At 71.2% G+C, this 57,671-nt stretch carries 38 protein-coding genes and 7 pseudogenes (1 of these 45 only partly in view); 34 read left to right on the top strand and 11 right to left on the bottom strand.

What is annotated here, in order from left to right:
- The 3 genes in view from ACIRPU_RS33875 to ccrA are tightly spaced (each overlapping or abutting the next) and all read left to right on the top strand, a layout consistent with a single transcriptional unit that may run on beyond the window.
- On the top strand, positions 1-8,242 hold the 3' portion of the coding sequence (locus tag ACIRPU_RS33875; RefSeq protein WP_403874248.1) for an amino acid adenylation domain-containing protein. Its footprint begins 368 nt before the window's first position; 8,242 of the gene's 8,610 nt are visible here — the last part of the coding sequence; its start codon lies off the left edge, out of view; the stop codon is at positions 8,240-8,242.
- Complete coding sequence (locus ACIRPU_RS33870) at positions 8,235-12,116, top strand: type I polyketide synthase (RefSeq protein ID WP_403874246.1); 3,882 nt, start codon at positions 8,235-8,237, stop codon at positions 12,114-12,116. The genes ACIRPU_RS33875 and ACIRPU_RS33870 overlap by 8 nt, the downstream gene beginning before the upstream one ends.
- The gene (ccrA, locus tag ACIRPU_RS33865) at positions 12,113-13,348 is read left to right on the top strand and encodes a crotonyl-CoA carboxylase/reductase (protein WP_403874244.1); all 1,236 of its coding nucleotides are present in this window, start codon (positions 12,113-12,115) and stop codon (positions 13,346-13,348) included. Before ACIRPU_RS33870 ends, ccrA begins: the two co-directional genes overlap by 4 nt.
- Positions 13,349-13,538: 190 nt before the next feature.
- Here the strand turns inward: ccrA and ACIRPU_RS33860 are convergent, their stop codons facing one another.
- Complete coding sequence (locus ACIRPU_RS33860) at positions 13,539-15,017, bottom strand: class I adenylate-forming enzyme family protein (protein ID WP_403874242.1); 1,479 nt, start codon at positions 15,015-15,017, stop codon at positions 13,539-13,541.
- Positions 15,017-15,271, bottom strand: a complete 255-nt coding sequence (locus ACIRPU_RS33855) for an acyl carrier protein (RefSeq protein ID WP_384109933.1) — start codon at positions 15,269-15,271, stop codon at positions 15,017-15,019. Before ACIRPU_RS33855 ends, ACIRPU_RS33860 begins: the two co-directional genes overlap by 1 nt.
- Positions 15,272-15,592: 321 nt before the next feature.
- On the opposite strand from ACIRPU_RS33855, the gene paaA reads away from it, so the two are divergent.
- The 13 genes from paaA to ACIRPU_RS33790 all read left to right on the top strand — a co-directional run bounded on the left by paaA (position 15,593) and on the right by ACIRPU_RS33790 (position 28,833).
- Entirely contained in the window at positions 15,593-16,654 is a 1,062-nt protein-coding gene (gene paaA / locus ACIRPU_RS33850; protein WP_403874240.1) for a 1,2-phenylacetyl-CoA epoxidase subunit PaaA, read from the top strand.
- Entirely contained in the window at positions 16,651-16,968 is a 318-nt protein-coding gene (locus ACIRPU_RS33845; protein ID WP_355709151.1) for a 1,2-phenylacetyl-CoA epoxidase subunit B, read from the top strand. The genes paaA and ACIRPU_RS33845 overlap by 4 nt, the downstream gene beginning before the upstream one ends.
- Entirely contained in the window at positions 16,952-17,749 is a 798-nt protein-coding gene (paaC, locus tag ACIRPU_RS33840; protein WP_403874237.1) for a 1,2-phenylacetyl-CoA epoxidase subunit PaaC, read from the top strand. The genes ACIRPU_RS33845 and paaC overlap by 17 nt, the downstream gene beginning before the upstream one ends.
- On the top strand, positions 17,746-18,246 hold the full coding sequence (gene paaD / locus ACIRPU_RS33835; protein WP_403874235.1) for a 1,2-phenylacetyl-CoA epoxidase subunit PaaD: 501 nt from the start codon (positions 17,746-17,748) through the stop codon (positions 18,244-18,246). Before paaC ends, paaD begins: the two co-directional genes overlap by 4 nt.
- Before the next feature lie 8 nt (positions 18,247-18,254).
- Positions 18,255-19,370, top strand: coding sequence for a 2Fe-2S iron-sulfur cluster-binding protein (locus tag ACIRPU_RS33830; RefSeq protein ID WP_403874233.1), 1,116 nt, complete (start codon positions 18,255-18,257; stop codon positions 19,368-19,370).
- 47 nt (positions 19,371-19,417) lie between these two features.
- The gene (locus tag ACIRPU_RS33825) at positions 19,418-20,194 is read left to right on the top strand and encodes an SDR family oxidoreductase (RefSeq protein ID WP_403874375.1); all 777 of its coding nucleotides are present in this window, start codon (positions 19,418-19,420) and stop codon (positions 20,192-20,194) included.
- 53 nt (positions 20,195-20,247) lie between these two features.
- Positions 20,248-21,096, top strand: a complete 849-nt coding sequence (locus ACIRPU_RS33820) for a tryptophan 2,3-dioxygenase (RefSeq protein WP_384109946.1) — start codon at positions 20,248-20,250, stop codon at positions 21,094-21,096.
- Complete coding sequence (locus ACIRPU_RS33815) at positions 21,086-21,934, top strand: alpha/beta hydrolase family protein (RefSeq protein ID WP_403874231.1); 849 nt, start codon at positions 21,086-21,088, stop codon at positions 21,932-21,934. Before ACIRPU_RS33820 ends, ACIRPU_RS33815 begins: the two co-directional genes overlap by 11 nt.
- A complete protein-coding gene (gene kynU / locus ACIRPU_RS33810) occupies positions 21,931-23,181 on the top strand; it encodes a kynureninase (protein ID WP_403874229.1) in 1,251 nt (416 codons plus the stop codon). The genes ACIRPU_RS33815 and kynU overlap by 4 nt, the downstream gene beginning before the upstream one ends.
- A gap of 394 nt (positions 23,182-23,575) precedes the next feature.
- The gene (locus ACIRPU_RS33805; protein ID WP_403874227.1) at positions 23,576-26,971 is read left to right on the top strand and encodes a CHAT domain-containing protein; all 3,396 of its coding nucleotides are present in this window, start codon (positions 23,576-23,578) and stop codon (positions 26,969-26,971) included.
- Complete coding sequence (locus tag ACIRPU_RS33800; protein ID WP_403874225.1) at positions 26,971-28,020, top strand: tetratricopeptide repeat protein; 1,050 nt, start codon at positions 26,971-26,973, stop codon at positions 28,018-28,020. Before ACIRPU_RS33805 ends, ACIRPU_RS33800 begins: the two co-directional genes overlap by 1 nt.
- Positions 28,017-28,673 (top strand): DUF6338 family protein, encoded by a 657-nt coding sequence (locus ACIRPU_RS33795; protein WP_403874223.1) that lies wholly within the window; start codon positions 28,017-28,019, stop codon positions 28,671-28,673. Before ACIRPU_RS33800 ends, ACIRPU_RS33795 begins: the two co-directional genes overlap by 4 nt.
- Entirely contained in the window at positions 28,660-28,833 is a 174-nt protein-coding gene (locus ACIRPU_RS33790) for a hypothetical protein (RefSeq protein ID WP_355709170.1), read from the top strand. Before ACIRPU_RS33795 ends, ACIRPU_RS33790 begins: the two co-directional genes overlap by 14 nt.
- Positions 28,834-29,358: 525 nt before the next feature.
- Here the strand turns inward: ACIRPU_RS33790 and ACIRPU_RS33785 are convergent.
- From ACIRPU_RS33785 to ACIRPU_RS33775, 3 genes and pseudogenes are all read right to left on the bottom strand, one after another.
- Positions 29,359-29,523: a hypothetical protein gene (locus ACIRPU_RS33785; RefSeq protein ID WP_355709174.1), complete on the bottom strand. Its 165-nt coding sequence runs from the start codon at positions 29,521-29,523 to the stop codon at positions 29,359-29,361.
- 466 nt (positions 29,524-29,989) lie between these two features.
- Positions 29,990-30,419, bottom strand: a pseudogene (locus ACIRPU_RS33780) (hypothetical protein).
- 89 nt (positions 30,420-30,508) lie between these two features.
- Positions 30,509-31,390 carry an SDR family NAD(P)-dependent oxidoreductase gene (locus tag ACIRPU_RS33775; protein WP_403874220.1) on the bottom strand — a complete coding sequence of 294 codons (882 nt, stop codon included), beginning with the start codon at positions 31,388-31,390 and terminating at the stop codon, positions 30,509-30,511.
- 212 nt (positions 31,391-31,602) lie between these two features.
- Here ACIRPU_RS33775 and ACIRPU_RS33770 point away from each other — a divergent pair, with 212 nt between their 5' ends.
- Complete coding sequence (locus tag ACIRPU_RS33770) at positions 31,603-32,481, top strand: helix-turn-helix transcriptional regulator (protein WP_403874218.1); 879 nt, start codon at positions 31,603-31,605, stop codon at positions 32,479-32,481.
- Positions 32,482-32,713: 232 nt separating this feature from the next.
- Here the strand turns inward: ACIRPU_RS33770 and ACIRPU_RS33765 are convergent, their stop codons facing one another.
- The gene (locus tag ACIRPU_RS33765; RefSeq protein ID WP_403874216.1) at positions 32,714-33,013 is read right to left on the bottom strand and encodes a hypothetical protein; all 300 of its coding nucleotides are present in this window, start codon (positions 33,011-33,013) and stop codon (positions 32,714-32,716) included.
- A 217-nt stretch (positions 33,014-33,230) separates the two neighbouring features.
- Here ACIRPU_RS33765 and ACIRPU_RS33760 point away from each other — a divergent pair, with 217 nt between their 5' ends.
- Together ACIRPU_RS33760 and ACIRPU_RS33755 are read left to right on the top strand one after the other, a co-directional pair.
- Positions 33,231-33,914 (top strand): S1 family peptidase, encoded by a 684-nt coding sequence (locus ACIRPU_RS33760; protein WP_403874214.1) that lies wholly within the window; start codon positions 33,231-33,233, stop codon positions 33,912-33,914.
- 306 nt (positions 33,915-34,220) lie between these two features.
- The gene (locus tag ACIRPU_RS33755; RefSeq protein WP_403874212.1) at positions 34,221-34,442 is read left to right on the top strand and encodes a hypothetical protein; all 222 of its coding nucleotides are present in this window, start codon (positions 34,221-34,223) and stop codon (positions 34,440-34,442) included.
- Positions 34,443-34,606: 164 nt separating this feature from the next.
- Here the strand turns inward: ACIRPU_RS33755 and ACIRPU_RS33750 are convergent, their stop codons facing one another.
- On the bottom strand, positions 34,607-35,656 hold the full coding sequence (locus ACIRPU_RS33750; RefSeq protein ID WP_403874210.1) for an MBL fold metallo-hydrolase: 1,050 nt from the start codon (positions 35,654-35,656) through the stop codon (positions 34,607-34,609).
- Positions 35,657-36,041: 385 nt separating this feature from the next.
- On the opposite strand from ACIRPU_RS33750, the pseudogene ACIRPU_RS33745 reads away from it, so the two are divergent.
- The 8 genes and pseudogenes from ACIRPU_RS33745 to ACIRPU_RS33710 form a co-directional block, all read left to right on the top strand.
- A pseudogene (locus tag ACIRPU_RS33745) lies at positions 36,042-36,320 on the top strand (aminomethyl transferase family protein); the annotation flags it as partial.
- A gap of 101 nt (positions 36,321-36,421) precedes the next feature.
- Entirely contained in the window at positions 36,422-37,384 is a 963-nt protein-coding gene (locus tag ACIRPU_RS33740; protein ID WP_403874208.1) for an aminomethyl transferase family protein, read from the top strand.
- Positions 37,385-37,519: 135 nt separating this feature from the next.
- Positions 37,520-38,392 (top strand): methylenetetrahydrofolate reductase, encoded by an 873-nt coding sequence (locus ACIRPU_RS33735; protein ID WP_403874206.1) that lies wholly within the window; start codon positions 37,520-37,522, stop codon positions 38,390-38,392.
- Positions 38,389-39,294, top strand: coding sequence for a formyltetrahydrofolate deformylase (gene purU, locus ACIRPU_RS33730; RefSeq protein ID WP_403874204.1), 906 nt, complete (start codon positions 38,389-38,391; stop codon positions 39,292-39,294). Before ACIRPU_RS33735 ends, purU begins: the two co-directional genes overlap by 4 nt.
- A 259-nt stretch (positions 39,295-39,553) precedes the next feature.
- A complete protein-coding gene (locus tag ACIRPU_RS33725; RefSeq protein WP_403874202.1) occupies positions 39,554-39,847 on the top strand; it encodes a tetrahydrofolate dehydrogenase/cyclohydrolase catalytic domain-containing protein in 294 nt (97 codons plus the stop codon).
- Between the two features lie 114 nt (positions 39,848-39,961).
- A complete protein-coding gene (locus ACIRPU_RS33720; protein WP_403874200.1) occupies positions 39,962-40,888 on the top strand; it encodes a LacI family DNA-binding transcriptional regulator in 927 nt (308 codons plus the stop codon).
- A 635-nt stretch (positions 40,889-41,523) separates the two neighbouring features.
- Positions 41,524-41,814 (top strand): hypothetical protein, encoded by a 291-nt coding sequence (locus ACIRPU_RS33715; RefSeq protein WP_403874198.1) that lies wholly within the window; start codon positions 41,524-41,526, stop codon positions 41,812-41,814.
- 94 nt (positions 41,815-41,908) lie between these two features.
- Positions 41,909-43,294, top strand: a complete 1,386-nt coding sequence (locus ACIRPU_RS33710) for a condensation domain-containing protein (protein WP_403874196.1) — start codon at positions 41,909-41,911, stop codon at positions 43,292-43,294.
- Positions 43,295-43,872: 578 nt separating this feature from the next.
- On the opposite strand, the pseudogene ACIRPU_RS33705 reads toward ACIRPU_RS33710, so the two are convergent.
- Positions 43,873-44,190, bottom strand: a pseudogene (locus ACIRPU_RS33705) (winged helix-turn-helix transcriptional regulator); the annotation flags it as partial.
- Positions 44,191-44,264: 74 nt separating this feature from the next.
- Here ACIRPU_RS33705 and ACIRPU_RS33700 point away from each other — a divergent pair.
- The gene (locus ACIRPU_RS33700) at positions 44,265-44,984 is read left to right on the top strand and encodes an NADPH-dependent F420 reductase (protein ID WP_403874194.1); all 720 of its coding nucleotides are present in this window, start codon (positions 44,265-44,267) and stop codon (positions 44,982-44,984) included.
- Here the strand turns inward: ACIRPU_RS33700 and ACIRPU_RS33695 are convergent.
- Positions 44,976-45,819, bottom strand: a pseudogene (locus tag ACIRPU_RS33695) (IS5 family transposase). The gene ACIRPU_RS33700 and the pseudogene ACIRPU_RS33695 overlap by 9 nt on opposite strands.
- Before the next feature lie 754 nt (positions 45,820-46,573).
- Between ACIRPU_RS33695 and ACIRPU_RS33690 the strand changes: the two are divergent.
- The 4 genes and pseudogenes from ACIRPU_RS33690 to ACIRPU_RS33675 all read left to right on the top strand — a co-directional run.
- Entirely contained in the window at positions 46,574-47,998 is a 1,425-nt protein-coding gene (locus tag ACIRPU_RS33690; protein WP_403874192.1) for a condensation domain-containing protein, read from the top strand.
- 242 nt (positions 47,999-48,240) lie between these two features.
- Positions 48,241-48,795 carry a 4'-phosphopantetheinyl transferase gene (locus tag ACIRPU_RS33685; RefSeq protein WP_403874190.1) on the top strand — a complete coding sequence of 185 codons (555 nt, stop codon included), beginning with the start codon at positions 48,241-48,243 and terminating at the stop codon, positions 48,793-48,795.
- A gap of 29 nt (positions 48,796-48,824) precedes the next feature.
- Positions 48,825-49,001, top strand: a pseudogene (locus ACIRPU_RS33680) (TetR/AcrR family transcriptional regulator); the annotation flags it as partial.
- A gap of 132 nt (positions 49,002-49,133) precedes the next feature.
- Positions 49,134-49,889, top strand: a pseudogene (locus tag ACIRPU_RS33675) (ISL3 family transposase); the annotation flags it as partial.
- A 98-nt stretch (positions 49,890-49,987) separates the two neighbouring features.
- Here the strand turns inward: ACIRPU_RS33675 and ACIRPU_RS33670 are convergent.
- Positions 49,988-50,443, bottom strand: coding sequence for a hypothetical protein (locus ACIRPU_RS33670; protein WP_403874373.1), 456 nt, complete (start codon positions 50,441-50,443; stop codon positions 49,988-49,990).
- 1,059 nt (positions 50,444-51,502) lie between these two features.
- Positions 51,503-53,793 (bottom strand): annotated as a pseudogene (locus tag ACIRPU_RS33665) ((Fe-S)-binding protein).
- Between the two features lie 868 nt (positions 53,794-54,661).
- Between ACIRPU_RS33665 and ACIRPU_RS33660 the strand changes: the two are divergent.
- Together ACIRPU_RS33660 and ACIRPU_RS33655 are read left to right on the top strand one after the other, a co-directional pair.
- Positions 54,662-55,120 carry a hypothetical protein gene (locus ACIRPU_RS33660; protein ID WP_403874188.1) on the top strand — a complete coding sequence of 153 codons (459 nt, stop codon included), beginning with the start codon at positions 54,662-54,664 and terminating at the stop codon, positions 55,118-55,120.
- A 691-nt stretch (positions 55,121-55,811) separates the two neighbouring features.
- Positions 55,812-57,671 (top strand): FAD-dependent monooxygenase (locus ACIRPU_RS33655; protein WP_403874186.1); only part of this gene is annotated, 1,860 nt, incomplete at its 3' end.

Genomic DNA, 57,671 nt, shown 5'->3' with positions numbered 1-57,671 from the left:
CCCGCTGTTCGCGCACACCCTCCTCACCCTCGCCGCCGACCGCCACATCTGGCTGCTGCGGGCCCATCACCTCCTGCTCGACGGCTACAGCTACAAGCTCCTCGGCCGCCGCCTGGCCGACGTCCACAACGCGCTGGCCGAGGGCCGCGACCCCGGCCCCTGCGGCTTCGCGCCCGTCGGCCGCCTCCGGACCGAGGAGACCGCCTACCTGGCCTCCGAGCGCTGCGCCCGCGACCGCGACCACTGGACCCGTCGCATGGCCGGCCTGCCGGAACCGGCCCGCCTCACCCGCCGTTCGGCCCCGCCGCGTGCCCCGTTCCTGCGCCGCGCCGTCGAGATCGACTCCCCGGACGCCGAGGCGCTGTCCGCCGCGGCCACCCGCCTGGGCGTCACCCGCACCGACCTGCTCACCGCCGCCGTCGCCGTCTACCTGCACCGCATGACCGGCGAGGACGACCTGATCCTCGGCATGGCCACCATGAGCCGGCTCGGCAGCGCCGCCCTGCGTACCCCGGGCACCGCCTCCGACGTGCTGCCCCTGCGCGTCACCGCCCGATCGGGCGCCCGGCTGGCGGAGTTCGCGCGCACGGTGGCCGACGAGCTGGCGGCACTGCGACGCCACCAGCAGTACCGGGGCGAGTTCATCCGCCGCGATCTCGGCCTGCTCGGCAGCGGGCGCCGCCTGCACGGACCCGTGCTGAACATCGTTCCCTTCACCGAGGAACTGGACTTCGGCGGCAGTACGGCGACGTGGCACCACCTGTCCGGCGGCGCCGTGGACGACCTCCAGATCAACGTCAGGCCCGGCACCCGGCCCGGCGCCCTCTGGCTGGCCTTCGACGCCAATCCCCACCTGTACGACGCGGACGAACTCGACCTGCACCGCGAACGGTTCCTCGCGCTGCTGCGGCGGCTGGCCCAGGCCGCGCCCACCACCGCGCTCGCCGACCTGGACCTGCTGCTGCCCGGCGAGCACCCGCGCGACCTGCCGGTACGCGAGGTCCCGGTCACCGGAACGCTCACCGAGCTGTTCGAGCGGCAGGCGCACGCCCGGCCCGGACGGATCGCCGTGACCCACCAGGGCGCACACCTCACCTACGGCCGACTCAACGAAGAGGCCAACCGGTTGGCCCGGCTGCTCGTCGAACGCGGCGCCGGACCGGGCCGGGTGGTGGCCCTCGCGCTGCACCGGGGCCCGCGGCTGCTGCCCGCCCTGCTGGCGGTTCTCAAGACCGGCGCCGCCTACCTCCCGCTGGACCCCGGCCACCCGGCCGAACGCCTGCGCCTGGTCATGGCGGACGCGGCGCCCGTCCTCCTGGTCACCGAGGGCGGCCTCGCCGGGGACCTCGGCGGCGACGCCCCCGCCGTCGTCCTCGACGAGCCCGCCGTCACCGCCGACCTCGCCGCGCGCCCGGCCGCCGACCTGACCGACGCCGACCGCGGCGGACCGACCGGTCCGGCGGACATCGCGTACATCATCCACACGTCCGGCTCCACCGGCCGCCCCAAGGGCGTGCCCGTCGCGCACGCCAACGTGGTCCGGCTGTTCGCCGCGTCGGCCGAGCACTTCGACTTCGGCGCCGACGACGTCTGGACCCTCTTCCACTCCTACGCCTTCGACTTCTCCGTCTGGGAGATCTGGGGCGCCCTGCTGCACGGCGGCCGGCTCGTCGTCGTGCCGTACGCCGTCAGCCGCTCCCCGCGGGACTTCCTGCGGCTGCTGCACGACGAGGGCGTCACCGTCCTCAACCAGACACCGTCCGCCTTCGAACAGCTGGTGGACGCCGACGAGGAGCGGGAGTCCACCGCCGGCGCGCTGCGGTACGTCGTGTTCGGCGGGGAGGCGCTGCGTCCCGAACGGCTGCGCCCGTGGACCGCCCGGCACGGCCTCGACCGGCCGGCCCTGGTGAACATGTACGGCATCACCGAGACCACCGTGCACGTCACCCACCACCGCATCACCGCCGCCGACCTGACGGACCCCCGCCGTGGCAGCGTCGTCGGCACCCCGCTCGCCGACCTGCGCGTGTACCTCCTGGACCCGAAGGGCCGGCCCGTGCCTCCGGGCGCCGTCGGCGAGTTGTACGTCGCCGGCGCCGGGGTGACCGCCGGGTACCTGCACCGCCCCGAACTGACCGCCGAGCGCTTCCTGGACGACCCCCACGGCACGCCCGGCAGCCGCATGTACCGCTCGGGCGACCTGGCGCGGCGCCGCGCCGACGGCACCCTCGAGCACCTGGGGCGCGCCGACCGGCAGGTGCAACTGCGCGGCTTCCGCATCGAGCCCGGCGAGATCGAGGCCGTCCTCACCCGGCACCCCGGCATCGCCCGCGCCGTCGTCGTCGTACGCCGTGCCGACCACGGCGCCCAGCAGCTCGTCGCCTACACCGTGACCGCCGGTGAACGACCGCCCACCGCGGCCGAGGTGCGCGCCCACGCCGCCGCCCACCTGCCCGAGCACATGGTTCCCGCGGCCTGTGTGCCCGTGGACACGCTTCCGCTGACCGCCAACGGCAAGCTGGACACCGACGCGCTGCCCGCGCCCGACCTCACCGGTGCGGCGGCCGGCACCCGCCCCGTGAGCACCGAACAGGCGCTGGTGTGCGCTCTGTTCGAGGAGGTGCTGAAGCTGCCCCGGGACACCGTCGGCATCGACGCCGACTTCTTCGGCCTGGGCGGCGACTCGCTGCTCGCCACCCGGCTGCTGGCCCGGCTGCGCCACGGGTCCGGCACCGACGTGCCCATCACCGCCCTGTTCGAAGGGCCGACGCCCGCGGCTCTCGCCCGGCACCTCGACGGCCGCTCCGGCACGACTCCCGGCCGGCCCGCCCTCGGCGCGCGGCCACGCCCGGAGCGCGTCCCGCTGTCGTACGCCCAGGAACGCATGTGGTTCCTGAACCGGCTCGACGACTCCACGGCGACGTACAACATCCCCCTCGTCGTGCCGCTCGGCGCCACCGTCGAAACCGAGGCGCTGCGTGCCGCGCTGGGCGACCTCGCCGACCGGCACGAGATCCTGCGCACGGTGTTCGCCGACCACGACGGCACGCCGTACCAGCGGATCCTGCCGCCCGGGGGACGGCGCCCGCGGTTGCGCGCCGTCGACTGCCCCGCCGACGAGATCGGTGCGCACCTGGCCGCCGCCTCCCGGCACCGCTTCGACCTCACCGGCGAACCTCCCCTGCGCGCCTGGCTGTTCGGCACCGGTGAGCAACAGACCCTGCTGCTCGTCCTGCACCACAGCGCCGCCGACGGCTGGTCCCTGCGTCCCCTGGCCGACGACCTGAACACGGCCTACGCGGCCCGCCGCGCGGGCGCCACCCCGGCGTGGGACGCGCCCCCGGCGCAGTACGCGGACTACGCGCTCTGGCAGCGTGCCCTGCTCGCCCCCGGACCGGACGGCACCGGGCACGCCGAGCGGCTGACCGCGCACTGGCGGGAGGCCCTGGCCGGAACACCGCAGGAGTGCACCCTGCCCGGCGACCGGCCCCGGCCGACGGCACCGCGCGGCGGCGCCCATGTCACCGAGCACGTGCCCGCGACCCTGCACCGCGAACTGACCGGCCTCGCCGAGCGCGAGGGCAGCAGCCTCTTCATGGTGCTCCACGCCGCCGTCAGCGCCCTGCTCACCCGCTGCGGAGCCGGCGAGGACATCGTGCTGGGCGTCCCCGTCGCCGGCCGCTCCGAACCCGGCCTGGACGATTTGATCGGCCTGGTCACCAACACCCTGGTGCTGCGCGCCGACACCTCGGGCGACCCCGCCTTCCGCGAGCTGCTGGCCCGCGTCCGTCCGGGCGACCTGGCCGCGCTCGGCCACCAGGAACTGCCCTTCGACCGGCTGGTCGACGAGCTGAACCCGCCCCGTCTGCCCGGCCGGCACCCGCTGTTCCAGGTCATGCTCGCCCTCCAGAACAACGAGCCCGCCGTGCTCCGTCTAGACGGGCAGACGGTGCTGCTGCGGCCCACCGCCACGGGCACCGCCAAGTTCGACCTGTTCGTGGACGTTCTCGAACGGCACACCGCCGACGGCCGCCCCGACGGCCTGGACCTGCACCTCGAGTACGCCACCGACCTGTACGACCCGGCCACCGCCGAGGAGTTCGCCCGCTCCCTGGGCCGACTGCTCGCGGTCGTGAGCGCCGACCCGGACGTACGGCTCGGCCTGCTCCCGGCGCCGGCGCCGCGCGCACCCGCCCCCCAGGCCCCCGCCCCCGACACCGCCGGCCTGACCGAGGCGGCCCGGTCCGTGCCCGGCATCCGCGACGCCGTCGCGCTGCCCGCGGCCGACGGCGGCGCGCCCCGACTGTTCGTGGTGCCGGGCCGCGCGGAGGCCACCGAGGCCGTCGAACGGCTGCTGGGGCGCACCGGCATCGCCACCGTCGGGGTCACCGCCGTCAGCACCCTGCCCCGCGGCGCCGACGGCACCCTCGACCCGGCCGCCCTCGCCGCATTGCCCGCCGTCGACCGCACCGCCGCCGAGGCCTGGCAACAACGCCTCGCCCGCATCACCGGGGTCGGCACCGCCGAGGCAGGACTCGAGAACACCCCACAGGAACTGGTCCGCAGGCACGCCGCCCCACCGCGCCGCGCGGTACCGGCGTCCGACGGCGGCACCCGCAGGGCGGCCGGGACACGGCCCGCCCTCAGCGAGGGCCCAGAACCGGCCGAACCCTCCGTGGCCACCTGGGCCCAGGCCCTGGTACGGGCCGCCGACCGCTCCCGGGGCGACATCGTGCACGTCCGCCCCGACGGCAGCGAGAGCCGCCGTGACTACGCCGGCCTCGTCCCCGAGGCGTCCCGGGTCCTCGCCGGACTCAGGCGCGCCGGACTGCGCCCCGGCGACCAGGTGATCCTCCAGTGCGACAGCAGTGAGGACTTCCTCGCGGTGCTGTGGGGCTGCATCCTCGGCGGCTTCGTCGCCGTGCCGCTGACCGTGCCCGTCTCCTACGACACCCCCTCGGCCGCCCTCACCAAGCTGGAGGGCATCTGGCGGATGCTCGGCCGGCCCTGGATCGTGTGCTCGCCCGCCCTGGAGGAGGGCCTGCGCCACCGGATCGGCCAGGAGAGCCGGTCCGGTCTGCGGCTGACCACGGCCGACGCCCTGCGGGACGCACCCGAGGACCGCGACTGGTACGCCGCGAAGCCGGACGACCTCATCCTGATGCTGATGACCTCGGGCAGCACCGGTCTGCCCAAGGCCGTACGACTCACCCACGGCAACGTGCTGGCCCGCTCCGCCGCGACCGAGGCCATGAACGGACTCGGCGCCGACGACGTGACCCTGAACTGGATCCCGCTCGACCACGTCACCGGCGTCGTCATGTTCCATCTGCGGGACCTCTATCTGGGCTGCCGGCAGATCCACGCGCCCACCTCCTGGATCCTCCAGGACCCGTTGCGCTGGATGGACCTCGCCCACCGGTACCGGGTCAGCGTGACCTGGGCCCCCAACTTCGCCTTCGGACTGCTCGCCGAGCAGGCCCACCGCTTCGCGGACCGCGACTGGGACCTGACCCCGATGCGGCTGGTGATGAACGCCGGAGAGGTCGTCGTGGCCGCCGCCGCCCGCGGCTTCCTGCACGCGCTGCGACCCTTCGGACTGCCGCAGGACGTGATGCACCCCGGCTGGGGCATGTCCGAGACCTGCTCGGTGGTCACCGACGCGGTGCTGTCCGCCGAACCGCCCGGCACCGACGAGACGTTCGTCAGCTGCGGCCTGCCCTACCCCGGCTTCGCCATGCGCGTCGTCGGCGAGGACACCACCGTGCTCACCGAGGGCGAGGCCGGCCGGCTCCAGGTCCGGGGCACCTCCGTGACCGGCGGCTACCACGACAACCCGGCCGCCAACGCTGAGGCGTTCACCGACGACGGCTGGTTCGACACCGGCGACCTGGCGTTCCTGCGCGACGGCGAGCTGTTCATCACCGGCCGTGCCAAGGACGTCATCATCGTCAACGGCGTCAACCACTACAGCCACGAGATCGAGACCTGCGTCGAGGAACTGCCCGCCGTCGTCCGCAGCTTCACCGCGGCCTGCGCGGTCCGTTCCGACCCGGCCGCCGCCACCGACGAACTCGCCCTGTTCTTCCACCTCGCCCCCGGACCCGACCGCGCCGCCGCGCTGCGGGAGATCGCCGGCAAGGTCACCCGCGAGATCGGCGTCAGCCCCGCCTTCCTGATCCCGGTCGACCCCGGCGACATCCCCAAGACCGAGATCGGCAAGATCCAGCGGACCAAGCTGCGCAAGAGCTTCGAGGCGGGAGACTTCGACGACGCCGTCCGTGCGGCCCACCTGCTGCTGGGCACCGCCGCCACCCTCCCCGACTGGTTCCTGCGGCCCGTGTGGCAGCCGGCCGCGCCACACGCCCCGCGCGCCCTGCCACCCGGCCGGCACACCCTGGTCCTGGCCTGTGGCGACCCCGAGACCCACGGCCTCGCCGACCGCCTGGCCCAGGCCCTGCGCGCCGACGGCGCCCGCTGCACCGTGGTCACCGACGGACCGTCCTACGAACGTCTGGACGCCGCCCGCTACCGGATCGGGCCCGCCGAGGACGCCGACCACACGGCGCTGCTGCGGGACCTGGCCGCCGACGAACGGCCCATCGACGCCGTCGTCCACCTCACCGCCCCGCACACCGGCGACGCCGCCCCGGACGAGTCGGGTGCCCGCACCCTGCTGTCCCTCGCCCGGGCACTCGGCACCCGGTCCGCGGACCTGCTCCACGTGACGGTGGGCGCCCAGGCGGTCAGCGCCGGCGAACCGCCCTCCCCGGCCCAGGCCATGGCCGGCGCGGTCCTGAAATCGCTGCGGCAGGAGTCACCGGGTCTGCGCTGCGTCCACCTGGACGTCGAACGGGACGCCGACCCCCTACCGCTCGTGACGGCGGAGGCCGCACAGCCGCCCGTGGACACCGAGGTGGCCCACCGCGGCGGACGGCGCTTCGTGCGCCGGCTGGCCCCGCTGCCCGAGGCGCCCGCCCGCCTGGAGCCGCCCGCCGGCGAGGGCTTCCACCTCATCAGCGGAGGGCTCGGCGGAGTCGGCAGCGCACTGGCCGCCCACCTGCTGGCAACCCCCGGCACCCGCCTGCTCCTCCTCGGCCGCAGCCCGCTGGCCCCCGAGGACGGCGGAACCCACCAGCGGCTGCGAGAGCTGGGCGACGTGCGCTACGCGTGCGCCGACGTCACCGACGAGGACCAGGTGCGGGCGGCGGTTGCCGCGGCCACCGAGGCCTGGGGCGTCCCCCTGACATCGGTCTGGCATCTGGCGGGCGCCCTCGTGGAGCGGCCCGTCGGCGAACTGGACCCGGACGCCTGGCGCTCGGCGCTGGACGCCAAGGCACACGGCGCCTGGACCCTGCACCGGGTCAGCGCCGACCACCCCGTGACCTCGTTCGTGCTGTTCTCCTCCGTCAACGGCTGGTTCGGCGGCGCCATGAACACCGCCTACGCCGCGGCCAACGCCTACCTCGACGCGCTCGCCCTGCACCGCCGCGCCCTGGGCCTGCCCGCGCAGAGCCTGGCCTGGAGCATGTGGCACGAACGGGGCATGAGCAGCGGCTACCCACTCACCGCACTCACCGAGGCACGCGGCTACCGGGTCCTGGACGCCGCCGCCGCGCTGCGCTCCCTCGACCTCGCCCGCACCCTGGACGAACCCCATCTGCTGATCGGCGCCGACCGCACCGCCCCCTGGGTCCGCAGCCATGTCGCCGAACCGGCCCGGCAGGTACGGCGGCTGGCCGGTCGCGTAGCCCTGGAGGAGGGCGCTGACCTCGGCGCCCTGCACCGGGCGGCGGCCGACGCCGCGGGCGGCGCCCCGTGGGTGCTGCGCGCGGCCGGCAGCGCCGAACGGCCGGCCGCCGCCGACGACGCCGGGGAACGGATCCGCGCCCTGGAACAGCGGCTCGCCGAGCTGTGGTGCGGAGTGCTGCGCCGCGACCGGGTCGGCCGGGACGAGAACTTCTTCGACGTGGGCGGCAACTCCCTGCTCCTGGTCGGCGCGCAGAGTGCCGTCAACCAGGAGTTCGGCTGCGAGCTGACCGTGGTCGACCTGTTCGCGCACCCCACCGTGCGCGACCTGGCCCGCCACCTCGTCGACCGCACGCCGGCGCCCGGGATCCCGACGGACGGCGCCGCGGACCCGCCGGGCGCGCTGGACCGGGCGAAGGAACAGGCACAACGGCAGCGCGCGGCCCGGGCCCGCCGCTCCGCAGGACACGGAAAGGGCCGAGACCATGCGTGAGACCACCGCGCCACCGGACACACCGCAGGAGGACATGCCGGCCGTCGCCGTCGTCGGCATGGCCGGCCGGTTTCCCGGCGCCGACGACCTCGACGCGTTCTGGGACAACCTGGCCGCAGGCCGCGAGGCGGTACGACCCGTCACCGACGAGGAGTTCCTGGCCGCCGGCGGCGACCCGCGCGACCTGGACGACCCGTCGCTGATCCGCATGGCGTCCGTCGTCGAGGGCATCGACCGCTTCGACTCCGGCTTCTTCGGCTACCTACCCGCCGAGGCCGCCGTGATCGACCCCCAGCAGCGCCTGCTGCTGGAGACCGCCTACCACGCCCTGGAGAACGCCGGCTGCCTCGGACCGGGCACCGACCACGGCACCTTCGGCGTGTACGCGGGCGGCGGCGACAGCCGGTACTACCCCGCCCACGTCCACCCCCGGTACGCCGGACAGCCCGGCTCCGTCGAGCTGGTGCACGCGGCCACCGCCAACTCCCTCGGCACCCTCGCCCCCCGCATCTCCTACGAACTGGGCCTGACCGGCCCCAGCGTGTCCCTCCAGACGGCCTGCTCCACCGCGCTCGTCGCCGTGCACACCGCCTGCCAGGACCTTCTCGACCACCGCTGCGACACCGCCCTCGCCGCCGCCGTCTCCCTCAACCCCTCGGCACCGCTCGGCTACCGCCATGTACCCGACGGGCCCTTCTCGCCCGACGGACACTGCCGGGCGTTCGCCGCGGACGCCGCCGGCACCTCCTCCGGGGACGGCGTCGGCGCGGTCGTCCTCAAACGGCTGGAGGACGCCCTGGCCGACGGTGACCACGTGCGGGCCGTGATCCGGGGCAGCGCCGTCAACAACGACGGACGGCGCAAGGTCGGCTTCAGCGCGCCCAGTTCCGCCGGGCAGGCGGAGGTCGTGCTGGCCGCGCAGGCCCAGGCGATGGTGGATGCCGACAGCATCGGCCTGGTCGAGGCCCACGGCACCGCGACGCGCCTCGGCGACCCCATCGAGGTGGCCGCGCTCACCGAGGCGTTCCGGGAGTCCACCCGGCGGCGCGGCTACTGCGCGCTGGGCTCGGTGAAGACCAACATCGGCCATCTGGGGGCAGCGGCCGGCATCGCCGGGCTCATCAAGGCGGTCCTCGCCCTGGAACACCGGCAGATCCCGCCCAGCCTGCACTTCGACCGGCCCAACCCGCTCATCGACTTCGCGGCCGGACCGTTCCGCGTCCCCACCGCGCTGGAGGACTGGCCCGCCGCCGACCACCCCCGCCGGGCCGCCGTCAGCGCCTTCGGGATCGGCGGCACCAACGCCCACGTCATCCTGGAGGAGGCCCCAGCTCCCGCGCCCGCGCCGCCGCGCGCCCCTGAGGACGGCGGCCGCCTGGTGCTGCCGCTGTCCGCCCGCACCGCCGGCGCCCTGCGCGGCCAGGCAGAGGCTCTCGCCCGCCACCTGGAACGCCGGCCGGACCTGCGCCTGGACGACGTGGCGCACACCCTGCGCACCGGTCGCCCCGCCCTGCGCCACCGCCTGACCGTCTCCGCCGCCTCCCGCGACGAGGCACTGTCTGCCCTGCGGGCCGCGGTTCCGGTCACTCCGGCCGTGCCGGACGAACCCGCCCGGCTGGCGTTCCTGCTGCCGGGCGGCGGCACCCAGTACCCCGGCATGGGCGCGGAGCTGTACCGCGACCACGACGTCTACCGGGACACCGTGGACGAGTGCGCCCGCATCCTGCGTCCCGTCCTCGGCACCGACCTGCGCACCTCCCTGTTCGAGGGCGCGCCGGCCGACCACACCGCCACCTTCCTCGGCCTGGTCGTCACCGAGTACGCCCTCGCCCGCACCCTGATGGCCGCCGGCGTCCGCCCGGACGCGCTGATCGGCCACTCCCTGGGCGAGTACACGGCGGCCTGTCTGGCCGGGGTCATCGATCTCGCGGACATGCTGCCCCTGGTCACCGAACGGATCCGGCTGATCAGCGGGGCGGGCGGGGCGACCGTCGGCGTGGCGGCCCCCGTCGAGGACGTACTGCCGCTGCTCGACGACGAGTTGTCCCTGGCCGCGATGAACGGGCCCGCCGCCTGCACCGTCGCCGGGTACGACGAGGCCGTGGCCCGCTTCGAGCGGGAACTCGCCCACCGGGACATCCCGTTCCGCCGGCTGCGGATACCGGCCGCCGCCCACTCCCACGTCCTGGACCCGGTGCTGGAGACGTACGAGAGGCACCTGCGCGGCGTCACCCTGCGCCCGCCCCGCATCCCGTTCGTCACCAACGTCACCGGCACCTGGATCACCGACGCCCAGGCGACCTCGGTCCAGCACTGGCTCGACCACACCCGCCGCACCGTGCGGTTCGCCGACGGCATCACGGCCCTGTGGGAGCGCGGGCGCCCGGTCCTGGTGGAGATCGGACCGGCGGACACCCTCACCAAACTGGCCACCGCCCAGCTGGACCCGGAGACACCGGTGACGGTCACCACCATGCGGCACGCCAAGGCCGACGCCCTCGACGGCTTCGTCCTCGCCGAGGCGCTGGGCCGGCTCTGGAGCGCCGGTGCGGACACCGCGCTGCCGCCGGTGCCGGGCACGCCGCGACCGGTGCCGCTGCCGCCGTACGCCTTCCAACGCCACCGGCACTGGATCGACGCTCCCGGCGTCGGCTCCACCGCGTCCGACACCCCGGACACGGTTCAGGACGGGCCGGGCCTCGCGCCCCGGCCCCGGCTCACCACCGAGCTCGTGCCGCCGCGCACCGACCGCGAACAGGCCGTCGTCCGGCTGTGGGAGGAGACCCTCGGCATCGGCGGCATCGGCGTCCACGACAACTTCTTCGACCTCGGCGGCGACTCCATGCGGGCCGTCCTGCTGGCGGGCCGGCTCCGCCGGACCGGGGTGCTCGACGTGCCGGCCGCCACCCTGCTCGCCGCGCCGACCGTCGCCGGTGTCCTCGCCGCCACCGGGGACACCGACGACCAGCGGTCCAGCGGGTCCGCGAACGCCCTCGCACCGCTGCTGCCGCTGCGTGCCGAGGGCGACGCCGCACCGCTGTTCTGCGTCCACCCCGGTGCGGGCGTCGCCTGGCGGTACACCGGCCTGCTGCCCCACCTCGGCGGCGACCAGCCGGTCCACGGCATCCAGGCCGCCGGTCTCGACGGCACCCGGCCGCCCGCACCCGACGCCCCGGCCATGGTCGCCTCCTACGTCGACCTGGTCCGCGAGGTCCAGCCGCACGGCCCCTACCGGCTGCTGGGCTGGTCGTACGGCGGCTTCGTCGCCCACGCGATGGCCTGCGCGCTCCAGGAACAGGGGGAGCGGGTGGAACTGCTGGCCATGCTGGACGCTCCGCAGCCGTACGGCAGCGCGTACGACGCCGGGACGGCCGAGCGCCAGGTGGCGGCCCTGCTGACGCGGGTGGCGGGCCTGCCCGTGAACCCGGACGGCGAACAACCGCCCGACGTGGCGACCGTCCTGGAGCGCATCGACGCCAAGGTGACGGAGGACCCCGCCAGTTCACCCGTCGACCACGCGCAGGCCGCCGCCATCGCCGACGTCATGCGCAACAACCTGCGCCTCGCGCCCCGGTTCGAGCCCGGCGTCTTCCACGGGGACGTCCTGTTCTTCAGCGCCGACGACGAACCGGCCACGGACTTCTCCGGGGACCTCGCCGTACTGCCCGGCAAGGCGGACGCCTGGCGTCCGCAGGTGCGGGGGACCCTGCACGAGCACCGGGTGCCGTGCGGGCACTACGAGATGACCGAACCCGAGCCCCTCGCCCTGATCGGCACGGCGGTGGCCAAGGCCCTGCGCGGCGCCGCCGACCCCACCACGCCCCTACCCGTTCCGCCCCCAGGGGGCCCCGACCGTCCAGGAGACCCCGCATGACCGTGACCGCACCCAAGGACCTCTATGAACTCGGTGACGCGCCCGAACCGGGCACCGTGCCACGGAAGATGTACGCCTCGCTGATCCGCCGGGAGCGCTACGGGCAGCCCGTCGACGCCTTCCGCACCGAGGTGGTCGACGTGCCCCCGGTCCGCCGTGGCCAGGTGCTGGTCAAGGTGATGGCGGCCGGCGTCAACTACAACAACGTCTGGGCGGCGCTGGGGCAGCCGCTCGACGTGATCGCCGCCCGGCAGAAGGCCGGCGCCGGTGAGGACTTCCACATCGGCGGCTCCGACCTGTCCGGCATCGTGTGGGCCGTCGGGGAGGACGTCAGAGGTGTCCGGCTCGGGGACGAGGTCGTCGTCCTGGCCAGCCGCTGGGACGAGTCGGCCGAGGACATCCGCCTGGGCGGCGACCCGGCCGCGTCCGTCAGCCAGCGGGTGTGGGGCTACGAGGAGAACTACGGTTCCTTCGCCCAGTTCGCGGTCGTGGACGACTACATGTGCCATCCCAAGCCGGCCCGGCTGTCCTGGGCGGCCGCCGGCTGCTACATGGCGACCGCGGCCACCGCCTACCGGCAGCTGTTCGGCTGGGACCCGCACACCGTCCGGCCCGGCGACCCGGTGTTGATCTGGGGCGGTGCCGGCGGCCTGGGCAGCATCGCCATCCAACTCGTCCGGCACGTCGGCGGCATCCCGGTCGCCGTGGTCTCCAGCGAGGAACGCGGCGCGTTCGCCAAGGGGCTCGGTGCCGAGGGCTGGATCGACCGGCGCGACTTCGACCACTGGGGCCGGATGCCCGACACCTCCGACGAGGCCGCGATGAGCCGCTGGCTGTCCGGGGCGCGCGCCTTCGGGCGGCGCTTCTGGGACGTGCTCGGCGAGCGCCGCAGCCCCCGGATCGTGCTGGAGCACTCCGGCGCCGACACCGTCCCCACCTCGCTCTATCTGTGCGACAACGCGGGCATGGTGGTCATCTGCGGCGGCACCACCGGCTACAACGGCGACGTGGACCTGCGGGTCCTGTGGATGCGGCAGAAGCGCCTCCAGGGCTCGCACGCCGCCGGCGCCCGCGAGGCCCGTGAGATCACCCGGCTGATCGACCAGGGCGTCATCGATCCATGCCTGTCCCGCACCTTCGGGTTCGAGGAGATCGGCCTGGCCCACCAACTCATCCACGACAACCGCCACCCGACGGGGAACATGGCGGTCCTGGTCAACGCGTCGGAGTAGGGCGCGCGCCGGCCGGGCCGGCTGTCGGTCGGCCCGGCCCGGCCACGGTCCCTCCGACCGAAGACCCGCGGTCCGCCCGGCACGGCGAGCCGGCCCGCGAGGGACTCGACACGGCTCGGGCCCGGCCACCGGGGGAGCGGTGGCCGGGCCCGAGCCGGCGGTCGGGGAGGCCGCGAGGAGGCGCGTGCCCTCAGGTCCGCAGCAGCTTCTTGACGATCTTCCCGGCGGGGTTGCGGGGCACCTGCTCGATGAACTCCACCCGCCGCGGCCTCTTGTAGGGCGCGAGCAACCGTGAGAGGTGGCCCAGCAGTTCCCGAGCCCCGGTGTCCGGCTCGGCCACCACGTACGCCAGCGGCACCTCGCCGTAGTCCTCGTCCGCCATCCCGACGACCGCCGCGTCCCGCACCGCCGGGTGGCTCATCAGGGCGCGCTCGATCTCCGAGGGGTAGACGTTCTGTCCGGCCCGGATGATGACGTCCTTGGTGCGGTCGACGAGGTGGATGCGTCCCGCCTCGTCCACGAAGCCCAGGTCCCCGGTCCTGATCCACCCGTCGAGGTGGATCTCCCGCGTGGCCTCGGGATCGTTCCAGTAGCCCTGCATCACACCGGGCCCGCGCACCACGATCTCGCCGATCTCGCCGCGCGGCGCCTCCGCCCCGTCCGAGCCCACCGCGCGGGCGGACATACCCGGGATCACGCGTCCGCAGGGGATGCGCGCGCAGACGTCCCCGGGCGCGGGGTGCTCGTCGGGGCCGAGGGTCACGAACGGGCCGCCGACCTCCGTCATGCCGTACACCTGCCGGAAGCCGCAGCCGAGGCGCCGTACGGCCTCCTCGTACACGTCCAGCGGCATGGGGGCGGCGCCGTACAGGATCTCCCGGAGCGTGGACAGGTCGGTGCGGTCCGCGCCCTTGGCCTGGAGCATGAAGCGCAGCATCTGCGGGACCATCCACGCGTGGGTCGCCCGGTGCCGCTCCACCGCGGCCAGCGCCCGCTGCGGGGTGAAGCCCGGCATGAGCACGATGGTGGCGCCCGCCGCCATGTAGGTGAGGGACACCACCATGCTGCCGTGGTACAGCGGGCAGCAGTTGACCATCACGATGTCGTCGGTGGGCCGAGCCTGCGCCAGCCAGCCCAGGCCGATGGCGCGGAACGAGGCGTTGTCGACCGTGACGCCCTTGGCCTGCCCGGTGGTCGCCGAGGTGTGCAGCACGGCCACCGGATCGGTGTCGGCCACGGGCGGCAGCTCCCGCCGCGCCGCCACACTGCCCAGCGCCTCGAACACCGGCTTGTCGAACGCCATCGTGATCCGCACCGAAGCGGGAAACTCCGGTTGACGGTCCAGCAGTTCGGACTCGCCGAACACGGCCACCGCGCCGACGCGTGCCACGATGTCGGCGACCTCGGGCACGGCCAGGCTGTGGTTCAGCGGTACGAACAGCGCGCCGAGGCGGGCGAGCGCGAAGTAGGTCTCCAGAACCTCGATACGGTCCTTGGAGAGCACGGCGACGCGGTCACCGTGCTCGATTCCCAACTCCGCCAATCCATGCGCGAGTTCGAGCGTACGGTCGTGGAATCGGGCCCAGGTGACCTCGCGCTGCTCGTCGACCAGCGCCGTCCGCCCCGGATAGCACTGCCGGTTGCGTTCCAGCAGCTGCGTGAGCCACATCAGGCACCGCCACCGGCGCCGGCCACGGACCGCTCGGCCACGAAACGCTCGTAGTCGGCGATCGTGTGCAGCTTCTCCATGTCGTCGGCGGTGATCTCCACGCCGGCCCGCTGCTCGACGAGCAACACCAGCCGCACCAGATCCCCGGAGTCGATGCCGCTCGCGGCGAGGTCGAGGTCGTCGCCGACCCGCCCGGCGTCGGCGAACTCCTCCGTGCCGGTCAGCTCGACCAGCAGCTCCCTGACGGTGCTCATGGTTACCCCTTTCGCCCGGCGAGCCGACCGCCGAGCGGGTCGCGTCCTTCGCCTGTCACCCGAACAAGAGGCGCTCGCGTCGATCCGCAATCCCCGCACCCCCGCGTGACATGTGTCACGCGCCCATGCGTGCGGCCGGGGGATTGCGGGCCTCTCGCACGACCTCTTTCCAAGACGGAGGCCGCGCCCGATCCACCGGGCGAGGGGGGCGCCACGGCGCCCGGGAAGTGCCGAAGGAGTGATGCCAGTGCCCAGGCAAGGGGTCCGGTTCCGGGGCGCGTACGTTCCCGAACCGGCGTGGACCGGCCGGGGAGGAGCGGCATGAGCGCACCAGGGCCCGCCGGCACCGCGACCACCGACGAGGTCGAACCGATGGACCGCTTCGAGGCGCTCGTCGGCGCCGGCGAGGCAGTCGAACCGCGCGACTGGATGCCCGACGGCTACCGACGCATGGTGCTCCGGCAGCTCGCACAGCACGCCCACTCCGAGATCATCGGCATGCAGCCGGAGGGCGCCTGGCTCACCCGGGCGCCCTCCCTGCACCGCAAGTCGGTGCTCATCGCCAAGGTCCAGGACGAGGCCGGCCACGGGCTGTACCTGTACTCCGCCGCCGAGACGTTGGGCGTGGACCGCGCCGATCTGCTGGACGCCCTGCACCAGGGCCGCCAGCGCGCCTCGGCGACCTTCAACCACCCGGCGCTGACCTGGGCGGACACCGGCACCATCGCCTGGCTGACGGACGGAGCCGCCGTCATCAACCAGGCTCCGCTGTGCCGCACTTCGTACGGGCCCTACGCGCGGGCCATGCGGCGCGTCTGCCAGGAGGAGGCTTTCCACGTACGGCAGGGCTACGACCTGATACGTGCCCTGTGCGAGGGGACCCCGGCACAGAAGGCGATGGCGCAGGACGCGGTGGACCGCTGGTGGCTGCCGGCCGTGGCGCTGATGTTTGGCCCGCCCGACACCGAGGCGGGCGGCGCCGACGCGCGCACCGCGGCGGTCGGCGCCGCGGTCTCACGCCGTGCCATGGCCTGGGGCATCAAGCGGCACACCAACGACGAGCTGCGCCAGCGCTTCGTCGACAGCTGCGTCCCGCAGGCCGAACGCCTCGGCCTGACCCTGCCCGACCCGGTCATCCGCTGGAACGAGGAACGCGGCCACTACGACTTCACCCCGGTCGACTGGGACGTCTACCGGCATGCGCTCGGCGAGGACACCCACTGGGCCCGCCGGCGCGTCGCCCACCGGCGCGCGGCGCACGAGGAAGGCGCCTGGGTACGGGAGGCCGCCGCAGCGTACGCCGCCCGCACCCGGGACCGCGACGCGGCGGCCGACCCGGACGCCGGTGAGCGCGGACACGACCGCATGGAGGCACAGTCATGAGCAGCGGGCAGCCCGAGGGCGCCCCCGGGTCCTGGGAGGTCTTCCTCCGGCCCCGGCGCGGACTCTCCCACCAGCACGTGGGCTCGGTACGCGCCTACGACCCGGACACCGCCCTGCTCAGGGCGCGTGACCTCTACACCCGCCGGGGGGACCCGCTGTCGCTGTGGGTGGTCCGCTCGGACGCGGTGCACACCGCCTCCCCGGACGAACGCGACCCGTACTTCGCCAACGCGCGGCACAAGCCGTACCGCTACCCGCAGCAGTTCGTGCCGCTGACGACCGAGAGGGTCCCCGACGGTGGCCACGACGACTGAGCCGGCAACCCCCACCGCGGCGGGCCGCACCGACACCCGGCTCGCCGTCCAGCTGTTGCGCCTCGGCGACGACGCCCTCGTCCTCGGACAGCGGCTGTGCCAGTGGATCACCCGGGCGCCCACCATCGAGGAGGACCTGGCGCTGTCCAACATCGCCCTGGACCTCATCGGCCAGGCCCGGCTGCTGCTCACTCTCGCCGGCCGCCTCGACGGCACCGGACGCGACGAGGACGACCTCGCCTTCGCCCGGACCGACCGAGAGTTCACCAACGCCCTGCTCACCGAGCTGCCCAACGGCGACTTCGCGACCACCGTCGCCCGGCAACTCGTCTACACCCACTACGCCGTGGCGTACTACGAGGCGCTGGGCGGCTGTGCCGACCCCGAACTGGCCGCGTTCGGGCAGCGGGCCGCCAAGGAGGTCGCCTTCCACCGGCTGCACGCCGACACCTGGACCGAGCAGCTCGGCCTCGGCACCCCCGAGAGCGCCCGCCGGATGCAGCGGGGCCTCGACCTGGTGTGGCCGTACACGGCGGAACTCTTCGACGAGGACGACCCGGTACGCGACCTCGCCGCCGCCGGCACGGCACCCTCGCCCGCCCCGCTGCGCCCGGGGTGGGAGCAGAGCACGACGGAGGTGATCACCCGGGCCGGACTCACCGTTCCGGCTCCTGGATGGTGGGCCCGAGGCGGCCGGGCGGGCCTGCACACCGAGGAGTTCGCCTCTCTGGTCGCCGAACTCCAGTCGGTGCGCCGCCAGTTCCCCGGAGGCACCTGGTGACCGCCGTCAAGGCCCTTTCGGTGGCGGAGGTCCGCGCCCGGGTGGAGGCCGTGCCGGACCCGGAGCTGCCCTTCCTCGCCCTCGGCGACCTCGGTGTGATCGGCTCGGTCGCCCCCGGCGCCGACGGACGTCTCGAGGTGGAGTTCACCCCCACGTACCTGGGCTGCCCGGCACTGGCCTCCATGGCGTCCTCGATCCAGGAGGTCCTGGCGGACTGCGGCCACCCCGACGCCCGGGTACGGCAGGTGCTGTCCCCGGCGTGGACGACGGACCGCATCACCGAGGCCGGCCGCGCCGAACTCGCCGCCCACGGCATCGCCCCGCCCACGCCCGCACCGGACGACGGCCCGGTCCTCGTCCGGCTCATCGGGGTGCCCTGCCCGCACTGCGGCTCCCGGGCCACCCGGCCGCACAGCGTGTTCGGCCCCACCCGCTGCCAGTCGATGCTGCGCTGCACCGCGTGCGCCGAGCTGTTCCCCCACCTGAGCGCACTGTGAGGCCCCGCGTGAACTCCGTCGCCCCGACCCATGGCGCCCGCCGGCGCACCGGCTGGCACCGGCTCCCGGTCACCGCCGTCCAGTACCTCACCAGGAACGCCGTCGCCGTCACCCTGGATGTGGCGGCCCCCCTGCGGGACACCTTCGCGCACCGGCCCGGCGAGCACGTCGTCGTTCGGCACCACCGCGCGGGCGAGGAACTGCGCCGCAGCTACTCGGTGTGCCCCCCGCCCGAGGACCCCGGCGCGCTACGGCTGGTCATCAAGAAGGGCGCCCCGGACGGCTTCGGCGCGTACGCCCTGACCCGCCTGGCGCAAGGCGACCGCCTCGAACTCTCCGCGCCCACCGGTGCCTTCACCCTGCCCGAGCGGCCCGGAGCCCACCATGTGCTGATCGCCGGCGGCTCCGGCATCACCCCGCTCGCCGCCATGGCCGCGGGCGCCCTGCGCACGGACCCGACATGCCGGGTCCTCCTCGTCCACTCGGTGCCCACGGCCGCGGACGCCCTGCTCGCCGACGAACTCGCCCTGCTCAAGGACGCGTTCCTCGACCGACTCACCGTGCTCCACGTACTCACCCGCGAAGGGCGCCCGCCCCTGGGCGGCCGGATCGGCGCCGCCGACCTGCCGCGTCTGCTCGCCGCGCTGGACACCCGGCCCGGCCCGGACACCACCTTCGCCCTGTGCGGTCCGGCCGGCCTGGTCGCCACCCTCCGCCAGGCGCTGACGGACGCGGGAGCCGACCCGGCCCTGGTCCGCTCCGAGCTGTTCGCCCTCGGCGACACTCCGCCCACCCCTCCCGCGGCCGGCGCCCCTCCCGCAGCCGGTGCGCCGCGCACTCCTGAGGGCACCCGTGTCACCGCCCTGTACGACGGCCACCGCCGGCTCGTCACCGCCGGGCCCCGGGACCCCGCTCTCCTCGACGCGCTGCTGCGCGACCACCCGGACGTGCCCTACGCCTGCCGCGAGGGCATCTGCGGCAGCTGCCGCGCCAAGGTCCTCACCGGGGAGGTCGCGACCGGTGCCCAGTACGCCCTGGACGCCGGGCAACTCGCCGCCGGCTACACGCTCACCTGCCGCGCCAGGCCCCTCGGCGCCGAGGTCACCGTCGACTTCGACGCATGACGGACATCGGCGCCGGCACCCACCCATCCCAGCAGAAGGAGAACACGATGACCACCCCCCTGCGGCACGCGGGCAGGACCGCATTGGTCACCGGCGGCAGCCGCGGCATCGGCCGGGCCGTCGCCCGCCGACTGGCCGGCGAGGGCGCCCTGGTGGCCGTCCACTACGGACACGACCGCGAGGCGGCCGAGCGCACCGTCAAGGAGATCGAGGCCGACGGCGGACACGCCTTCCCGGTCCACGCCGAACTGGGCGTGCCCGGCGACGCCGACACCCTCTGGACGGCCTTCGACCACGCCCTCTCCCAGCAGGACGCCGCACCCGGCCTGGACATCCTCGTCAACAACGCCGGCATCACCGTCCCGCGCCGGATCGCGGACGTCACCGAGGACGACTACGACCGGGCGTTCGCGATCAACACCAGGGCGCCGTTCTTCATCGTTCAGCGCGCTCTGGACCGGCTGCGCGACGGCGGCCGGATCGTGAACGTCTCCTCGGTCGCCACCCGGGTCGCCTTCCCGCCGATCATCGCCTACACCATGACCAAGGCCGCCCTCGACTACCTCACCCTGGCCCTCGCCCAGGAGCTGGGACCGCGGGGCATCACGGTGAACAGCGTCGCCCCCGGCTACACCGAGACGGAGATCAACCCGACGCTCGCCGTCCCGGAGATCCGCCGGCGGTACGAGGCGGCCTCCGTGTTCGGCCGGCTCGGCGCCCCCGCGGACATCGCCGACGTCGTGTCCTTCGTGGCGAGCGACGACGCCCGCTGGGTGACCGGCCAGTGGATCGACGCCTCCGGCGGAGTCCACCTCGGTCCGTGAGTCCCGCGCCCTACCCGCCGCGCCGCCCGCGGCAGCATTAGGAGGCCCCCACCATGAACGACGGCACGTCCGCACCGGCCCGGCAGGCCGCGGACGACCCACTGACCCGGCCCTCGGACGGTGCCAGCCCCTACGACGCCTATGTGCACGCGTCCGTCCTCAACCACCTCCAGCAGCCCCTCACCGAGGCGCCCGACGAGATGGGTTTCGTCGTCACCACCCAGGTGATGGAGCTGTGGTTCACGTTGATCGTCCACGAATGGCGCACCGCCGGCACGGCCTTCGCCAAGGACGACCTGGACGCCGCCCTGGACGCCCTGACGCGCAGCCGCCGCGCCCTGACCGCCCTCAACGCCACCTGGGCCCCGCTGGCCGCCCTGACACCCGCCCGGTTCAACGGCTTCAGAGCCGCGTTCGGCAACGCCTCGGGCTTCCAGTCCGCGATGTACCGGCACCTGGAGTTCCTGCTCGGCGACAAGTCCGAAGCGATGCTCCGCCTGCACCAGGGCGACGCCGCCGTGCACGAGGCGCTCAGCGAGACATACCGCCAGCCGTCCCTGTACGACGAGGTGCTCGGCTGTCTGCACCGGCGAGGACTGCCGGTGCCGGAGCACGTTCGGGAACGGGACGTGAGCGCGCCCTACACGGCGGACCCGGGCGTCGTGGAGGTGTGGCGGCTGATCTACTCCGGCCCCCAGCACCATCCGCTGCTCGTCCTCGGCGAACTGCTCACCGACATAGCCGAACTCGTCCTGCGCTGGCGCTTCGACCACGTCATGGTCGTCCGCCGGGCCATGGGCGCCAAGAGCGGCAGCGCCGGCTCCACGGGCCTGGCCTGGCTCGAACAGCGCGCGACGCGCCCGGTGTTCCCGGAACTGTGGGAGGTGCGCGGTGGGATCTAGGGTGATCTCCGCCTTCGCGGCGGAGGAGGAGAAACGGGTACTGAGCCTGAAGCCGGTGCTCGCTCCCGTCCACGGCCGCTACGGCGACCACCCGCACCAGGCCTACGACGCCTGGCCGGCCAGGGATCCCGGCGCCCCGCTGGTGATCCTGCTGCACGGCGGCTACTGGCGCTACGACCGCATGCACCTCACTCCTTTCGCGGCCTACCTGTCCCAGCAGGGCTTCGAGGTGCTGCTGCCGGGCTTCCGCCGCTCCGGCGGCGCCGGCGGCCACCCGGAGACCTTCGACGACGTGGCCCGGATCGTGGACACCCTGCCCGACGGGCGGCCGTACATCCTCGCCGGTCACTGCTCCGGCGGCCACCTGGCCCTGTGGTGCGCGGCCCGCGGCCTGCTGCCCGACGGCTCGCGCTGGCACACCGACACCCTCCCGACGGGCGTGCTGGCGCTCGCCCCGATCACGGACCTCACCGCCACCCGCCGGGACGGCCTCAGCAACGGCGCGGCCCTGCAACTCCTCGGGGGCGAGGACGTGTTCGAGGAGCGGCTGCCCGCCGTCGACCCCCTCACCCTGCTGCGCGAGACCGGTACCACCGGTGTGCCGACGGTGCTGCTGCACGGTGCCGTGGACGAGGAGGTCCCCCTCACCCAGTTCGCCGACTACGCGGCCGTGCACCAGGACCTGAGGACGGTCGTGCTGCCCGGCACCGGCCACTACACGCTCATCGAACCCGGCGCGCCCGGAGCCCGCGCGGTCGCCGACACCCTTCGGGAGATGTCCGCCGACTTCGGCGCTCGGCGCACCGGCACCGACGCCGGGAGGGCCACGCACCGATGACCGCCGCCACGCCGCTCGAAGACCGGGCCGCCCAGGCCGACGCCGAGGATGCCCTGGCCCCGCTGGCCGAGCGGTTCGTGCTCCCCGAGGGCGTCATCTACCTCGACGGCAACTCCCTGGGCCCGCTGCCCGCCGCCGTCCCGCCCGCCCTGGCGGACGTCGTGGCCCGCCAGTGGGGCACCGGCCTGATCAACTCCTGGAACGACAACGGCTGGTGGGACGCGCCGCTGCGGATCGGCGACACCATCGGCCGCCTCGTCGGCGTCGCGCCGGGACAGACGGTGGCGGGGGACTCCACCAGCGTGCAGTTGTTCACCGCGCTCAGCGCGGCCACCGCACTGCGCCCCGACCGGCCCCTGCTGGTCACGGACCCCGGCCATTTCCCCACCGACCGCTACCTCGCCGACGCGGTGGCCCGCCGCCAGAACGCCCTGGAGGTGCGCCTGATCCCCCCGGCCGGCCTGGAGAAATTCCTCGCCGAGCACGGCTCCCGGGTGGCGGCGGTCAGCTACTCACCGGTCGACTTCCGCACCGGCGAGCTGTGCGACATGGCCGCGCTGACCGAGGCCACGCACCGTGCCGGCGCGCTCGCGGTATGGGACCTGTGCCACGCCGCCGGGGCGATGCCGCTGCACCTCGACGCCCTGGAGGTGGACCTCGCCGTCGGCTGCGGCTACAAGTTCCTCAACGGGGGCCCCGGCGCGCCCGCCTGGCTCTACGCCGCCCGCCGTCACCACGACGCCCTCGACACCCCCCTGACCGGATGGAACGGCCACGCGAGCCCCTTCGCCATGGATCGGGACTACACACCCGCCCCGGGCATAGCCCGCGCCCGTATCGGCACCCCGCCCATCCTGTCCCTGCTCGCCCTGGAGGCGGCACTCACCGTCTTCGAGGACGTGGACCTGGCGCAACTGCGCGCCAAGAGCGTGTCGTTGACGGAGTTCTTCCTGACCTGCGCCGAAGAACTGCTCACCCCGCTGGGCATCACCCCGGTGACGCCCCGGGACGCGGCCCGTCGGGGCAGCCACGTGTCCCTGCGCCACCCGCATGCCCGCGGTCTGACACGGGCCCTGGCGGACCGGGGCGTCGTCATCGACATGCGCACCCCCGACCTGCTCCGCTTCGGCGTCAACGCGCTCTACACCACGCACACGGAACTGCTCACTGCCGCACAGTGTTTGCGGACCATCGTGCGCGAGTCGTCCTACGACCCCGCGCCGCCGCGGCCGGGCCCGGTCACCTGAGCCTGTTCCCTGACCTCAATGCCATTGACTCAAAGCCAAGGCGACGGACCAAGGGGACCGACGCTCGGCCGAGCCGAGCGCGCTCGGCCGCACGAGACCCCGCCCCATCACCCGCCCGAAGCGACGACTCGACTACGCTCGATACCACCCCAATCGGCAGCTGGAACCGACAACAGGCCCAGCGATCCCAAACTGGTCGAAACACCCGATGGGGGTGCGCTCCCCATGGAATGCTGCGGCCATAGTTCCTCTCCTCGGCTAGGAGAACCATGAGCACCACACTTCAACGGCGCACGTTCGGCCGCAGCGGTCGGCGAAGCGATGACAGCGTCGAGGCCCCCTACGCCATCTCCCTCGGCCGGTCCGCCCGTTGACGCCGACAGAAGTGTGGGGGGTGGACTGCTCGGTTCGGATCACGAACCGCTGGCAGTGCCAGGGCTGTGGCGAGGAAGCCCTGGACAACACGTACATGGTCGTCGACGCGCTCGCCCGGCCGGACTTGGTGCGGGGTGTCCTCGCCGGCGAGGTTCCGGCCGTCACCTGCCCGTCGTGCGGGGTGAGAAAGGTCCAGCCCTTCCCTCTGCTGGTGTACCGCGCCACGTCGGATCGGCAGTTGGTGTACTTCTGCCCGCCGCACACGGTGCCGGAGACCGACGAGGCCAACAAGCAGCTGTACATGGACGCGCTGCTCGACCGACTCGGGCCAGTGAGCGCGGCGGAGGCGGAGGCGAGCGGCGTCATCTCCGTGCCGTTCGACGCGGCACACGGTCTGCTGGCGTCCACGGCGCGCGACGACTCGGCCGGCCCGGGACCGCGTGTGTGCAGGGTCAAGCCCAAGCGCTCGGCACCACCGCCCGAGGTGCTGCGGATCGGCGACGAACTGGTGGCGTCGGGGCGCGCCGGGCTCGGCCGGTCGCTGAGCGACAGACCGCTCGCGGCGGAGTTGTCACGCTTGGCGGAACAGGGGTTGGAACTACTCGGAGACCGTGACCAGCCGGAGTTACGGACCGAGCTCGAAGTGACTCTCGGTATGACGCTGAGCAGTGTGAACCGTGGCCAGGACGTCGTCGGCCTCGAACGGGCCATAGGTCTGCTGCTGCGTGGCGCGAACGCCGTCTCGAGGGAGGAGGACCCTGCACGCTGGGCCGCGATCCGCTACGAGCTCGGACGCGCCTACGGTCAGCGCTACACGGGCGACGTCCGGGCCAATCAGGAGCTGGCGATCCGTCACCTGCGGGCTGCTCTGGAGGAGGTGGGGCCCGAATCGAACCCTGAGACGTGGGCGCGTGCCCGGAGCGAGCTGGCGAAGGTGCTCGTCGATCGGGGCTCACAGGCCGCGTCAGGCCAGATCGAGGAGGCCATCGCCCTTCTGACACCGGTCGTCACCCGACTCGACCCCGCCGAGACCAAGGAGCTGTGGTGTGACGCCCAGAGTCTGCTCGCGGGCGCGTACAACGTACGGCAACAGGGCGACCCGGCCGTGAACAATGAGCACGTGCTTCGGCTGTACGAGCAGTTGAACGAGATCGAATCGGAGGAGACCGCCCCCGAGCAGTGGGCCAACACCCAGGCCAGGCTGGCCGTCTCACTGTCCAAGAGGACTCGGGGCGACCGACGGCGGAACAGTCTTCGCGCACGCGAGCACCTGCTGCGGGCGCTCGCCGTCTACGAGCGCGTGGGCGACCGCGCCGAGGCGTCCAGTACCTACGACAAACTGGCCATCGCCGCAGGCGACCTCGGCGAGTACGACGAGGAGATCCGGCTCCACGAAGCCGCGCTCGTGGACCGGGACAGGAACAGCGCTCCCCATCTATGGGCACGCAGCATGTCGAAGCTCGGTTGGTCGATGCTGCGGCAAGCCGGGAAGGACGACGCCGTGGACCCGGTGGCGCTGGGACGGCGCGGGCTGCGGCACATCGAGGACGCGGTCGCGGCATACGAGGGCCTCCCGATCCGGTTCGAACTCGGCTTCCAGCTGGCCTCCTTGGCGGAGGCGTACCGCGTCGGCCGCGACCTGGACCCGGCGCGGGAATCCGAACTGCGCGAACGGGAACTGTCGGCGCTCCGCAAAGCGGTGGCGCAGGCGTACGGTCGCTCCGACCTGCTGAAAGTCGCGGCGGACAGACTCGGTGACGTGCTCGCCGAGCAGGCCGACTGGTCGAAGGCGGCCGACGCGTACCTGCGGGCGGTGGAGGCCGACGACGAACTCTTCCGCGCCTGTCTCGTGAGCGCCTCACGTCAGCGGCGACTGCGTTCGGCAAGTGATCTGCACCAGCGGGCCGCCTACGCGCTGGCCCGGGCAGGCCGACTGGAGGAAGCCGTGCTGTGTCTGGAACGAGGCAGGACACGCACCTTCAATCTGACCCTCGCACCGGACCACGATCAGCTCCACCAGCTCGCGCGGACGGACCCGGACGTCCACGCCTCCTATGTGCGGGCCGCCGAGGCCGTACAGACGCTGGAAGCCCGCAACCGGAAGCTGGGCCGTTTCGAACTTCCCGAGGACGGCGGCCGGGAGCTGGATCTCGCCGAGTACGAGCTGGGCGGACTTCTCGACGAGGCCAGAGCGGAACTGGCCACCGCCCTGGCGCGAGTCCGGACCCTGCCCGGCATGGACTCCTTCCTGCGGGAGATGACACCGGGCGACGTGATGGGGGCGGCCCGCCCGGGAGAGCCGCTGTGCTACCTGGCCGCCACGCAGAGCGGAAGCATGTCCCTGATCGTCCGCCACCCGAGCGACCCCGGACCACGACTGGAAGCTGTGTGGCATGCCCTGACCAGCGCGGGCGCCGAGGCCCTGGCGCGCGAAGCGGCCCGGGCGGGGCGTGAGAACGGACGGGGGCTGCGAGAGCTGTTGTCCAGGCTCGGGCAGGAGCTGATCGCACCGCTCGTCGAGGCTCTCGGCGCCGTGGCCGGTGTGGTGGTGGTCGCCTGCGGCCCTACGGCCCACCTGCCGCTGCACGCCGCGACACTTCCGGCGACCGGCGAACCGCTCCTCACGACGCACACGGTCGCCTACGTTCCGTCCGTACGACTGCTCCGCACGGCCAGGCGACGGTCCGTGCGGACCTCGGCGCCGGTTCTCGTGGCGGCGTTCGACTCGAGCAGCCAGGACGGCGGAATCCTCGCGGAACAGGAGGCGGACGCGCTCCGACTCCTCTTCGCCCCGGTCGGCGAGAGCCGATACGTATCCGGGAACACGCGGGCGACGGGACGTCTGCTCGACGCCCTGCCCGCCGGTACGCACGTCCACCTGGCATGTCACGGTGCGTACGACCCCGTCGATCCGCTGGCGTCCGGCCTCGATCTCGGCGCGGCACGCATCACCCTGGCCGATCTGCTCGACGCACGGCCTCGACCGCTGGAACACGCCCGGTTGGTGACCCTGTCCGCCTGCGAGTCCGGAGTCGTCAGCACCCGACTGCCGGACGAGGCGATCGGGCTGCCGACCGGCATCCTGCTGGCCGGTGGAGCCGGCGTGGTCTGCACACGCTGGGAGGCTCGCGACACCGCGGCGGTGCTGTTGATGATCGCGTTCTACCGGAGGTTGCTCGGCCACGACATCGAACCGCCGCCGTCGGACGAACCGCCGGGCGCTCCCGCGATGCCCACGCCCGCGCAAGCGCTGCGGCGCGCCCAGCTGTGGCTCCGCTCGGCGACCACGGGTGAACTGCTCGGCCAGGACTGGCTGCCCGCCGAGATCCGGCGGCGGCTGATGTCCGACGGTGTGCCCGAGCGTCCCTTCCGGCACCCCTACCTCTGGGCGCCTTTCACCCTGGTGGGGGTGTGATGACCGAACGGACCGACCCGGACCCGGAAGTCCCCGAGCAGATGCCCGCCTACCAGTGGATCGCCCATCTGGAGATGGCGACACGCGTCGTCCGCCCCGCGCCCCGGGGCAGCGACCTGGCCCACCTGCTCGGCTACCTCTGCTTGTACTACGCCGAAGAGGAACGCTACGACGAGGCGATCGCCGCCGGGCAGCGGGCGCTGCGGATCGCGGTGAACGAGGCCGCCGAGAATTCCGCGCTTCGGGGGCACGTCCTGCTCAACCTGGGCGTCGCCCATAGCCGTTCAGGTGATCTGGACAAAGGCCTCGCCCACTACCTGGAGAGCTGGAAACACGCCCGCCGGTCCGGTGACGAGGGAACCTCGTCGAAGGCCGGCGCCAACGCGCTGCTGGTGCTGGAGTCCGGACGACCGGTCGAGACGGCCGAGTTCGCCTTCCTCGAGGAATGCCGTGTCGTCGGCGAGGCGACGGACAGACGGCCGGAGGCGGTGCGGGCCTCCCGGCTGCTCGGTGAGGCCCTGCTCGCTCGCGGGCGCCCGGTGGACGCGATCGCCCTCCTGGACCGCGTCCTGGTACTGGCCGAGTCTCTCCGCGGTGCCCGGACCGTGCGTCGGGAGACGGTACAACTTCTCGAGGAGGCGGACCGGCGGCTCGGCGACCGGGCCGACGTGCCGCCGCTGGGACCCGGCGTTCTCCGGGAGGTGCGTGCTCTCGTCGACGACGGTGTGGAGAACGTGGCGCGCGGGATCCCGACCCGCACGAGAACGTGCTTCTCACGCGCCCTGACCCTCCTGGAGCGGCGCGGGAGGACGCGCGAACGCGTCCTCGCCGCCTTTCTCATGCTCGTGGTCGCCCGGCTCGCCTGGAACGAGGACGACGAGCAAGCGGCGGCCGAGCTGCTGAGCCGTGCCTCCGAGGAGTTGGAGCTGATCAAGCCGGCGCAGGGAACCTGGGTGAAGACGCGCGCGTTCGGCCTCGAACTGGGCGAACTGAGCGCACTGGCCCACCGGGCGGCCCGCGGTGCGCGCGAACAGAAGGGCGGCGCATGACTCCGAGTACCGTTCAGCAGTTGGCGATCCTTGTGCTGCTGGTCCTGCCCGGCACCTCCTACCTCTTCGCGAGGGAGCGGCTGCTCGGCGTCCGAGAGGCCGAGCAGGAGGCGACCAACCGCTTTCTGCGCGCCCTCGGCGTGGGCGTCCTGCTCGACGCGGTCTATCTGATCGCCGCCGGCCCCCAGCTCGTACGGCTGCTGCGGGGCGACGGGGGAGGATCCCTGGCCGGTGTCGTCGACCGGCCTCGGGCGGTCGGTCTGTGGCTGCTGCTCCTCGTCGTCGTCCTGCCGACGCTTGTGGCATGGGCGGAAGCCGCCCGGGTGCGGCGTCGCCGCGCCGCCGTACTCGATCATCAGGCGCCCACCGCGTGGGACGCCTTCTTCATGGACCGTGGGGCGTGTTTCGTCCGGGTCCGGCTGAAGAACGGCGGATGGGCCGGAGGCTGGTACGGGACGCGCTCACGCGCCTCCATCTATCCGCAGCCTGGCGACCTCTTCCTGGAGTCCCAGTACCACATGGAACCGGGCGGCGCTTTCGGCCCTCGCATGCCCGGCACGGGCGGGTTGTACCTCCGCGCGGCCGACGTGGATCTAGTGGAGATTTACGAACCCCGACCCCGCTCCCAGGGAGACACCGATGACCGGGCGTGAAGCCACCGAATACGACGAACTCGACGACGATATCGACGACTGGGCCGGGCCGCCCCGCGGTTGCTACCACCCCAAGAAGGAGGACGTACCCGAGGACCAGGCCCTTCCCCCCGAGGGGCCGCCCGGCGTCTCCGCCACCGCCGACCGCCCCGCCGAGTGAGCCGCACCGCCTGATCCTCGCCCGGCACGACGGGTGACCACGAGAGGTCCCGGCTCGCCCCGTTTCGCGACCACGGGCCGGGTCCCGCGCCGCCAGAGCAGCGCACCCTGGAGGGCATCGCCCGTGTCACGAGTGCCGACGTCGCGCCTCCAGGAACCGCCGATCGCCCGCCCGCGGCCTGTTCCTCGTCGAGCAGGCGATACAGGTCGGCCAGGGCGTGAGCTGGGGGGGGGGCTCGCGTAGGCGCCGCCGGCGGCACCGCCGAACTGGTCCTGGAGGGGCAGCAGCTGGGGGATCAGCACGGCTGCCGCGCCGCTGTCGTTCAACAGCAGCACCGGCACAAGGGCGGTTCCCGAGGTGGTCGGGCGACCGGATTCGTCCCCCCTTGTCCTCGGCGCGGTTGGGGATGCCCGAGACCGCGATCAGCGGAGTCGGGAGAGCCGGTCGAGGTGGTCTCGGAGCGCACCGAGCGCCCCGAGACCGAGGCGAACCTGACGCACCGGAAGCCGGCCTGCCAGGTACGGGTCAGTTCTGCCTCTTCCGCCGCCACTTCGCGCCGGCTTCTCGTGCCCGGTCGTTCCAGTGGTCCCGCACCCACCCCCACAACAGCGCCACCGGCGCTGCGACCAGGGCGACCAGAAGCGAGTGGTCCCAGGCCATGCCGCCGCGTCCGTATCGGAACATCAGCACGAGCAGCGCATAGACGCCAATGCCAAGTAAGAGAGCCTTCAACGGTTTCGAAAGATACATGGTGTGCGGATACCCGGTGTCCACCGTTACACGACCCATGTCCCCGAACGCGTGGCTGACGCGCGGCAGGAACTGGGTATCTCGTCCTGCAGCGCCCGAACGCTGATCGACAGCAGTTGCAACGCGCCGGTGGCCGACAGGGGCATGCGTTTCGCCTCGGGATCGATCAGCTGTGGGCCGAGCCGTCGGCACCACTCAGTTTCCCTTACCCGACAGGGTGCCTGGACGACCAGCCCATGCAGCGAAGGCGCGGACCGAGGTGTTCTGCTCCCCGGGCCCGCGGGGAGGTGTCCCGGGTCGTCGAGCCGTGGTCCTTGCCGTCGCCGTGGCCACATGTCAGCGTGAGTACCCTCACCCACGCATCACACCAGCCCCGCTGAACTGCGGAAACGAGCACGGCGCAGCCTCAGTGGCCGCCGAGCAGGCCCAGGACGTGGTCATAGTTGCCGTTCGCCTCGGCGAAGCGGAGGAACGTTACGTTCTCAACAAGGATCTCGTGGGCGTCGGGCTGGGTTTCGAGGAGACGCATGACCTCGGAGAGGAAGTCCTCAAGCGGCATGGCGTTCTCGGCGTTCTCCTGGCCCATGAGCGCGGTGCGTACCGCAGGCGGCACGAGTTCCAGCACCTGGATTCCGGTGTCCGCGAGCTGGACGCGGAGGGCGCTGGTCAGCGAGTGGATCGCCGCCGGGATGTTCGGCGGTGATCCGGTCGAGGAGTTCCTTGCGCCGCCCGGCGACGATGACCTTGTTGCCCGCCGCGTGGAAGCGCAGAGCCAGGCCGAGGCCGATTCCGGAGGTGCCGCCGGGAATGAAGATGGTGTTGCCCGAGATTTTCATCGTGCGGTGGCTCACTTTCCGAGCGGCGTGCGGGGGGATGGAGGGGCGACAAGGATGGGAGAGGAGTGGGCCGTGGCTTGAGCGTGTTGTCACGCAGCGGTGGACCGTTGCGGACCGGTGCCTGTCAGCTCGGCGGTGAGGGTCCACAGCTCCCTGGCCGTGTCGGCGTCGAGCCCCGCGGCGGCGGGCTTGCGGATCTTGGGGTGGCCCTTGACGCTGCCGGGGCCGCTCGGGCCGACGTAGGAGTTGCCGGGGATGTCCTGGGTCGCGGCGAAGAGCGACGGCAGCGCGCCGTGCTCGGCGTCGTTGAGCAGGAAACTCAGCGTGCCGAACATCAATCTGCCGGAGAGGGTGTGGCTGACCAGGTTCGTGGCGGCGATCCCGGGGTGCGCGATGATCGACCTGACCGTGCTCCCGGACGCGGTCAGGCGCCGCTGTAGTTCGGTGGAGAACAGGACGAGGTTCAGCTTGGAGTCGTAGTAGGCGTCCATGTCCTTGTAGGGCCGGTTCTGTCCGGTGAGGTCGTCCAGACGTGTCTTGCCCAGCCGGTGCAGTTGCGAGGCCACCGAGACGACCCGGTCGGTGATGTGGGGCAGGAGCAGGTTGGTCAGGGCGAACGGCCCGAAGTAGTTCGTCGCCGTCTGCGCATCGAATCCGTCGGCCGTGCGGGTCAGCGGTACGTTCATGATTCCCGCGTTGTTGATCAGGACGTCGATCGGGCCCGTCCAGCCGGCCGCGAACCGACGGACCGAGGCGAGGTCGGACACGTCCAGCTCACGGACCTCGGTGCGCCCCGGGATGGTGGCGGCGGCCTCCTCGCCCTTGGCCACATTCCGTACGGCAAGGATGACCTGCGCCCCCACCCGGGCCAGCTCCCGCGCGGTGACCAGGCCGATACCGCCCGACGCTCCCGTGATCACCACCGTGCGTCCCGACATGTCGGGCAGATCAGTCGCGGTCCACTTCGTCATGGCTCTCCCGCTCCTTCCGGCACGGGCCGGTGGCCCCGCGCTCACCTTCATCGGCCTCCCTGGCCACTGACCTCAAGTGGACCCGGTCGGCGAGCGCGGGACCAGGGCTGCCTCATCCACTGATCGGCAGACAGTGGATAAGCCTCGACCCGCGCCGTGATACTGGCCAGGGAGATGCCGGCACATCGGTCGTGCCGCAGGAAAGAGACGTCATGAACCGCTCGGAACTCGCGGAATTCCTCCGGGCCAGGCGCGAGGCGCTGCAACCCGAGGACGTCGGACTGCCGCGCGGGCCCCGACGTCGGGTCCGGGGCCTGCGCAGAGAGGAAGCCGCCGAACTCTCCGGCATGTCCACCGACTACTACGCCCGCCTGGAACGGGGAAACGGCCCCCAGCCCTCCGAGCAGATGGCCGCCGCGATCTCACGCGGACTGCGCCTTTCCCTGGCCGAACGCGATCATCTCTTCCTGCTCGCCGGCCACAGCGCGCCCCGCCGTGTGGTCCGCGGTGACCATGTGAGTCCGGGGCTCATGCGCATCATCGACCGGCTTCAGGACACCCCCGCGCAGATCATGGGCCGCCTCGGGGAAACGCTCGTGCAGACCGCGCCCGCCATGGCGCTCCTCGGCGATCAGACCCACTACATCGGCCTGGCCAGGTGCAATGTCTACCGGTGGTTCACCGACGCCTCGTCGAGGCTGATCTATCCCGCCTCCGACCACGCCGTCAACGGGCGCGTCTTCACCGCCCAACTGCACCGCATGGCCGCCCGGCAGGGCCCGCACGGACAAGCGGCGGCCCTCGCTCGTGAACTGCTCGGCAGGAGCGCGGAGTTCGCGGCCATCTGGCACGACCACCAAGTGGGCCTTACCTTCAACTCCGAGAAGCGCGTGATCCACCCCGAGGTCGGAGAACTCACCGTCCACTGTCAGATACTCCTCGACCCCGACCAGGAGCACTCCCTCCTCACCTTCACCGCGACGCCCGGCACGGAAAGCCACGAGAAGCTGCGACTACTGGCGATCATCGGAAACCAGCGCATGACCGGCGGACTGGCCGACCAGGGGCAGGGGCACGGTCAGAAGAACTGAGTGCGTTGTGGCAAACCGGATCTCGTCGAGGTGTGCGGGGCGGTGATCATTTGGACAGAGGTACGGGTGCGTCCGCGGGCATGAAAGAACGGGCCCCTTGGTAGTGACGCGGTTACGACACCCAGCTCTACGGGCACGAGCGCTTCCGGCAGGCCTAGGGAACCTCTCGGAGCAGACCGCGACCGAGCCAGAGATCAGGCCCTTCGTTGTCTGGGTCAGCAGTGTCGGAGCCTCACACTGACTGGTTCGCCGAGAACGATCGTCGCGACCCCAGATGCTCGATCTGGCAGTCCTCGACGACCCTCCCGCCCGGCGCGATGTCCACCACACCGGCCTTCCCCGGATTGGTGACGCGGCAGCCCCGCATGGCCAGCGAACCCGACATCCGGGCCGGTACGGCGGCCCAGCCGGAGCCGACCACCGTGCAGCGCTCCATGGCGACCTGGCCGCGCGGCGCGTCGACCACCGGCACGTCATCGCCGCCGCGCAGCAGGAGACCGGTGAGCATGACCTCCTCGGCCATGACGGTCACCGCGCTTCCTGGGCGGGGGGTTGTTGGATCGTAGACAGAGACGAGTGCGTGGGAACTGACCTCGAGGAGTGGGACGAGAGTCGACCAGGGCGGTCGGTTCGGACCGGACGGCGGTGAGGACAGCGGTACGGCCGGACCGTGTCTGTCGCCGCGGACGCCGCTCCCGCACGATGGAGGCACTGCCCGGTACGAGACGACCGACTCCCCTGGAGGGGCCGTGAGACGTGCGCACACCCGCCTGACGATGTTCACCGCGGTCGTGACAGCGGCGGTCGCCCTGCTGTTCGGCACCGGGACGGGTGCCACAGCCGTCCAAGTGCCCACGATCCGCGGGGGCACCCTGCTGTACGCGGCCACCGGCGCCCGGTGTGTCGTCGGCTTCAACGCGGTGAGCGGGACCGACCACTACGCCGTGATGGCCGGCCACTGCTCCGGCACCAACTCCACCACCTGGTACGCGGACGCGGCCCATACCCTGCCCCTCGGCGTCACCGCGGGCGCCTCCTACCCGATCGACGACTACGGCGTGGTCCGCTACACCACGAGCGCGCTGGTCCTCCCCGGCGACATCGCGTTGGGCGGGGGCGTCTACCAGGACGTGACCGGGGCGGCTAACCCGGCGATCGGGCAGTCCGTCTGCCACGTCGGACGGACCAGCGGCGTCCACTGCGGGACGGTGACCGCGGTCAACGCCACGGTCAACCACGCCGACGGCACGGTCTACGGTCTGTTCCGCTCCACCGCGTGCTCGGAAGCGGGCGACACCGGGGCGCCGGCCTACTCCGGTTCGGTCGCCCTCGGGTTCGCGGTGGGCTCCTCGGGCAACTGCGCGTCCGGTGGCGTCACCTACTACCAGCCCGTCGCGGAGGTCCTCGCCGTCTTCGGCCTGGCCCTGTACTGACCATCCCCCCGCCCGCCCCACGCCCGACGTGGAGCGGGCGCTTCCTCCCGTACGACCGCGGCCTGACCGTCGAACAGGAGGAGCGAGCCGATGAACTGCCGAGCGTCCCCCGAAGCTTGGTCGACCGCGTCTTGCGTCACCTGTTCCGGACCGGGATCTCCTGGCGCGACCTGTCGGCAGTGGCGCTCAGGAGTCCGTCGTTGCGCTGCTCAGGACATTTGTGAGGCTTCTCGTGGGATATTCGTACTGCGCTACTTGTGCCTCGTGACACTGCACCACGTCTGTCGACTTCCGTAGGCTTGCGGCATGTCCAAATCTTACAAACCAGGACCGGACGATGCCTGGGAAGGCATGGTCGAGGACAAGTCACGAGGCATGCTCGACGGTGCGAACATGTACCACTTCGTGAAGGTGAGGCGTGCGGACGGCGAGTTCATGAAGGTGCGCATCGACCGTGAGCTGTGGAAGTCGATCGCGGTCGGCGATCGCATCGTAAAGCAGCCGGGTAGCGGCCCGGCCAAGGCGTGACTCGTAAGGCTTGTCCCGTAACTGATCTTGAGTCGATGCGCGCGGTCGGCGGCGATGAGATCGACACTCTCCTGTCCTGCGAGCGTGAGGTGTTGCCGGCGATCCCGGGCAGGGAGCGGTGTTCTGCGCAGGTTCTCACCCGCACCGAGGCGGGCGAAGGTGACTCAGCGGGTGAGTCGGCGAGGCAGCGGCACGTGCATGAGGTCCGAACCCATGAGCATCGAGCCGCCGAAGTCGGCGCGGCGCGCACTGTCGCTCAACTGCCGACGCCAGGTCGATTCGGGGACGATGTCCGGGTGTCCGGGACTGAGATGGGTGGCGACCAGGGTGCGCGCCCCGGCCTCGGCGGCGATCCGGCCCAGATCGCTCACGTCCGTGTGCGTGGCGAGGATGTGGTCGATCAGGGCTTGGGGGAGACCGAGCTCGGCCAGCCCACCGGGGTAGAGGGCCTCGTGCACCAGGACACCCACGTCTCGGGAGAGCGTGATGATGTTCGGCGTGGGAGTGGTGTCACCGGAGAAGACGACGCTGCCCAGGTCGGTGTCGAAGCGGTAGGCGTAGGCGGGGAAGACCGCGCCGTGCGGTACCAGGACGGCGGTGACCTTCACGTCGTCGTTCTCCATGACGGTGAAGGGTGGCATCGTCGGCGCCGTGTTCCTGGCCGACGCGCCGGCGGAGGACGGCGGCAGCACGTCATGCACCCGCAGCAGTGACGCCGGGTCGCTCCCGGTGTGTTCGGACATGAAGAAGGTGGGGGAAGCGGCGTAGGCCATCCCGGCCAGCCTGGTCATCTCGACGGTTCCCGGCAGCGGCCCGGGCGCGCCGGCGAGGAGCGAGGGGATCCCGGCCGTGCCGGGGCCGTACACGTCCACCGGATCACGGAACCCCTGGGAGCCGGCGGCACCCGCGGCCAGCAGCGGAAACGAGTAGTAGTCGACGATGTGGTCGGCGTGGAGGTGGGTCAGGAAGATGCCCGCGAGCGACGGCAGAGACAGCCCGGCCCGCATGTACTGGGTCACGGCGCCCCGGCCGCAGTCGACGACATAGGTCCGGCCGTTCACCACAAGCGCCGACGAGATGCCGTAGCGATTCGCCAGCGGCGCCGGCCCGCCATTGGTCCCGAGCAGGTGCAGGGACAGGGGGGAGTCGGGGGAGTACGACGCGGCGGGCAGGTCGGCGAAGAGCGGCGTGGCGGCTCCGGCGCCGACCGCCAAGGCTCGCAGTACCGACCGGCGGGGTGTGTCGGCCGGTACTCGTCGAGGCACTGCGGCCGCGGACTCGGTCGATGTCATGTCGTCTTCGGTTGGGCACATCCTGGGTGGCTCCTCTGCGGCTCCGCACGTGATGACGCAACGGAAGGTTGTTCATGACTGAGCGCGATCGGGGAGCCTGCGGGGTGCAACTTAAGGTGGCGCGACGGGCACCCTGGTGCCTGGGCCAACGAGACGGCCGAACGGGGAGTCGACCTGGCCCGCGTCGTCCTCGATCCGGGAATCGGGGCCCCCTGGCTTGTCAGTAGAGTGGTTTTCCTTTGATTCACTAGATCGATTTAGTTCCCAGGGTGCAGACGCTGACAGTCGCTACGAGCAAGGAGCCGCAATGGCAATCCCGACCCTCCAGGACGGCATCGACAAGGCCGGTTCGCCGATCAAGCTGTTGTGGCAGCCGGATGCCGAGCCATGGACTCCCGAAGTCGTCGAGCGCGAGTACTCCGGCTGGCGTCAGGAGCAGGCCGCCTGGCACGAGGGTGTGGCTCTCCTCAACCTCTCGCACCACATGTACGACATGTGGATCGAGGGTCCGGACGCCACGAAGGTGCTCGCCGAGCACGGGGTCAACAACTTCGAGAAGTTCGCGATCGGGCAGGCCAAGCAGTACGTGCCGGTCACCCGGGACGGCCACATCGTCAGCGATGGGATCCTCGCTCGGAGGGCGAGAACAAGTACCTGCTCAGCGGGATCCCGGCTGCGCAGCACTGGGTGCAGTACCACGCCGAGAAGGGCGGCTACGACGTCGGCTTCGTCACCGACCCGTCCTCCGCCTTTCGCCCGGGCGGGGGCGCGCCGAAGCTGTTCCGGTACCAGATCCAGGGACCGCTGGCGACGGAACTCGTCGAGCGGACCTTCGGCGGGCCGCTGCCGGAGACGAAGTTCTTCCACTCCAGCGCGGTCACCCTCGACGGGCGTCCCATTCGCGCCCTGCGGCACGGCATGGCCGGCCAGGCCGGCTTCGAGTTCATCGGCCCGTGGGAGCACGCCGCGTACGTCCACGAGGCGTTCCTCAAGGCGGGCGAGCCCCTCGGCCTGATCCAGGTCGGGGCCCTGGCGTACGCCACGCCGAGCGTGGAGAGCGGCTGGATCCCCTCGCCGGTGCCCGGCATCTACACCGACCCGGACCTGCTGGACTACCGCAAGTACCTCCCACTCTTCGGTATCGAGGGCAAGCGTCCGCTGAACGGCAGCTATTTCTCGGAGGACATCGAGGACTACTACGTCTCCCCATACGAACTGGGCTACGGGAAGATGATCTCCTTCAACCACGACTTCGTGGGCCGGGACGCCCTGGTGAAGGCCAAGGACGAGCCGCTGCGCGCCAAGGTCACCCTCGTCCTCGACCCGGACGACGTCCGTACCGTCATCGGACAGGGACAGGACCCCGGCTTCGTCCTCTCCTACGCCAGGCACCGGGTGGAGAGCGCCTCCGGTCTGGTCGGTGTGACGATGCAGAGCGCGTCGATCGACCCGGTGGGTGCCGTGCTGGCGCAGACCCTGATCGACGCGGAACACGCCGCCTCGGGCACCGAGGTGACAGTGGTCTGGGGGGAGCACCCCGGTTCGGGCACCGACCCCGAGGCCGACCTCCGCCTGCCCCGCATCCGTGCCACCGTCCAGCCCTCCCCGTTCGATCAGCACGCGCGCACCCTGTCCCGCCGCAACCGCTGACTTCAACCGACTGCACGGCACCGCTGTGGCCCGGCCTGCCCTTTGACGCGACGTCATGGCGCCGGGCCCCCTCGGCGGCGCCGCGGCCAGGCCCCAGGATTCGGCCCATCAGACCAGCGAGCGAGACGAAGGACGATGAACCCCGCGAACACAGTACGAACAGCCGTCAGCACCTCGCTGCTTGAGGACTTCTCCCTGGAGATGACCGGCAAGGACGTCCCCAAACTGGAGGAAGCCCGCGACACCATTCCGCAGGGCACCCGGATCAATGTCACCTTCCTCGGCAACGAGGACGTGGAGATGCGACTGAACGCGGCCCGGGCGGTCAAGCGGCTCGGCTTCGTCCCCGTTCCGCACATATCCGCCCGCCGCCTGGGCTCGCGCGACGACTTCGAGCGGTTCCTGGCCGGCCTGCACGCCGACGGCACGTCCGAAAACGTGTTCGTCGTAGGCGGGGATCCGGCACATCCCGAGGGCCCCTACGCCGACGCCCTGTCCCTGATCGCCACGGGACTGCTGCACGAGTACGGGGTCCGCGACGTCGGCATCAGCGGGTACCCGGAGGGCCACCCCGCGATCGACGGCGCCGCTCTCTGGTCAGCGCTGGGAGACAAGCACACGGCCCTCGCCGCCCAGCCCCTTCAGGGCGGCATCACCACGCAGTTCGGGTTCGACGTCGACCCGGTGCTCGCCTGGGTGGAAGAGGTACGGCGCCGCGGCATCGGGCTCCCGATCAGAATCGGGGTGCCCGGTCCCGCCGGAGTGCGCCGGCTCATGTCGTACGCCGGCCGATTCGGCGTCGGCACCAGCGCTTCCGTCATCAAGAAATACGGCTTCTCGCTGACCAACCTCATGGGCACCGCAGGACCTGACCGCTTCCTCCGCGACCTCATCGCCGCCTACGACTCCGCCCGCCACGGCGACTTGAAGATCCACTTCTATACGTTCGGCGGGCTGAAGGCCACTTCGGACTGGGCCGCCCGCTTCCGGAAGGAAAGCCTGGCATGACCCTCACGCACGACGCCCCGGCACGCGCCGCCACGAGCGGGCCGGCCGCCCCCCAGGCCTCGCTCATCGTGCAGGGCGCCGACGCCACGGGCATCGTCGCCGCCGTGACGTCGGTCCTCGGCAACCAGGGCGCGAACATCGTCTCCCTCGACCAGTACTCCGACAACCCGCAGGGCGGCGCCTTCTTCCAGCGCACCGTCTTCGGCCTCGACGGCCTCCAGGCCGCGCTGCCCGCCTTGCGGACCGACCTGGACCAGTACCTGGTCGACGGGTTCGGGCTGCGCTACACACTCCGCGACCTGTCGGTGCCCAAACGGGTCGCCATCTTCGCCTCGAAGTCCGACCACTGTCTGCTCGACCTGCTCTGGCGCCACCGGCAGGGCCAACTTCCGGTCTCCCTGGCCATGGTGATCTCCAATCACCCCGACGTGGCGGAGGAGGTACGCGGCTTCGGGATTCCCTTCTTCCACGTCCCCTGCCAGGGCGCGGACAAGTCCGCTGCGGAGGCGGAACACCTGCGGCTGCTCCAGGGCAACGTCGACTTCGTCGTCCTGGCCCGCTACATGCAGATCCTCTCCGGGGACTTCATCGACAAGGTCGGCGTCCCGATCATCAACATCCATCACTCCTTCCTCCCCGCCTTCATCGGCGCTGGACCGTACGCCAAGGCCAAGGAGCGCGGGGTGAAACTGGTGGGTGCCACCGCCCACTACGTCACCGTGGACCTGGACGAGGGGCCGATTATCGAGCAGGACGTCGTCCGGGTCACCCACGCCCACACCGCTACCGACCTGACCCGCCGCGGTGCCGACGTGGAACGCGCGGTGCTCTCCCGCGCCGTGCTCTGGCACGCCGAGGACCGGGTCATCCGCGACGGAAACCACACCATCGTCTTCGCCTGACGGCGAGGCGGCTCATCGACTCCCATGGGCAGGCAACCGCCCGGTGCGGGGACAGGCGGTCTTGCCGTGCGACACGCCACCGAGCGACCGAGCCGACCGCCGCAACCGCGCCACACGCGTGCCACCGCGTGGCGGGTCGCAGCGGCGGCCGGCGGTCGCTCGGGCCCGGCGCCGTGCGAGCGCGTTCACACGACCGCACCCGGTACACCTTTCTCACCGGGCGAATCGTTTCTCACGACAAGAAAGGCGGTTCACCACCATGACAACCAGGATCCACGGCACAGGGATCGCCCGGAGGATCCGTTCGCAGGTCGCCGCGGAGGTCGCCGCGGCCGCGGGTTCGGGAAGCACTCCCGGGTTGGCGACCGTCCTTGTCGGCGACGACCCGGCAAGCGCTGTGTACGTCGCCGCGAAGCGGCGCGCCATCAAGGAAGCCGGCATGCGCGACTTCCACCGCCAACTGCCGCCGCACGCCACCCATGACGATGTGGCCGCCGTCATGGACGAACTGGCCGCCGACCCGGGGGTCGCCCGGAGAGCTGAAACGATCTAGCGCGTAGAGTGAACACCACGTGCCCGAATGTTCAGCAGGAATGGAAGCCGCCGGCGGCGATGCCTGCTCACGGGGCGTGGACCGTGCAAGGTCGTCGGATGGGAGTGTGCGGGCATGGGCCGTTCGGGCCGTGTGACGCTGAGCGACGTGGCCAAGGCGTCCGGTGTGTCGCGGGCGACGGTGAGCTTCGTGCTGAACGACGACCCACGGCAGACGATCTCCGCCGCCACCCGGGAGCGGGTCATGGAGGCCGCCCAGGACCTCGGATACGTCCCGCACGGCATCGCCCGTGCGCTGCGCGAGGGTTCGTCTCGCATCGTTGTGCTCAACGTCGACTGGGGCATGGAGGGAAACTTCTCCCGGAGCTACGTCCGGGGCCTGGACGAGGAACTGGCCGAGCACGACCACATCCTCCTGGTCCGGCACGGCCACGCGATCCCCGAGGCCACGCAGAAGGTTTTGGACACCATTGCGCCGCGGGCGGTGCTGCGGCTCGGCGAGGTCTACATGCACGGAAAAGAACCGAGCGAGGAGGACTGGGAGAGCGGGTTCGCCGCCAACGCCGCGATGCAGATCGGCTACCTCGCCGAACACGGGCACACACGGATCGCGATGGCCATGCCCGACCATGACTTCCCGCTGACCGAGGCCCGGCTCGGATTCGCCCAAGAGGCCGCCCGGCGCCTGGGACTCCCACCCCTGGAGTACCTCGTCGTGCCAAGATCCCGGGAGGCCGGCGCGGCCTCGATCGATACGTTCCTGGCAGCTCACGCCGACGTAACCGCCCTGGCAGCCTTCGACGACGACATCGCACTGCGTAGCCTCACGGCCCTGCGCGACCTCGGGCGGCGGGTTCCCGAGGACGTGGCCGTGATCGGCTTCGACGAGACCGAGCACGGTTCCCTGTCCACCCCCGCACTCACCACCGTCCACATCGACGCCGAAATCCTCGGACGGATCGCCGCCCGCAACGCCCTGGCCATCGACTCCGAAGGGCTGGCGCCCGTGCCCGGTCGGATCGTGGTTCGCGCGTCGGCGTGACCGCCGCCGGCCCGGTAAAGGTCGGCGGACCGCCAAGGTGGCCTTGTCCAGAAACATGCGGTTGCGCGCCTCAGGTGGCGGGACGTTCGGCGGGTGTTCTCCACGTGGGGTGGCTCGGTCCGTGGTGCAGAGCGTCTGGCACACGTCCTGGCGTACCGTCCTTCGCACGACCCTGAAGGGCGCCGCCGAGCACGGCGACCTCCTTTTGGCGCACCTCCGCACCCATGTGGCGGCACGCCATGGCCGCGGCCTCCGGCGCATTCCACACCGAGTCGCAGAAGTACGGCGACTCCGATCCGATCGTCAAGTGGAGCGACGGCGGGTAACCTCCTACCTGGGGACCAGGCCCTCTACACGCGATGCAAGGCCGGGCAGCCCTGCGAGGTGCAGTTGGCCGAGCCCAACGACCTGTGGAGCCAGTACGCCCACGTCGTCACCCCGGTCGACTGCACCGGAGCGGCGCTGCGCCGCAGCGGACTCGAGGCGTTCGTGGTAATCGCGCCCGCCGGGTGCAGGCACAGTCCTAGGCGGCGGACTGGGACACGCTGGTTGCCATGGCCGGAGCGCCGCACGAGGTGACGGCCCTCGGTAACGGTGAGGTATAAGTCCGGCAGGAGTGCCCGGCCGAGGACATCGTGGAGTCGGCCGCGGCCCTGGTCAGGGCTCTGCCGCTGGAAGGTGACGCCTGCTCGTATCTCAAGGCGCTGGCCGATGTGGGGTGCTTCTGCAGGCAGCTGCCGTACGACACGATGTGGGTGAAGACGGCCCGGGCCGAGTGGCGCACGAGAGCGGAGCCGAACGCCGTAAGGGAGGGCGGCTACCAGGTCATGCTCGGAGAGGCAGCCGAGGGCTGCACCGCCGAACCCACCGACCGGATGACGCACGCCGACCTGCTCCGCCCGGCCCGCAGGAGCACATCCTGGTGAGGCAGTTCCACCACCTGACCGCAGACGGCGCCTTCCTCACGGAACCGGCGTCGGCCCCCACCCCGTCCCGCAGTACCCGACCCCAAGGCAGGGCATGAAAACGACCACCGGTCCCCGGCACCCGGCACTTCCGCTCTCCTCGCGCCAGGAATTGTGCTGGGAGTGGGAGCGATGCCACGGCAAGCCCTATCCTGCCGTGGTCTCGATCGACTGTTCGACCGCCCTACGGCTCCTGGGGCCGCTGGACGCCGGCGCGCTGCGGGAGGCCTTCGCCGAGGTCACACTCCACCACGACGCCCTGCGCCTGCGGCTGGACGGGCCGCCGGAACGGGCCGCCGACGTCATCCGGCCCCACCAGACGCTTCGCGCAACGCCTCTGCCGCTGGAGGAGGCCGTGCTGCCCGCGCGGCCGTACGCGCTCCTGGTGGACCTCAGCACCCGCCCCTTCGACGTCACCGAAGCGCTGGGACGCGCCTACCTGCTGCGCGCGGCCCCCGACCACCACGTCCTGCTCACCTGCTTCCACCACCTGGTGTTCGACGCGGCCAGCCACCGCCTCTTCCTCGGCGACCTGGCCCGCGCCTACAACCGAAGGGTGGCCGCCGGGGTACCGCTGCGGCCCGCCTTCTCCTACCTCGACCTCATCCGCGCCGAGTCCACCCGCCCGGCCCTGGACGACCGCGCAGCCCGCCTGGCCGCCCGGGCCGCGCTGTTACAGGCGAACGGCGCCGGGGACCTGCTGCCAGGCCGTACCGCCGGGCCCCCGGCGCTGCGCCACCGCTACGACGAGGAACCCCTCGACTTCTCCACCGGGCAGACCCGGCAACTTCTGCACGCAGCCCGCGCCGCCAGGGTCTCCCTGTACTCGCTGCTGACCGCGGCATTCGCCGGCGCCCTCGGCCGCCACTTCGGTCGACAAAAGATGATCCTCTCCACACCGTCCCACGGCCGGCTACGGCCCGAACACCGCACCGCCGTCGGTGAATTCGCCAACATGGTGCAAATCCCGGTGGACGTGTCACAGGACGGCGGACACCGCTTGCTGCGACAGGCGCACGAGGCCATCTGCGAGGCCTCGGCCACCGTGGACCTGCCGTTCGGCCTGCTCGCCGAGACCGTCCTGGGCCGCAGCGGCGACGCCGGCTTCTTCCGGTACGCCCTCGGACACGCCGCGCTGCGCCTGCACGGGGTGACCGGCTGGGCCCTCGACCGGCAGCGCGACGACGCCACCCCGATGCACGGGATGCGCACCGACGTCATGCCCATAAGCCAGGACTCCTCCCGTTTGACCTACGCCACCCGCCAGGCGTCCGACGCGGCGGCGGCCACGCTCGCGCTCAGTCTCACCATGACGCAGGACGCCCGACTGTCGGGGGCACTGCGCCACGAGACGGCCTATCACGGCCCGGATACCGCACGCTCCGTCCTGCACCACCTCCGTGAACGCCTGGGCGCACTGTCCGACCCGGCCGGGAAGTGAGGCGTCGGCAATCAGGTGCCGGCGCAGGGAGCCGGGATCTATCCATTGCTGCGCCGGCTCAGGCGAAGGGCATGCGCCGGTCGGGCGGGTCCTGGCCGAGTCCCCTTCTCCATGCGGCCGCGGCACGTCGGCCCTCTTCGTCCCATGGCTCCTGGAGGGTGGGCTCGCGGCTGACGGGGGCGGGGTGGGCCGAGATTGACCAGCGTGGTGGCCAGGTCGGGGTGGGAGTCGCCCAGGAGGCGTGCTTTGAGGGTGAGGACTCGGGTGTAGCCATCGATGGCGGCGGTGTGGTTGCCTCGCGGGTGTTCGAGGGCGGCGAGGTGGTGCGTGATGACGCCAGTCCCGTAGTGCTCGGCGCCGTGGACGCGCTGCAAGACGGTGAGGGCAGCGCGCAATTGGGTTTCCGCATCGCAGGGCGGCCGCAACCGTCCGGGATAGCGGCCCAGGCAGCCCGGTCGGCCGCGACGAGCAGGTGGTCGGGACCGTGAAGACGAGTAAGTCCTGCTCTTGGCTGGGCAGTTGGGGGAACATCTGTCGGCGGCCAGTAGCAATTCCCACCTTGGGCCAGCTCGATTCCCCTCATCGCCATGTTCGAAGGCCCATGCTCCGACAGCGTCGATGGGTGCCAGCAAAGACCGGCCCAGGGCGGTGAGTTGGTACTCAACGCGCGGTCGCGCTCCGGGGTGTGCCTGCCGGTCCACGAGTCCGTTGGACTGCAGGCGCCGCAGCGTCTCGGTGAGGACTTTGGAGCTGATCGCCCCGATCAGCTCGCGCAGTTCGACCGGGCGCTTGGGACCGTCGCGCAGTGCCCAGAGCACGACGGAGTTCCAGGTGTTGGATAGGAGGTCGAAGGCGAGGCGGGCGCGGCAGTCGGCGAGGAAAGGGTCGGTCGTCACGTACCAAATGGTGCCCGACAGGCCCTCTAGCGTCGATGTCAACGGTCCAAGCAGGTCCTGGGAGGGAATGCGTGATGAGAATCGGCGTACTGGGCACGGGCAACATGGCGGACGCGCTCGCCAACCACTGGGTGCGGACCGGGCACGACGTGGCCGTCGGAGGACGGGACGTGCACAAGGCGAAGCGGCTCGCGACGCGCCTCGGGGGCAGCGCGAAGCCTGCCAGTCTGCGTGCAGCGGCCGAGTTCGGTCAGGTGGTGCTGGCCGCGCTGCCCTTCGGCGCGGGGACGGACGTGGTGCGGGAACTGCGGGCGGTCCTGGGCGGCAAGGTTCTGATCGACTGTTCCAATCCGGTCGGTCCGGGCTTCCGGCTTCTGACACAGAGCGGACGCTCGGCCGCACAGCAACTGGCCGCGGCGGCACCGGGAGCCCATGTGGTCAAGGCGTTCAATCTCTGCCACGAGGGCGTGTGGCGCATGTCGCCGCCCGTCTTCGACGGACGGCCGCTGGCCGTTCCGGTCTGCGGCGACAACGAGACCGCCCTCGCGCTTGTACGCCAGTTGGTGCGGGATGTCGGCTGCGAGCCTGTGCCCGGCGGCGGTCTCGAACGGGCGGGACTTCTGGAGGCGACCGCCGCGCTCTTCATCGGGCTATGGGTCGGCGAGGGAGCCGATGCCCAAGCAATCGCACCCCCGCTGGCGTATGCCGCCGGACTGAAACACGAGGAACCAGACGACGCCGCGCAGGTTTCCGTTAGGAGTTCTTATAGAGCATCTGATCAAGGTTCACACTGATGTGCGCAGGATGTCTGTTTCAGTTCGCCAGGTTGGTACGGATTCTCCGGTCAATTCGCGGGACAGCCATCGCCCAGTGGATCATCGCCCGTGATCTCTGGGGGAGGGCTTCGTAGTCCCGTGCCAAGCGGCGGTGCTGCATGAGCCAGCCGAAGGTCCGCTCGATCACCCACCTCTTCGGCACTGGCTCGAATCCCTTCGTCCGGGGCCGCTGCACCACCTCGACGTCGATGCCCAGGACGGCACCGTGGTTGAAGATGCTGTTCTGGTAACCGCCGTCTGCCCAGACCTTGGTGACGCTGGGATGTGCCGCGGCCAGGTCGTCGAGCAGGCGTTTGCCGCCGGTGGTGTCGTGGACGTTCGCGGCGGTGACGAGGACGGCCAGCACCAGGCCGAGCGTGTCCGTGATCAGGTGCCGCTTGCGTCCTTTGATCTTCTTGCCGGCGTCGATGCCCTGGCTGGTCTCGGCGACGTTTGCCGAGGTCTTCACGCTCTGCGCGTCGACCACGGCCGCGGTGGGCTCCGCGCGGCGGCCATGGAATCGACGGGTCTTGTCGCGTAACAGGTCGTGGACCTGCTGGGTGGTGCCGTCGGTTTCCCACTTCGCGTAGTAGTCGTAGACGGTCTTGTAGGGCGGGAGGTCGTGCGGCAGGTACTCCCACGGGATGCCGGTGCGGTTGACATAGAGGATCGCGTTGACGATCTCCCGCAGGTCGTGCATCCGGGCCGCTGTTCCGGGGCCAGTCCGTCTCGCCCGCCAAGCGGTGAAAACCGGTTCGATCAAGGCCCAGCGGGCGTCGGACACATCACTGCGGTACGGGCGACGAACACTCACGCCACATCCAACGACTGCCAACAACGCGAGTCACAAAATCATCCCAGAACACCAACTACCTAGATCAGATGCCCTCTTAAGATGGCGGCGCGCTATTCACGGACGACCCCTCCCGGCCTGATCCACCCGAAGATCATCCCACCCGATCAGCCAACGTGACAGCGCCTCATCGGGGAGTCGGGGTCACGGCCCGCCTCGACGGCCGCCCGGAGGTCCGCCTGACGGAAAAGAGGTGCAGTTCGGTGTTGGCGTCCGTCGGCCGCAGGTCCGCCCGGAACTCCACGGCGCCGGACGAGCGCGCCTTCTCCATGACACAGCGCAGGAACGCCACGGAGGCCCCGCAGCCGGCGGTCCTACAGGAGTCACGGCGGACGAGGCGGCCCAGGCCTGCCCGTCTTGTGGGGTCATACAGTAGCTTGGGTGACCTAATTTCGAAGACTGGCATACAAAGGTGCTCTTTTTCGAATTGTCCGTCTTGTTGCACTTCGAAAACATTCTGGAGCCACGATTATTCCGCTCCATTCACCGGCGTACCCATCTCCTTTATGGGGCATTGTGTCCGGTTTATGCGGCCCGATCGCCGTAGAGGTCAGTACGTGCGACTCTTGTGAGCCTCGGGGCCTGCCGCAGACCTGCCGCCTTTCCGGGCACCCCCAACTGCCCCACAGTGCCCTGGCGCACTGTCAAGTCATCCAGTATCGTGATTTCTCCTGCATTCGCAGGCGCCGTGGTTAAGTCCGACAGGAGAATCCATATGGAGCGGACTGATATCCGTGCCGTGCCGTTCTCAGCTAAGCGCTCGGGAATCTACCCTCAGACTTGGGGGCAGCAATGGATGTGGGAAGAAGTGGTGGCCTGCGGTCCGGACCTCCACCACCTCAATATAACCAACCTGGTACCCGTGACTGGCGCCCTGACAACAGAAGATGTCTGCCAGGTGCTGCGGACTCTTGTGGAGCGCCATGAGGTGTTACGGACAACATTTCGGCTAGGCGCCGCCGGGGAACCTCAGCAGGTCGTCGTCGGCCACGGGCAGTTGTTCCTGGAGATCTATGACATCGGACGCGGCAACGAGGAGTTCCTGGATGGTCTAATTGCACGTATGGACGACTTCCGGTTCGCGGCGGAAGACGTTTTCCCTATCAAATTCTGCATCGTTGTTCGAAATGGTCGTCCGGAAGCCGTCGTCTTCGGATTATTTCACCTGGCCGCGGACGGATGGTCCCTACCCCTCTTGTTCGCCGAACTGAAGGATATGCTCGGCTTTCCCGGGGATCCCCGCCCGTCAGCAGCTCCAGGGGGGCTGGTCACCCAGCCCGCAGATCTCGCGCTACGAGAGGGGCAGTCGGAGGGCAGGGAGCGCGCCAGGCGCTCCCTGCGCTACTGGATGGCCAAGCTGCCGGAGTGTCCACCGGCGATGCTCCCGGATCAACGCCGAGTTCCGGAGTCACATCGCTTCCAGAACTTGATCATGAAGTCACCGGCCATGACCGCCGCGAACGAGGTCATCGCCGCACGATACAAAGTCAGCCCTCAGACCGTGACACTGTCGCTTGCGGCCCTCCTTCTCGCGGCTTGGTCCGGAAACCCTCGAAGCGGGTTCACCCTATATTCTGCCAACCGCACGCGAGGCCTTTCGCACCCTTCGCTCGGCACCCTAGTGCAGGATGTTCCGATATGCCTCGACGTCGACAGGGCGACGTTCTCCCAGGTCCTCCGAGGCGCTTGGGCAGCTGCACTAGCCGCCTACCGCTATGGCCGATACGACCCCGCCGCAGTGAAGACGGCAGTGCGGGAGATGCGCACCCTCGGCCGTTGCGAAGCAGACCTGTCCTGCACGCTCAACCTGGGAATGATGCAAAGCAATCCCAGCTCCCCCCAACGCCCCCGGGTGCCGCTGTCTAAAGATCCCGCCGACCTCCTCGGTCTCACGACGGTCAGCACGATGAGGGGACTCGACCGCGACCGGCCCGGGAGACGCTTTTATCTGACCGCCGACTACTTCCCGGACGAGACGTGGATAAAGCTGCGAGCCGATACAGCGGTTATTTCTCCGGACGACATGAAGTCCTTCCTCCACGCGTTGGAATCCCTCGCCGTCCAAGCAGCGGTCGACGGAACAGCGAATAGGGAAGTCGCAGGCAAGATCCTTGACGCCTACCCGACAAATCGATGGTGAGGGTTCCCCACCTACTGTGGAGACCGCGACGGGAGGGATAGTTGGGGTCATGGCATCAAGAAGCGCCTCTACGATCCGCAGTTCCGCGAGGGGGCGGTACGGATTGTGACGGAGACCGGGAAAGCCGATCCCGGAGGTGGCTGCGGATCTGGGCATCCCTTCCGGGACAAGTGACGCCTTCGGTGACGGCGTCATCCTCCACCCCGAGGAGTAGGCGGTCATAGCGCGGGCCTGGAGAAACGGTGCCGCGCGTTCACCGCCGTTCGGTGCTGTGCACGGCTCGCCTGGAGAAGCTCGGCACGGCGCCGCAGCCGGTTCTGCCCGGCCAGCGTGGCGCACCGCGCTGGCCCGACGGGCTGGTCGGCAGCATGACGCACTGCGAGGACTACTGCGCGGCCGCGCTGGTGCGCCCGAAGAGCTGGCTTCGCTGGCCATCGACGCTGAACGTCACGACCGTTTCCCCGACGATGCCCTGGAAGCGTTGGCGCTGCCGTCTGAGCAGACCAGAGTGCGGAATCTCGCCCGCAGCCACCCCTCTGTCCACTAGGACCGGCTGTTGTTCAGCGCCAAGAGTCCGTCTACAAGGCGTAGTTTCCCTGACCGGAAAGTCGCTCGACTTCCTGGAGGCCGACATAGAGATCGCCCCAGCAGCCACCGCGGAAGTTTCCAGGACCTTCCGGACACGGCTTCTGGTCCCGGGCCCGCTGGTCGACGGACATCGCATCGAGGCCTTCGACGGCCGCTGGACCGCACACCGAAACTTGCTCTCGACGGCCGTCGTCGTACACCACTTCTGAAGTATCTACGCGATGCGAGGAGTACGAGGGTGGGCGTCACGATGGACGGCACCAAGCAGCAGCGTCGCGACAACACCCTCCAGCGCATCCAGGACGTCGCGCTCGAACCCTTCGCCGAGCAGGACTACGGGAAGACGTCCCTGAGAGGCATCGCCGAGCGGCTCGACGTCACCGATACGGCGCTCTACGACAACTTCAGGACCAAGTGTGGGTGTGTCAATTTAACGGCCCTGTCTCACATTCGGTGGTGACGGAGAGTTGTTGAGGTCGTTGACCTTCATGTGATAGATGTCAACGAGCTTGTCCAGACGGTGTTTTCGCGTCTGTTCCCGCTGGCCATGGAGGATGTTGCCGACGAGGGTGAGCGGATCTTGGTGCGGGCGCGGACCCCGCAAGGCACCGTGGTCTGTCCGGTGTGCGGAGCCTCGTCGGAGCAGGTGCACGGCTACCACTGGCGGGCGGTGGCCGACGTGCCGGTGGACGGCCGCCGGGTGGTGGTTCGTGTGCGGGTGCGGCGCCTGATGTGTCCCACACGCGGCTGCCGGCAGACCTTCCGTGAGCAGATGCCCGGGGTGCTGGAGCGATACCAGCGCCGCACGGCCCGTTTGACCAGGCAGGTTAAGGCCGTGGTCAAAGAGTTAGCGGGCCGGGCTGGATCGCGTCTGCTGGCGATACTCGCGGTTGGCCTGTCGCGTCACACGGCCCTGCGCACCTTGCTGCGCATCCCGTTGCCCACCGGGCGGGTGCCCCGCGTGATCGGCATCGACGACTTCGCCCTGCGCCGGCGGCACCGCTACGCCACCGTGGTGATCGACGCCGAGACCCATGAACGGATCGACGTGCTGCCCGACCGCACCGCCGACACGCTGGAAGCGTGGCTGCACGGGCATCCGGGCATCGCGGTCGTGTGCCGCGACGGCTCAGCCACCTACGCCGAGGCCATCCGCCGCGCCCTGCCCGACGCGGTCCAGGTCGCCGACCGGTGGCACCTGTGGCACAACCTGTGCGAAGCCGCCCTGAGCGAAGTGAAGGCACACAGCACCTGCTGGGCCACTGTGCTGGACGCGCCCATCTACGACGGGCCCCGCGCGCAGGGCGGGGTCGATGGCTTGGCGGATAACGGCGTAGCCGTCGCGGTCGAAGGCGTTGAGGATGGCCGGGTCGGGCCGACGGGGTGGGGTGAGGGTGGTGGTCATGATGCGGTGGCCTCCGTCGGAAGCAGGGCTGTGTGGGTGGCGAGCTGCCACAGGCTGTCGTCGTCGAGGCCGCAGTGGGCCAGGAGTTGGGCCTGGGTGAGGGGGCGGCCGGGGTCGCGGTAGCCGAGCACGGTGACGCGGGCACCGGGATGGCGGGCGCCGAGCAGGGCGTGGACGTCGGCCGGGTAGCCGGTGGTGGCGAGGATGAAGGGCGCGCGGTTGCCGAAGAGTTCGGTGAAGGCCTTCTCGGGCAGGGCGAGGGGGTGGGTGCCGGCTTCGGCCAGGGTGGTGAGGTCGTGTATGTGGACGTAGCGCAGCCGCAGGTGCGGGTGTTCGGTACGCAGGCGGCGGGCGAGGGCGGTGAGGCGTTCGGCGGGCAGGTCGCCGGCGGATGCCAGGACGAGGTCGGGCTCGCCGGGGTCGGGGTGGCTCAGGTGCGGCCAGCGGGCGATTCCGTGGCGCAGTTCCTCGTCGAGGGTGTCCAGGGGGTGCTGGGGTGTGGGGTGTTTGCCGGCGATGATGAGGGTGCAGCGCTCCAGCTTGCGCAGGGCGAAGGTGAGGGCCGCGGCCGTGCGTGGTTTTTGTTTTGGGTGGTTCGGGGTGGTGGGGTTGGTGGTGTGGGCGGCTGGCGAGCCAGGCGGTGATGGGCTGTGTGTGGGTGGTTGGTGGTGGGGTTGTTGTGGTGGGTGATTTGTTGTAGGTGGTGCAGGATGTTGTGGGAGCGGTGCGGGTGGGGTACGGCGAGTACGTCGATGCCGGTCTCGCCTGTCGAGGCGCTGATGTAGACGCTGCTGTCCAGGGCCATCATGGCGAAGCCCGGGTGTCCTGAGTGCACGCCGAGGAATGCTGATGCCGCGCCTCGGCCCATGATGTCCCAGTGGTCGAGGAGGCGGACCCGGGTCCAGAGTGTGGGTGCGGGGTTGCCGTGGTGGGTGTGGTGCAGGGCGGCTCGGTGTGAGCGGGTGCCCTGCGGAAGCTGAAGGAGGAACTCGCGCTGGTGGTCGAGCAGTGCTGAGGAGAGTGCGAGGCTGTACCAGTCGGTGTTGAGCCGTTCGACCAGCCGCGGGGTGTTGTAGCGGTGGGAGAAGCCGGTGCTCACGTCCTGTATGCGGTATCCGGCGACGTATGGCATGGTGCCCGCTGGTACCGCGTTGGGGAGCACTTCGAGGCCGGCCCTGCGCAGAGGCCGGTGCACCTTGCGGTGGCGTTCCTGGATTCCCATCGGTTCATGTTCTACCAGGGGCCGGGCGTGCGGTCTGGGGCAGACCGGGGATGGGCGCAATGTTGTGCTGTCGTGCCGTTCCGGCCGCTGACGATCCGCGGGCGGTGGGTGTGAGTTTTGCGGGGGCGGTGTGGGGGGGGCAGGTGTGAACGGGGACGCCCCCGTGTCCACGGTGGGACACGGGGGCGTCGGTACGGCTGCGGCGGTACAGGCGAGCGGGCTGCTGCCGGCCGGGCTGCTGCCGAGCGGACTGCTGTCGGTCGGGTTACTTCACCGGTTGTGGTTTGGGTTACTTCACGGGTTGTGGTTCCGGCTGGTTGTGGGTGGTGTTCCGTTTGTTGGGGGTTGGTTGTCGGGTGGGGTTTTGACGGATTTGAGGAGGAGTTGGGAGACGTCGAGGACTTGGATGGTGTCTTTGGCTGTGCCGTTGTTCTTTTTGCTGTTGATGGAGTCGGTGAGCATGACGAGGCAGAAGGGGCAGGCGGTGGAGATGATGTCGGGGTTGAGGGTGAGGGCTTCGTCGGTGCGTTCGTTGTTGATGCGTTTGCCGGTTCGTTCTTCCATCCACATGCGTGCGCCGCCGGCGCCGCAGCAGAAGCCGCGTTCCTTGTGGCGGTGCATTTCTTTGTTGTGCAGGCCGGGGACGCCCGCGATGATTTCGCGTGGGGGTGTGTAGATCTTGTTGTGGCGGCCGAGGTAGCAGGGGTCGTGGTAGGTGATGAGGCCCTCGACGGGGGTGACGGGGATGAGCCTGCCTTCGTCGATGAGGTGCTGGAGGAGCTGGGTGTGGTGGATGACTTCGTAGTCGCCGCCGAGCTGCGGGTATTCGTTGGCGAGGGTGTTCAGGCAGTGCGGGCAGGCCGTGACGATTCTTTTCGCCGATGTCGGCTTGCGTGAGTCCGGGGTGGTGTTGCCGTCGTCGTCGAGTTCCTCGCCGAAGGCGCTGTTGAGCGCCATGACGTTGTCCGTGGCGAGCTCCTGGAAGAGGGGCTCGTTGCCGAGGCGGCGCGCGGAGTCGCCGGTGCACTTCTCGTCGCCGCCCATGATGGCGAACTTCACGCCTGCGGTGTGGAGGAGTTCGGCGAAGGCTGTGGTGGTTTTCTTCGCGCGGTCTTCGAGGGCGCCGGCGCAGCCGACCCAGTACAGGTACTCGACGTCGGTGAGGTCTTCGATGTCCCGGCCGACGACGGGCACTTCGAAGTCGACCTCCTTGAGCCATTCCAGGCGCTGTTTCTTCGCCAGTCCCCAGGGGTTGCCCTTCTTCTCCAGGTTCTTGAGCATGGTGCCCGCCTCGGACGGGAACGCGGATTCGATCATGACCTGGTAGCGGCGCATGTCGACGATGTGGTCGACGTGCTCGATGTCGACGGGGCACTGCTCGACGCAGGCGCCGCAGGTGGTGCACGACCACAGCACGTCGGGGTCGATGACGCCGTTTTCCTCGGCGGTGCCGATCAGGGGGCGTTCGGCCTCGGCGAGCGCGGCGGCGGGCACGTCCGCGAGCTGTTCGGCGCTCGCCTTCTCTTCGCCCTCCATCGACTTGCCGCCGCCGGCGAGGAGGTAGGGGGCTTTGGCGTGGGCGTGGTCGCGCAGCGACATGATCAGGAGTTTGGGGGAGAGCGGCTTGCCGGTGTTCCAGGCGGGGCACTGGGACTGGCAGCGGCCGCATTCGGTGCAGGTGGAGAAGTCCAGCAGGCCCTTCCAGGAGAACTGTTCGACCTGGGAGACGCCGAAGACGTCGTCGTCGCCGGGGTCGGTGAAGTCGATCGGCTTCCCGCCCGACGTCATGGGCTGCAACCCGCCCAGGGCGGTGGCGCCGTCGGCGTTGCGTTTGAACCAGATGTTGGGGAATGCCAGGAAGCGGTGCCAGGCCACGCCCATGGTGGTGTTGAGGGAGACGACGATCATCCAGATGAAGGAGGCGGCGATCTTCAGGGTGGCGAAGAGGTAGGTGAGGGTGTGGAGGGTGGTGGTGTCCATGTCTTGGAGCCAGGACAGCAGCGGGTAGGTGAGGAAGAAGGAGGGCTGGTAGTGGTCGACGTGGTGCAGGGCGCCTTCGAGGGCGTGCAGGGCGATGATGCAGATGCCGACGGTGAGGATGACGGTTTCGACGAAGTAGGCCTGGCCGGTGTTGGAGCCGGTGAAGCGTGATTTGCCGCCGGGGCCGGCGGCGCGGGTGAGCTGGCGGACGGTGATCAGGGTGATGATGCCCAGGGCGGTCATCGTGCCGAGGAATTCGACGAAGACGTTGTAGGGGGTCCAGTCGCCGATGAGGGGCAGCAGCCAGTCGGGCTGGAAGAGCTGGCCGGTGGCGTTGACGATGGTGAGCAGGAGTGTGTAGAAGCCGACGGCGACGAACCAGTGCGCTGTGGCGATGACGCCCCAGCGGTTCATGCGGGTGTGGGCGGCGAATTCCCTGGCGACGGTGAGGGTGCGGGCCAGGGGGCGGTCGGTGCGGGTGCGGGCGGTGACCGGCTGGCCGAGCCGGAGGAAGCGGCAGATCGCCAGGACGGCCCGGCCGAACAGGGCGACGCCGACCACGATGAGGACCAGCGACACGGTGATCGCGGCGAGTTGCATGGGCGGACTCCTCGAACCTGCGAAAACGGGACTACCGAGCGGTAACTTGTGTGTTCGCATCGAGACTACCCACTTCCCGCGCGGTACCGCAGCCGGTGCGCGCGGTGATCTGTGTCGCTGCGGCGGCCCGTCCCGTGTGCGGTTCCTGCCGGGTAACGGGTCCGGTGCCGCTGGGAGTTGGCGTGGCGGCCCGTGCGGGTGCGTGCGGGTGGGGGTGGGTGCGGCGGGCTCGTTCGGCGGGCTGGCTCGAGCGGCTGTGGAGCAGGCCTGCAGCGCATCCCCGCACCCGCACCTGCCTCGGGCGGTCCTGCGCTGCATCCGCCTCGGACGCGGCCCGCACCCGCACCTGCCTCGGGCCCGGTCCTGCGTTGCATCTGCCTCGGGCGCGGGCCCGCACCCGCACCCGCACGTGCGTTGGGCCCGCACCCGCACGTGCGTTGGGCCCGCACCCGCACGTGCCTCGGGCTCGCACCCGCACGTGCCTCGGGCCCGCACTCGCATGTGTGTTGGGCTCGCACCTGCACCTGCCTCGGGTCCGGTTTGGCGCTGCGCCTGTCTCGGGTCTGTCGTGCCTGTGCCCGTCCTGCCGGTCCGGGCGTCCGCGTTGTGTGCCCGTGCCCGTGCCTGGGCCCGTGCCCGTGCCTGGGCCCGTGTCCGGTCGGTGCTCGGGCCGGTTTGTGCCTGTGCTGCCGGTCCGGGCGTCTGCGTGGCGTGTCCGCGCCTGTGCCTGTGTACGCGCCTGTGCCTGTGGGTGTGCCTGTGTTCGTGTCGGGTTGGTGTTCGGGCGGGCTGTGGCTGTGGCTGTGGGGTGTTGCGGAAGGAGTTGTGCGGGTGTCTGGAGGGGTGTGTTTCCTGGCAGGGTGGGGGTGTGGTCTTTCGTGGTGATGGGGAACTGGGTGCGGTGGTGGAGGGGGCCGTTTCGTCGTTGTGGTCTGTTCGTGCTGCGGCCGGGTGTCGGCTCGCTGTCTGGGGCGGGATCGAAGAGGTGGCGGATGTCATCGGCCGTCTTCTCCTGGACGGCCGGGACGCTGCGGTCGTCCAGGAGACGGCCGCAGCTCTGCTCGGGCGTGAAGACGTCATCGGTATGCGTTGTGTCCTGCTGGCCTTGAGCCGTGCGTGCGCCGATGGTGCGGTGGGTCATCTCGGTGCTGCGCTGGACTGCGATCCCGGGTGGAGGACGGCCGAGGGCGAGGACCGGCTGGTGGGGCAGTTGCGTGAGCTTGCGGAGGACGCGGGCGCCGGCGTCCGCGGCGAGGCCCGCAGGATCCTGGCGGGGTTGCGGCCGGGCGGGGAAGGGGCGCGCGGCTGCGGCCGTGCCGGGCCTTGACCGGGGTTCCTGGGTGCTCTGCCGGCCGGGGGCTGTGTCGCGGGCCCCGCGCACTGAGCTGCCGCCGGGGGGGTGGCTTCTGGAGGCGGGCTGCGGCCGCCTCGAAGCCGCCGGGCCCGGGCCCGGGGGGCGCTGTGCGGATGGGTGTGCTGTCGCCGGGCGTGCACCGGCGGCCTCCCCTTGCCGCCGGCGCGTGCCGGGGCGGTCGGCTCGCCGTGGATCGCGGGAGGGTTGTGCGCGGGAGGGCCGTGGATCGAGGGAGGGTTGTGCGGCCGTCGTGGGCGGGTGCGAGGGCGGTCTGGGTGCGGTGCTTGTCCTGGGCGCGCCGGCTGGTCGTCCGTCAGGACGGCGCGGGTTTTCGGGTCGTGGCGGATGCGGAACGGCGCCGGGGGCAGGGGGGTGCCGGACGGGGAGGGAACCGTCTGTCCGGTATGTTTATTGGTTTTTTTGTGGGTCCCGGGGTGGTCCGGTCTGGTGGGGCGGGTGGTGTCTTCGGGTGGGGGGCGGGGGTGTGTTGGGCCTGCGGGGCTGGGGGGGGGAGGGTGCCGGGCGGGGCGGGGGGTGCGGGGGGTGTGCGGGGCGGGTGGGGGTGGGGTGGTGGGGCGGGGTGTCTTTTTCTGCTCTGCGGGTGGTGCCGGGTCGGTGATACTGGCGGCGGCTTTGGCAGGGGGACGACGAGGGGGGTGCGGGTATGGCGGGGGTCGTGCGGGCGCAGGTGGTGGTCGTGGGCGGGGGGCCGGTCGGGCTGCTCCTGGCGTGTGAGCTGGCCGGGTACGGGGTGCGGACGGTGGTGGTGGAGGCGCGGGAGGAGGTGAGCGGGCGGCCGAAGGCGACGACGCTGCATGCGCGGACCGTGCAGTGTCTGGCCCGGCGCGGTCATCTGCCCCTGACGGACGCGGACGCGCGTAAGGGCGCGGGCACGGGCGCGGGGGAGGGCGCGAGTGCAGGTGTGGGCGCGGGCACGGGGGAGGGTGCGGGCACGGGGGGCGGCGCAGGTGTGGGTGCGGGTGTGGGGAGTGCTTTTCATTTTGCGGGGATTGCCGGGTTGGTGATCGGGGCGCCGGTGGGGGAGCCGGAGGCGGTGCTGAAGGTGGCGCAGGAGGATGTGGAGCGGGTGTTCGAGGAGCGGGCCAGGGCGGCGGGTGTCGAGGTGTGGCGTGGGTGGCGGGTGGTGGGGGTGCGGCAGGGGTCCGGGGGGGTGCGGGTCACGGCGCGGGGGCCGGGTGGGGAGGTGGGTGTGGATGCCGGTTATGTGGTGGGGGCGGACGGTGCGCGCAGTGTGGTGCGTGAGCTGGCGGGTTTCGCCTCGCGGACGTATCCGGCGACGGTGTCGGCGATGGCGGGGGATGTCCGGCTGGGGGAGGCGGGGGCGTTGCGGCCGGGCTGGCACCGTACGGGGCGCGGCTGGATCCTGGCCAAGGACGTGGGCGGCGGGGTGATGCGGCTGCGGACGCTGAACTGTTCGGGTGCGCATCCGGACCGGCATGCGCCGCTGGATGTGGAGGAGTTGCGCCGTGAGGTGTCGTTCATCGCGGGGCGTGACATCGCGATGGGTGCTGGGCGGTGGCTGAGCCGGTTCAGTGATTTCTCCCGGCTGGTCTCGTCCTACCGCAGGGGGCGGATCCTGCTGGCGGGGGACGCGGCGCATGTGCATTTCCCCATCGGCGGCCAGGGGCTGAGCGCGGGTCTGCTGGATGCGCTGGGTCTGGGCTGGAAGCTGGCGTTCACGGTGCGCGGCACCGCGGGCGAGGCGCTGCTGGACAGCTACGGTGCGGAGCGCCGGCCGGCCGCGCAGCGGGTCATCGACCAGACGCGGGCCCAGCTGGCCCTGATGCGGCCCGATCCCGGACTCGACCCGCTGCGTGCCCTGTTCGGGGAGCTGATGGCCCGCGGCGGGGCGGAGGGTTCGGTCCTGGCGTCGATGGTCAGCGCCCAGGACACGGTGCTGCCCGCGCGCGGGGCCGGCGCCTCGCCCTGGGAGGGGCGTTTCGTGCCCAACGCGGTGCTGAGCACGCCGCAGGGCCGCACCGACGTGCGCGCTCTGCTGGGGGAGGGCCGGCCGCTGCTGCTGCTCTTCGGTGAGCGGGCCGGCCGTTACGCGCGGCAGGCGCGGCCGTGGGCGCGGCTGGTGCGGGTGGTGCGGGCCGACCCGGTGCCCGCACTCGACTGCGAGGCACTGCTGGTGCGCCCCGACGGGTATGCCGGCTGGGCGGCGGGGGGCGGCGCGCTGGAGGCCGCCCTGCGGGCGTACTGCGGCCCCGGCGACACCGTGCCCGGCGGCACCCCGTCCCGTGACACCACGGCCGGTGACACCGTCTTCGAGAGCACCGCGTCCGGCGGTGCGGCGTCCGGTTACGCGGCGCCCGGGGGGACGCTGTCCGGCGACACCACGGCCGGCGACACCGCGTCGGGTGACACCCCGCCCACTGACACGGCGTCCGGCGATGCGGCGTCCAGCGGTGCGGCGTCCGGTTACGCGGCGCCCGGGGGGACGCTGTCCGGCGACACCACGGCCGGCGACACCGCGTCGGGTGACACCCCGCCCACTGAC

Origin of the sequence: Streptomyces sp. NPDC102259, assembly GCF_044766465.1 — a bacterium.
Classification (GTDB): domain Bacteria; phylum Actinomycetota; class Actinomycetes; order Streptomycetales; family Streptomycetaceae; genus Streptomyces.
The sequence above is the reverse complement of the archived record's forward strand: the minus strand, read 5'-3'. Positions and strand labels throughout refer to the sequence as shown.

Bases quoted from the DNA above. Each gene is read 5' to 3' on its own strand.
- kynU (WP_403874229.1), top strand. From the start codon at position 21,931: ATGACCGCCGCCACGCCGCTCGAAGACCGGGCCGCCCAGGCCGACGCC.
- ACIRPU_RS33690 (WP_403874192.1), top strand. From the start codon at position 46,574: ATGGAGCGGACTGATATCCGTGCCGTGCCGTTCTCAGCTAAGCGCTCG.
- ACIRPU_RS33775 (WP_403874220.1), bottom strand. From the start codon at position 31,390: ATGACGAAGTGGACCGCGACTGATCTGCCCGACATGTCGGGACGCACG.
- ACIRPU_RS33800 (WP_403874225.1), top strand. From the start codon at position 26,971: ATGACCGAACGGACCGACCCGGACCCGGAAGTCCCCGAGCAGATGCCC.
- ACIRPU_RS33795 (WP_403874223.1), top strand. From the start codon at position 28,017: ATGACTCCGAGTACCGTTCAGCAGTTGGCGATCCTTGTGCTGCTGGTC.
- ACIRPU_RS33700 (WP_403874194.1), top strand. From the start codon at position 44,265: ATGAGAATCGGCGTACTGGGCACGGGCAACATGGCGGACGCGCTCGCC.
- ACIRPU_RS33710 (WP_403874196.1), top strand. From the start codon at position 41,909: ATGAAAACGACCACCGGTCCCCGGCACCCGGCACTTCCGCTCTCCTCG.
- ACIRPU_RS33720 (WP_403874200.1), top strand. From the start codon at position 39,962: ATGGGCCGTTCGGGCCGTGTGACGCTGAGCGACGTGGCCAAGGCGTCC.
- ACIRPU_RS33820 (WP_384109946.1), top strand. From the start codon at position 20,248: ATGAACGACGGCACGTCCGCACCGGCCCGGCAGGCCGCGGACGACCCA.
- ACIRPU_RS33845 (WP_355709151.1), top strand. From the start codon at position 16,651: ATGAGCAGCGGGCAGCCCGAGGGCGCCCCCGGGTCCTGGGAGGTCTTC.
- ACIRPU_RS33790 (WP_355709170.1), top strand. From the start codon at position 28,660: ATGACCGGGCGTGAAGCCACCGAATACGACGAACTCGACGACGATATC.
- purU (WP_403874204.1), top strand. From the start codon at position 38,389: ATGACCCTCACGCACGACGCCCCGGCACGCGCCGCCACGAGCGGGCCG.
- ACIRPU_RS33770 (WP_403874218.1), top strand. From the start codon at position 31,603: ATGAACCGCTCGGAACTCGCGGAATTCCTCCGGGCCAGGCGCGAGGCG.
- ACIRPU_RS33735 (WP_403874206.1), top strand. From the start codon at position 37,520: ATGAACCCCGCGAACACAGTACGAACAGCCGTCAGCACCTCGCTGCTT.
- ACIRPU_RS33870 (WP_403874246.1), top strand. From the start codon at position 8,235: ATGCGTGAGACCACCGCGCCACCGGACACACCGCAGGAGGACATGCCG.
- paaA (WP_403874240.1), top strand. From the start codon at position 15,593: ATGAGCGCACCAGGGCCCGCCGGCACCGCGACCACCGACGAGGTCGAA.
- ACIRPU_RS33860 (WP_403874242.1), bottom strand. From the start codon at position 15,017: ATGTGGCTCACGCAGCTGCTGGAACGCAACCGGCAGTGCTATCCGGGG.
- ACIRPU_RS33855 (WP_384109933.1), bottom strand. From the start codon at position 15,271: ATGAGCACCGTCAGGGAGCTGCTGGTCGAGCTGACCGGCACGGAGGAG.
- ACIRPU_RS33825 (WP_403874375.1), top strand. From the start codon at position 19,418: ATGACCACCCCCCTGCGGCACGCGGGCAGGACCGCATTGGTCACCGGC.
- ACIRPU_RS33755 (WP_403874212.1), top strand. From the start codon at position 34,221: ATGTCCAAATCTTACAAACCAGGACCGGACGATGCCTGGGAAGGCATG.
- ACIRPU_RS33725 (WP_403874202.1), top strand. From the start codon at position 39,554: ATGACAACCAGGATCCACGGCACAGGGATCGCCCGGAGGATCCGTTCG.
- ccrA (WP_403874244.1), top strand. From the start codon at position 12,113: ATGACCGTGACCGCACCCAAGGACCTCTATGAACTCGGTGACGCGCCC.